The sequence below is a fragment of the Chryseobacterium sp. A301 genome (assembly GCF_054489425.1).
Genome location: NZ_JBTMWY010000004.1, coordinates 115,344 through 173,014, shown reverse-complemented (window position 1 = coordinate 173,014; position 57,671 = coordinate 115,344). Strand labels below are relative to the sequence as shown.

General features: G+C 40.7%; 52 protein-coding genes and 1 tRNA gene (2 of these 53 cut by a window edge). 22 read left to right on the top strand and 31 right to left on the bottom strand.

All coding sequences use genetic code 11. The annotated features are described in order from the left end of the window. The 5 genes from ACX3PU_RS08525 to ric form a co-directional block, all read left to right on the top strand. Nucleotides 1-4,342 carry the 3' portion of a translocation/assembly module TamB domain-containing protein gene (locus ACX3PU_RS08525; RefSeq protein WP_459084591.1) on the top strand. It extends 443 nt beyond the left edge of the window, so the window shows 4,342 of its 4,785 coding nt (coding positions 444-4,785); the start codon falls outside the window, past its left edge; its stop codon occupies nt 4,340-4,342. Between the two features lie 128 nt (nt 4,343-4,470). Further along, entirely contained in the window at nt 4,471-4,941 is a 471-nt protein-coding gene (locus tag ACX3PU_RS08520) for an AsnC family transcriptional regulator (protein ID WP_459084590.1), read from the top strand. 64 nt (nt 4,942-5,005) lie between these two features. Further along, complete coding sequence (locus tag ACX3PU_RS08515; protein ID WP_459084589.1) at nt 5,006-5,392, top strand: hypothetical protein; 387 nt, start codon at nt 5,006-5,008, stop codon at nt 5,390-5,392. Between the two features lie 2 nt (nt 5,393-5,394). Beyond that, entirely contained in the window at nt 5,395-5,829 is a 435-nt protein-coding gene (locus ACX3PU_RS08510) for an RrF2 family transcriptional regulator (RefSeq protein WP_459084588.1), read from the top strand. A gap of 75 nt (nt 5,830-5,904) precedes the next feature. After that, entirely contained in the window at nt 5,905-6,624 is a 720-nt protein-coding gene (gene ric / locus ACX3PU_RS08505; RefSeq protein ID WP_459084587.1) for an iron-sulfur cluster repair di-iron protein, read from the top strand. A 149-nt stretch (nt 6,625-6,773) separates the two neighbouring features. On the opposite strand, the gene ACX3PU_RS08500 is transcribed toward ric, so the two are convergent. From ACX3PU_RS08500 to ACX3PU_RS08440, 13 genes are all read right to left on the bottom strand, one after another. Further along, on the bottom strand, nt 6,774-7,724 hold the full coding sequence (locus ACX3PU_RS08500) for a transketolase family protein (protein ID WP_459084586.1): 951 nt from the start codon (nt 7,722-7,724) through the stop codon (nt 6,774-6,776). Nucleotides 7,725-7,742: 18 nt separating this feature from the next. Continuing rightward, nucleotides 7,743-8,594 (bottom strand): transketolase, encoded by an 852-nt coding sequence (locus ACX3PU_RS08495; RefSeq protein WP_459084585.1) that lies wholly within the window; start codon nt 8,592-8,594, stop codon nt 7,743-7,745. A gap of 108 nt (nt 8,595-8,702) precedes the next feature. Next, on the bottom strand, nt 8,703-10,277 hold the full coding sequence (locus ACX3PU_RS08490; protein WP_459084584.1) for a sodium:solute symporter: 1,575 nt from the start codon (nt 10,275-10,277) through the stop codon (nt 8,703-8,705). A gap of 80 nt (nt 10,278-10,357) precedes the next feature. Next, complete coding sequence (locus ACX3PU_RS08485; protein ID WP_459084582.1) at nt 10,358-12,619, bottom strand: cation:proton antiporter domain-containing protein; 2,262 nt, start codon at nt 12,617-12,619, stop codon at nt 10,358-10,360. 134 nt (nt 12,620-12,753) lie between these two features. After that, the gene (locus tag ACX3PU_RS08480) at nt 12,754-13,038 is read right to left on the bottom strand and encodes a GNAT family N-acetyltransferase (RefSeq protein WP_459084581.1); all 285 of its coding nucleotides are present in this window, start codon (nt 13,036-13,038) and stop codon (nt 12,754-12,756) included. Nucleotides 13,039-13,072: 34 nt separating this feature from the next. Further along, entirely contained in the window at nt 13,073-13,972 is a 900-nt protein-coding gene (locus ACX3PU_RS08475) for a pirin family protein (RefSeq protein ID WP_459084580.1), read from the bottom strand. 114 nt (nt 13,973-14,086) lie between these two features. Then, nucleotides 14,087-15,133, bottom strand: coding sequence for an LLM class flavin-dependent oxidoreductase (locus tag ACX3PU_RS08470; protein ID WP_459084579.1), 1,047 nt, complete (start codon nt 15,131-15,133; stop codon nt 14,087-14,089). A 307-nt stretch (nt 15,134-15,440) separates the two neighbouring features. Further along, complete coding sequence (locus ACX3PU_RS08465; protein WP_459084577.1) at nt 15,441-16,955, bottom strand: catalase; 1,515 nt, start codon at nt 16,953-16,955, stop codon at nt 15,441-15,443. 149 nt (nt 16,956-17,104) lie between these two features. Continuing rightward, the gene (locus ACX3PU_RS08460) at nt 17,105-18,505 is read right to left on the bottom strand and encodes an MFS transporter (protein ID WP_459084575.1); all 1,401 of its coding nucleotides are present in this window, start codon (nt 18,503-18,505) and stop codon (nt 17,105-17,107) included. Nucleotides 18,506-18,517: 12 nt separating this feature from the next. Then, nucleotides 18,518-19,555: an NAD(P)/FAD-dependent oxidoreductase gene (locus ACX3PU_RS08455; RefSeq protein ID WP_459084574.1), complete on the bottom strand. Its 1,038-nt coding sequence runs from the start codon at nt 19,553-19,555 to the stop codon at nt 18,518-18,520. Between the two features lie 139 nt (nt 19,556-19,694). Then, nucleotides 19,695-21,548, bottom strand: coding sequence for a glutamine--fructose-6-phosphate transaminase (isomerizing) (gene glmS, locus ACX3PU_RS08450; RefSeq protein ID WP_459084573.1), 1,854 nt, complete (start codon nt 21,546-21,548; stop codon nt 19,695-19,697). A 12-nt stretch (nt 21,549-21,560) separates the two neighbouring features. Then, entirely contained in the window at nt 21,561-23,108 is a 1,548-nt protein-coding gene (locus ACX3PU_RS08445; protein WP_459084572.1) for a DUF4270 domain-containing protein, read from the bottom strand. Nucleotides 23,109-23,127: 19 nt separating this feature from the next. Then, nucleotides 23,128-23,898, bottom strand: a complete 771-nt coding sequence (locus ACX3PU_RS08440; RefSeq protein WP_459084571.1) for a glycogen/starch synthase — start codon at nt 23,896-23,898, stop codon at nt 23,128-23,130. Between the two features lie 172 nt (nt 23,899-24,070). On the opposite strand from ACX3PU_RS08440, the gene panC reads away from it, so the two are divergent. Then, nucleotides 24,071-24,919, top strand: a complete 849-nt coding sequence (panC, locus tag ACX3PU_RS08435; RefSeq protein ID WP_459084569.1) for a pantoate--beta-alanine ligase — start codon at nt 24,071-24,073, stop codon at nt 24,917-24,919. A gap of 106 nt (nt 24,920-25,025) precedes the next feature. Here panC and ACX3PU_RS08430 read toward each other — a convergent pair. Continuing rightward, nucleotides 25,026-25,098, bottom strand: a tRNA-Lys gene (locus ACX3PU_RS08430). Between the two features lie 103 nt (nt 25,099-25,201). Here ACX3PU_RS08430 and ACX3PU_RS08425 point away from each other — a divergent pair. Then, complete coding sequence (locus ACX3PU_RS08425) at nt 25,202-25,723, top strand: shikimate kinase (RefSeq protein WP_459084568.1); 522 nt, start codon at nt 25,202-25,204, stop codon at nt 25,721-25,723. Here the strand turns inward: ACX3PU_RS08425 and ACX3PU_RS08420 are convergent. Further along, nucleotides 25,701-26,150 (bottom strand): RNA-binding S4 domain-containing protein, encoded by a 450-nt coding sequence (locus tag ACX3PU_RS08420; RefSeq protein ID WP_459084566.1) that lies wholly within the window; start codon nt 26,148-26,150, stop codon nt 25,701-25,703. The genes ACX3PU_RS08425 and ACX3PU_RS08420 overlap by 23 nt on opposite strands. A gap of 38 nt (nt 26,151-26,188) precedes the next feature. Between ACX3PU_RS08420 and ACX3PU_RS08415 the strand changes: the two genes are divergently transcribed. Then, nucleotides 26,189-26,914: a hypothetical protein gene (locus tag ACX3PU_RS08415; protein ID WP_459084564.1), complete on the top strand. Its 726-nt coding sequence runs from the start codon at nt 26,189-26,191 to the stop codon at nt 26,912-26,914. A 381-nt stretch (nt 26,915-27,295) separates the two neighbouring features. On the opposite strand, the gene ACX3PU_RS08410 is transcribed toward ACX3PU_RS08415, so the two are convergent. The 3 genes from ACX3PU_RS08410 to ACX3PU_RS08400 all read right to left on the bottom strand — a co-directional run bounded on the left by ACX3PU_RS08410 (nt 27,296) and on the right by ACX3PU_RS08400 (nt 30,946). Then, nucleotides 27,296-28,816 (bottom strand): FMN-binding glutamate synthase family protein, encoded by a 1,521-nt coding sequence (locus ACX3PU_RS08410; protein ID WP_459084563.1) that lies wholly within the window; start codon nt 28,814-28,816, stop codon nt 27,296-27,298. A gap of 253 nt (nt 28,817-29,069) precedes the next feature. Then, nucleotides 29,070-30,419, bottom strand: coding sequence for a tRNA (N(6)-L-threonylcarbamoyladenosine(37)-C(2))-methylthiotransferase MtaB (mtaB, locus tag ACX3PU_RS08405; RefSeq protein ID WP_459084562.1), 1,350 nt, complete (start codon nt 30,417-30,419; stop codon nt 29,070-29,072). 92 nt (nt 30,420-30,511) lie between these two features. Next, nucleotides 30,512-30,946 carry a hypothetical protein gene (locus tag ACX3PU_RS08400; protein WP_459084561.1) on the bottom strand — a complete coding sequence of 145 codons (435 nt, stop codon included), beginning with the start codon at nt 30,944-30,946 and terminating at the stop codon, nt 30,512-30,514. 123 nt (nt 30,947-31,069) lie between these two features. Between ACX3PU_RS08400 and glgP the strand changes: the two genes are divergently transcribed. Next, entirely contained in the window at nt 31,070-32,734 is a 1,665-nt protein-coding gene (gene glgP / locus ACX3PU_RS08395) for an alpha-glucan family phosphorylase (protein WP_459084560.1), read from the top strand. A gap of 79 nt (nt 32,735-32,813) precedes the next feature. Here glgP and ACX3PU_RS08390 read toward each other — a convergent pair whose 3' ends face one another. Then, nucleotides 32,814-33,293, bottom strand: coding sequence for a hypothetical protein (locus tag ACX3PU_RS08390; RefSeq protein ID WP_459084559.1), 480 nt, complete (start codon nt 33,291-33,293; stop codon nt 32,814-32,816). Between the two features lie 123 nt (nt 33,294-33,416). On the opposite strand from ACX3PU_RS08390, the gene ACX3PU_RS08385 reads away from it, so the two are divergent. From ACX3PU_RS08385 to recG, 6 genes are all read left to right on the top strand, one after another. Beyond that, complete coding sequence (locus tag ACX3PU_RS08385) at nt 33,417-35,552, top strand: S9 family peptidase (RefSeq protein ID WP_459084558.1); 2,136 nt, start codon at nt 33,417-33,419, stop codon at nt 35,550-35,552. Between the two features lie 37 nt (nt 35,553-35,589). Further along, the gene (locus tag ACX3PU_RS08380; RefSeq protein ID WP_459084557.1) at nt 35,590-37,254 is read left to right on the top strand and encodes a peptide MFS transporter; all 1,665 of its coding nucleotides are present in this window, start codon (nt 35,590-35,592) and stop codon (nt 37,252-37,254) included. Nucleotides 37,255-37,377: 123 nt separating this feature from the next. Beyond that, nucleotides 37,378-38,874 (top strand): peptide MFS transporter, encoded by a 1,497-nt coding sequence (locus tag ACX3PU_RS08375; protein ID WP_459084556.1) that lies wholly within the window; start codon nt 37,378-37,380, stop codon nt 38,872-38,874. 78 nt (nt 38,875-38,952) lie between these two features. Next, complete coding sequence (locus ACX3PU_RS08370) at nt 38,953-40,464, top strand: peptide MFS transporter (RefSeq protein ID WP_459084555.1); 1,512 nt, start codon at nt 38,953-38,955, stop codon at nt 40,462-40,464. 40 nt (nt 40,465-40,504) lie between these two features. Beyond that, the gene (locus ACX3PU_RS08365; RefSeq protein WP_459084554.1) at nt 40,505-41,035 is read left to right on the top strand and encodes a thioredoxin family protein; all 531 of its coding nucleotides are present in this window, start codon (nt 40,505-40,507) and stop codon (nt 41,033-41,035) included. A gap of 96 nt (nt 41,036-41,131) precedes the next feature. Next, nucleotides 41,132-43,216 carry an ATP-dependent DNA helicase RecG gene (gene recG, locus ACX3PU_RS08360; RefSeq protein ID WP_459084613.1) on the top strand — a complete coding sequence of 695 codons (2,085 nt, stop codon included), beginning with the start codon at nt 41,132-41,134 and terminating at the stop codon, nt 43,214-43,216. 80 nt (nt 43,217-43,296) lie between these two features. Here the strand turns inward: recG and ACX3PU_RS08355 are convergent, their stop codons facing one another. From ACX3PU_RS08355 to dapA, 7 genes are all read right to left on the bottom strand, one after another. Next, nucleotides 43,297-43,533 carry a hypothetical protein gene (locus tag ACX3PU_RS08355; protein WP_459084553.1) on the bottom strand — a complete coding sequence of 79 codons (237 nt, stop codon included), beginning with the start codon at nt 43,531-43,533 and terminating at the stop codon, nt 43,297-43,299. 33 nt (nt 43,534-43,566) lie between these two features. After that, entirely contained in the window at nt 43,567-43,767 is a 201-nt protein-coding gene (locus ACX3PU_RS08350) for a DUF5670 family protein (protein ID WP_459084552.1), read from the bottom strand. A 250-nt stretch (nt 43,768-44,017) separates the two neighbouring features. Next, nucleotides 44,018-46,225: an ATP-binding protein gene (locus ACX3PU_RS08345; RefSeq protein ID WP_459084551.1), complete on the bottom strand. Its 2,208-nt coding sequence runs from the start codon at nt 46,223-46,225 to the stop codon at nt 44,018-44,020. Between the two features lie 2 nt (nt 46,226-46,227). Further along, a complete protein-coding gene (locus tag ACX3PU_RS08340; RefSeq protein WP_459084550.1) occupies nt 46,228-46,674 on the bottom strand; it encodes a response regulator in 447 nt (148 codons plus the stop codon). A 3-nt stretch (nt 46,675-46,677) separates the two neighbouring features. Then, on the bottom strand, nt 46,678-47,235 hold the full coding sequence (locus ACX3PU_RS08335) for a helix-turn-helix domain-containing protein (protein ID WP_459084548.1): 558 nt from the start codon (nt 47,233-47,235) through the stop codon (nt 46,678-46,680). 141 nt (nt 47,236-47,376) lie between these two features. Next, nucleotides 47,377-47,871, bottom strand: a complete 495-nt coding sequence (locus ACX3PU_RS08330; RefSeq protein ID WP_459084547.1) for a GNAT family N-acetyltransferase — start codon at nt 47,869-47,871, stop codon at nt 47,377-47,379. A 21-nt stretch (nt 47,872-47,892) separates the two neighbouring features. Next, nucleotides 47,893-48,771 carry a 4-hydroxy-tetrahydrodipicolinate synthase gene (dapA, locus tag ACX3PU_RS08325; protein ID WP_459084546.1) on the bottom strand — a complete coding sequence of 293 codons (879 nt, stop codon included), beginning with the start codon at nt 48,769-48,771 and terminating at the stop codon, nt 47,893-47,895. A gap of 107 nt (nt 48,772-48,878) precedes the next feature. Here dapA and ACX3PU_RS08320 point away from each other — a divergent pair, with 107 nt between their 5' ends. From ACX3PU_RS08320 to recO, 3 genes are read left to right on the top strand one after another with little or no spacing between them, the layout of a single operon-like run. Further along, on the top strand, nt 48,879-49,637 hold the full coding sequence (locus tag ACX3PU_RS08320; protein ID WP_459084545.1) for a 5'-nucleotidase C-terminal domain-containing protein: 759 nt from the start codon (nt 48,879-48,881) through the stop codon (nt 49,635-49,637). Beyond that, complete coding sequence (locus ACX3PU_RS08315; protein WP_459084544.1) at nt 49,637-50,593, top strand: bifunctional metallophosphatase/5'-nucleotidase; 957 nt, start codon at nt 49,637-49,639, stop codon at nt 50,591-50,593. Before ACX3PU_RS08320 ends, ACX3PU_RS08315 begins: the two co-directional genes overlap by 1 nt. 53 nt (nt 50,594-50,646) lie before the next feature. Next, nucleotides 50,647-51,333, top strand: a complete 687-nt coding sequence (gene recO / locus ACX3PU_RS08310; RefSeq protein ID WP_459084542.1) for a DNA repair protein RecO — start codon at nt 50,647-50,649, stop codon at nt 51,331-51,333. A 30-nt stretch (nt 51,334-51,363) separates the two neighbouring features. Here recO and ACX3PU_RS08305 read toward each other — a convergent pair whose 3' ends face one another. The 5 genes from ACX3PU_RS08305 to ACX3PU_RS08285 form a co-directional block, all read right to left on the bottom strand. Beyond that, complete coding sequence (locus ACX3PU_RS08305) at nt 51,364-51,990, bottom strand: DUF1684 domain-containing protein (RefSeq protein ID WP_459084540.1); 627 nt, start codon at nt 51,988-51,990, stop codon at nt 51,364-51,366. After that, nucleotides 51,987-52,385, bottom strand: a complete 399-nt coding sequence (locus tag ACX3PU_RS08300; protein ID WP_459084539.1) for a hypothetical protein — start codon at nt 52,383-52,385, stop codon at nt 51,987-51,989. Before ACX3PU_RS08300 ends, ACX3PU_RS08305 begins: the two co-directional genes overlap by 4 nt. Nucleotides 52,386-52,400: 15 nt before the next feature. Next, entirely contained in the window at nt 52,401-53,900 is a 1,500-nt protein-coding gene (mqo, locus tag ACX3PU_RS08295) for a malate dehydrogenase (quinone) (protein WP_459084538.1), read from the bottom strand. 114 nt (nt 53,901-54,014) lie between these two features. Continuing rightward, the gene (locus ACX3PU_RS08290) at nt 54,015-55,070 is read right to left on the bottom strand and encodes an NAD(P)H-dependent glycerol-3-phosphate dehydrogenase (RefSeq protein ID WP_459084537.1); all 1,056 of its coding nucleotides are present in this window, start codon (nt 55,068-55,070) and stop codon (nt 54,015-54,017) included. A gap of 195 nt (nt 55,071-55,265) precedes the next feature. Continuing rightward, nucleotides 55,266-55,715, bottom strand: coding sequence for a hypothetical protein (locus ACX3PU_RS08285; RefSeq protein WP_459084536.1), 450 nt, complete (start codon nt 55,713-55,715; stop codon nt 55,266-55,268). A gap of 223 nt (nt 55,716-55,938) precedes the next feature. Here ACX3PU_RS08285 and ACX3PU_RS08280 point away from each other — a divergent pair, with 223 nt between their 5' ends. The 4 genes in view from ACX3PU_RS08280 to ACX3PU_RS08265 are tightly spaced (at most 57 nt apart) and all read left to right on the top strand, a layout consistent with a single transcriptional unit that may run on beyond the window. Beyond that, nucleotides 55,939-56,385: an RrF2 family transcriptional regulator gene (locus ACX3PU_RS08280; RefSeq protein WP_459084535.1), complete on the top strand. Its 447-nt coding sequence runs from the start codon at nt 55,939-55,941 to the stop codon at nt 56,383-56,385. A gap of 55 nt (nt 56,386-56,440) precedes the next feature. Beyond that, nucleotides 56,441-56,761: a DUF2249 domain-containing protein gene (locus ACX3PU_RS08275; RefSeq protein ID WP_459084534.1), complete on the top strand. Its 321-nt coding sequence runs from the start codon at nt 56,441-56,443 to the stop codon at nt 56,759-56,761. Between the two features lie 57 nt (nt 56,762-56,818). Continuing rightward, entirely contained in the window at nt 56,819-57,304 is a 486-nt protein-coding gene (locus ACX3PU_RS08270; protein ID WP_459084533.1) for a hemerythrin domain-containing protein, read from the top strand. A gap of 9 nt (nt 57,305-57,313) precedes the next feature. After that, nucleotides 57,314-57,671, top strand: the 5' end (the start) of a protein-coding gene (locus tag ACX3PU_RS08265) for a DUF2249 domain-containing protein (protein ID WP_459084532.1). 521 nt of this gene lie beyond the right edge of the window; only the first 358 of its 879 coding nucleotides appear in the window; its start codon is at nt 57,314-57,316; its stop codon lies off the right edge, out of view.

The window sequence follows — 57,671 nt, the reverse complement described above, 5'->3', positions numbered from 1 at the left end:
TCGAGCCAACTCCAATTGGATTGCACTTGTTACAAACGTAGGAAAAAACAATGCCCTTAGCTTCAATTCCCTTCAACTCACCAACGCGGATATTAAAATCATAACCTACAAAGGCGATAGCATCTCTAACTTCATTAAATACGTTGGGAATTTTGACTCAGGCAAACCCTCTGACCCTCTAAAGCCACCCTTTCAATTAGACTCACGAGTAGAGCTTGTCAATTCCAAAGTATCCATTGTCAACCAAAACAAACCGGGGGAAGAAGGGACTTGGCTCCGAGCCACCCAATTAAATTTAACGGCTCCTAAAGTGAAAGTCAACGGACCGAACGTATCAGCGCAGGTTAATAACCTTAATTTCTACACGACCCGCTATGGGAAGACGCATTACATAGATACCTTTTCCACCCAAATTGCACTTACAAACGATTTTCTTTCCCTTACTGACTTGACCTTTAATACAGACCATAGTTTACTGCAAGGTGACATTAAACTCAACCTAAATCAGGGCTCCTTTCAAGACTTTAGCACCAAAGTACGATGGGATGTGAACCTCAAACGAGGAAGTCAACTAAGTGGATATGATCTAAGTTACTTTATGACCCAGTGGGATAATTATAAACCCGTGAATATTTCGGGGAAAATGACGGGTCCTCTTAACAACTTCCATTTAGAAAACTTTATCATTGGAGACCGAGACGTTAGCATCGCTACCTCTACCATGCGCCTTAAAAATTTAATGCAAGGCTCCTTTGAAATTGAATCGAATGACCTTTCGACTGATTTCACTTATGTGGGCCTAAAGCAGATGCTTCCCACTTTTATCGCGAGCAAACTCAAAAACATTGCAGATGATTTTGGTCGTTTGCGCTACAAGGGAGCGGTAAGGGTGAGACCCGAACAGATCTTCATCCCAAATGGAAATCTAATCACAGGCATTGGACAAGCCAAATTACAGAATGTCTTTCTTGAAAATTACAGCACCGAGCTTCCCCGCTATCGAGGATATGCAGAGCTCAATGATTTGAATGCCGAGGCCATCACTAAGATGCCAGAAGTGGGTTTAATATCTGGAAAAATAAACTTCGTCGGTGAAAGCTTTGATCTCAATCGAATGGTCGTCGATGCCAAAGCGAATCTTTCAAGAATTGAAATCTTAGACAAAACCATTCATAACTTAGTCCTTGATGGGCAGCTCAACCGCAAAACCTACAATGGACTCATAAGGGTGGACGACCCTAATGCGAAAGCAAGTGTCAACGGGAAAATTGATTTCAAAACGAGTCGACTCCTAGCGGATGTAATTGCGCAAATTGATCATCTAAATTTAAATTACTTCACGGGCTCCAAAGGAAACCAGGTGATCAGCGGGAAGCTCGATGCAAAATTGGCATTGTCAAACCTCAACGATCTTGATCTTGCGGCCACGGCCGAGAACCTTCGATTCACGAATGCGGGCAAATCTTATTTTGTGCCAAATGCTAATGTCAAAGCTTACTTCACAGCAGGAAATCGGGTGGTGGAAGTTACCGCTCCAGGAGCCGTCAATGGCCGAATTGCAGGAGACTATCAGCTTGCCGATTTAGCGGGCATGATTGAAAACGGCCTACAAAAAATTCTTGTAGGACCTCCTCCTGGCAAACAGTACAAAGGGCAAAGTTTCAACTTAGAATTTGACGTAAAGCAAGGTCTTGTCAATTACTTTGCACCCAATTTACAACTCCCTACCGGAGCTACGGTTTCAGGATCCTACCAAGGAAACTCAAACGATTTGGTTCTCAATATTGAAGCCTCAAGCCTTAAGTACCTTCTAACGAATAAAGAGCAAATTGCTCAACTAGACCAGGTTTTAGACACGGCCAACCCAGCCCTTGCCCAAGCCGATACAGGTGAGCCAATTAAAAAAGACAGTGCAATGGTCGAGAATCTTGTGGTTCGCATCAACACTGCAAATTTAGAAGAGCAGCTTTTTGCAAACATCGACCGAGTTCTCTACAAAAATAACGTCATACGGGATTTCACTTTTACAGGAAGAAACGAAGACCAAAAAGTCCTTCATTTGTCGACCCATTTCCTTCACGGGTCTCCCGAAATGGAATTGGAGAATGACCTTAAATCGTATGTCATTAATCTAAACCAGTCCACTACAGACCAAGGGGATTACCTATTCAAATTTGAACCCACGGAAGTAAAAGTAAATACCGTGGCTTGGTCCATTGATACAAGTCCGGAACTCGACCATTCGATTGTATATGAAAAAGCGAGTGGAAACATCGCCATTCACAACCTCCGAGTCTATTCCGAACAGAGCTCACTTCTTATTTCGCAGGCTTTAATCAAGTCCGGTAAAGACTTCCAGATTCAAGGAAAACTCGACCAGTTCCAGCTCTCTAAGCTTTTGGAAATGCAGGCAAATGGAAATGATTTAAATATCAAAGGTCTTGCGAGTGGAACCTTTGACATCGTGATGAACCAAAGTGTTCTCGAACCTCTTGTCGATCTGCAGATTGACGACATTTTTATGAACGAACAGGACATGGGAAACATTACCTTGAATGCGAAAAAAAGTACTCAAGAAAATGTTTTCGATATTGAAGCAAAAGTCGTATCCGCAGGCATCATTGGAGACAACAACCTCCACCTAATAGGAACGGTGAACAACAACACGCCAACCCCTACACTCGATGTAAAAATGGATATGAAGGATTTTGATCTTGCCTTTGCTCAGCAGTTTGTAAAAGGAGTATTTGGTAATTTACGGGGAAATGCAACTGGAGTCCTAAGCATCTCAGGACCTATCAACGATATTGATTACAGTGGGGACATTGCCCTTAGTGACTTTGGACTTAAGCTGAATTTTATTGGGGTGGACTATTCCTTTGAAGACACCGTAATCCCTCTTTCCAAAGGTCAAGCGATTTTAAACGAAATCCAATTAAGAGACGGACGAAACAATTCAAGCGGTACCATCTCAGGGGTAATTCAGTTTGAGACCCTCTCTTCCATGGCGGTCAACCTCATTATGAGGGCGGACAATCTCATGGTCCTCAACACACAACAAAAAGACTTCGATCTCTTTTGGGGACGGGTATACGGGCAAGGGAATCTCTATGTATCAGGACCGGTCTCGGGGTTGAACATTGCTACCGATTTAAACGAACCGTTCCGTGCTTTAAACAATAGTGTTTTCACTTTTAATGCAGGATCCACCTCCGGTGTGGACGAATTCAAAATGCTTCGCTTCTTAAAAGAAGATGCCTCAGGAGCCATTGTTCTAGAAGAGAAAAAAAGAAGCGGAGCCAACATGACGCTTGATTTTAACATTGCCATTGACAAAGGAACCACAGTAAATGTGGACTTACCTGAAGACGTAGGAAACATAAGCGTTAGAGGAACAGCCAACCCTCTTCGATTCCGAATGTTCCCTAACGGAGCCATTTCGATGAACGGAACTTACCTTGTAGACAGTGGAACCTTTGTTTCTCAGGCCATTCTCGAGAGGACCTTCCAAATCGTAAAAGGCAGTAGCATGCGATGGGATGGCAATGCCATGACCCCAGCCTTAGACATCCAAGCAAATTACGTACGCGCTGTCACCAATACAGGGCAATACTTAGGCGTAAGTGCCTTGCCGCCTGTAAACGTCCTTCTTTCCGTTGGACTTCGAGGCACGTTAAACGATCCTCGAGTGGAACTAGGTCTTTCCGCGCCGGATCTATCCAGTCAGCTAAAAGAAACACTTGCTGGCAAAATGGGAAATGAGGACGAAAAGGTGATCCAATTCGGGAGTGTCCTTGTAATGAATTCCTTCAATGTGCAGAATGCTGCTGGATTCAACCTCGATGTGGGTAGCACACTTGAGAATTCCGGATACAACATGCTATTTAAACAGCTGGGTTCCGTTTTCAACACGATAAGTAACGAGGTCCAAGTCGACTTAAATTATTTGAAAGGGGATACCGGGTCCAACACAGGAGACCGAGCCAATGCAAGTGTAAGCTTTGCACTTTCTCCCCGTGTGACCGTAAAAACCGGTCTTGGAGTTCCGCTTTCCAAAGGATCTGAGGGTGCCGAATACAATTATTTGTCTGGAGAAGGTATTATTGAGTACGATTGGAGCAAAAAGAATGACGGTACACGACTTTTAAGAGCCTATTCGAAACCTTCAAACATTGGTCTCGTGGCAGGAAATGCAGGCGGCACTGGGGAAAACCAAACCTATGGAGTTGGTGTGGTTTACAGCAAAAGCTTTAATACCATCTTCAAAGGAAAAAAGAATAAACAAAAAAGAGACAGTCTGAAAGCTATAATAGATTCTGCAAAAATTAAGACAGCTGACTAATTATATTATGACAATTATCAGTTTGTTTGTTAAATATTGTTAATACTAAGTTCAAATTTTTACTTTTCGTTTTTTTTCGTAAATTTGCAAATATATACAATATCCTTAACAAAACAAGCCTTACTATAATGAACTATCAATTAGACGAAGTAGACAAAAAGATTCTAGATTTCCTTGTAGAGAACACTAGAATGCCTTTTACAGAAATCGCAAAACAAATGGACGTATCCGCAGGAACGATCCACGTGCGTGTAAAGAAGATGGAAGATGCAGGAATTATATTAGGATCTTCCCTTACCATCAATTATGCGAAATTAGATTATCATTTCACTGCATTTATTGGAATCCTTCTGAACAAGTCTAACAGAACACAAGACGTTCTGAAACAACTCTCTCTTATTCCAAATGTGGTGGAAGCGAGCGTAATTTCTGGAAAATACAATATTTTCTGCAAATTGAAAGCTAGAAACACGCAAGATGCGAAGCGTATCATCTATCAAATCGACGACATCCAAGATGTAATGAGAACAGAAAGTATGATTTCAATGGAAGAGTACATGAGTGACAAAAACCGTCTTATCAAAGCGATCTCCATTTAAGATCGATAGACAGTATCAACCTAAAAACTTATGATTCTATCATAAGTTTTTTTATTTTTACCAAATGGAAAAAAACTACTTCAAAGGCGAGAGTCCCGAAAAAGGAATGGGCCTGATTCTCTCTCTACTTGCCATGCTCTTTTTTGCTGTGTTTGGAATTGGAATTGACGTAGATCAGTATGTTCAAACCCTTGAGCACCACCTCACCATTCCGATCTGGTATTTTTACTTGATTTTTGCAGTCGATCTTTTGATTGTCCTTTCGGTCGTCTTAATTTACTTTTATCGAAAGTTAGGAGTTGTGTTGTTTCCATTTGCCACCTTGATGCACTTTGTTTTCCATTTGTATTACCTTGACACGTTTTTGTATTCCGATGTAACCTCTCTCTTTTTGTTTGTGGGCATCGGACTTTTAGCCATTGTGCCTAAGTGGCAATTTTTCAAATATTAACTATGTTCTCAAAAGCCTGCGAATACGCAATTAAAGCTTCTATTTATATCGCTCAACAAAACCTTAGTGAAAGCCGAGTCAATGTGAAAGAAATCGCCCATGCGATTGATGCGCCAGAGGCTTTTACAGCTAAAATCCTTCAACAATTGTGCAAAGCGGAAGTAATGCAGTCTGTCCGAGGAAAACAAGGCGGGTTCTATCTTTCTACAGAAAAGATGCAAGAAACCAGAATCTATGATATCATTACCATCATCGATGGAGATTCAATCTTTGTAACCTGCGGACTCGGACTTAAAGAATGCTCTTCTCAAAACCCTTGCCCTGTGCACAATGAATTTAGATTGGTTCGAGAACGTCTCATTGATATGGCCTGTAAATACACTCTAGCTGATCTTGCCGTACGAACCGAAGAAGGGCTCTTCCGACTTCGAATATAAATTTTTTAAATTAATTCGGATAGTTTTGTCCTGTTTAAAAAATTTGTCTATCTTTGTACTACAAAACAAAGCAATATGACAACTTTAGACCAAACCATCGGACAAATCGTCGCCCAAGACTACAGAGCAGCGGCGGTCTTTAAAAAATACGGAATTGATTTTTGCTGTAACGGCAACAGAACCTTAGAAGAGGCTACCGAACTTAAAGGCACTGACGTGAGTCAGGTCGTTAACGAACTGGAACATTTGGGATCTTCAAGCAGCGAATCGATTGATTATAAATCTTGGCCCTTAGATCTCCTTGCAGACTATGTGGAGAAAACCCACCATCGCTACATTACGGACAAAGCCCCTATCCTACTTCAATTCCTTAATAAGATTTGCAAAGTCCACGGAGGTAGACATCCGGAACTTTTTGAAGTTTTTGAGCTGTTTGAACAGTCTGCGAATGAACTTACATCCCATATGCAAAAAGAAGAGCAAATCCTCTTCCCTTTCATTCGCACTATGATGGATTCCCAAAGAAACCATGCGTCGCTTCAGGCCCCTTCTTTTGGTACGGTAGAAAACCCAGTCGAGATGATGATGCACGAACACGACATCGAAGGCGAACGCTTTAGAAAAATTGCAGAGTTAACTAACCATTATCAATTCCCAGAAGATGCTTGCAGCACGTACCAAGTTTCTTTTAGAATGCTAGAAGAATTTGAAGACGACCTACACAAACACATCCATATTGAAAACAACATTCTATTTCCAAAAGCTTTGGAATTAGAAAAAGCCCTACGAAACTAATAACCACGATTCCTATATTTAATTTGAATGAAAGCGCCCTTATTTTATAAGGGTGCTTTTTTATGTGGTTACAGAATAAAATCTGCAGAAAAAAAACCATCCCTTGCCTTTAGCATGGGATGGCTTTTCTATCTTTTTACGACCTGGAATTACCCTCTAGCGAGTACTCGCTTAACTGCGCTTTGTACCGCAGAGGAATCAATTCCATACTTTTTCATTAGTTCGCTTGGTGTTGCAGACTCTCCAAAGGAATCGTTTACTGCAACAAACTCTTGAGGAGTGGGGCGTCTTCTTGCAAGCATGCCTGCGACAGACTCTCCAAGTCCTCCTAAATAATTATGTTCTTCTGCTGTGACGATCTTTCCTGTTTTCCCCACCGAATTTAAAATAATCTCTTCGTCAAGAGGTTTGATGGTATGGATATTAATCACTTCGCAAGAAATTCCTTCCTTCTCTAATTCTTCTGCAGCAACCAAAGATTCCCACACAAGATGTCCTGTAGCGACGATGGTTACATCTGTCCCTTCTTGAAGAAGGATACCTTTTCCTATCTCAAAAGGAGTGTCTTCTGGCAAGAACACAGGCACGGCAGGGCGGCCAAAACGAAGATACACAGGACCCTCATACTCAGCAATCGCAAGAGTGGCTGCTTTGGTTTGGTTGTAATCACATGGATTAATCACGACCATACCCGGTAGCATCTTCATCATCCCTATGTCCTCTAAAACTTGGTGTGTGGCACCGTCTTCCCCTAAGGTTAGTCCCGCATGCGAAGCACATATCTTCACATTCTTTCCCGAATACGCCACGGACTGACGGATTTGGTCGTAAACTCTTGAGGTGGAAAAATTTGCAAAAGTACCTGTAAATGGAATTTTTCCATTGATGCTAAGTCCTGCAGCAACTCCAATCATATTGGCTTCGGCAATTCCTACCTGATAGAAACGTTCTGGGGCTTTCTCAATAAATTTCTCCATTTTCAAAGAACCAATAAGGTCGGCGCATAAAGCCACGACGTTTGGATTTTCGTCCGCTAATTGTGCGAGTCCTGCACCAAAACCACTTCTTGTATCTTTTTTCTCTGTATATGTATATTTCATTACTCTTCTACTTTGCTATTAATAATCACTTGGTGCCTCTAGATACAACTGCTTAAGTCCTAAATCCAACTGCTCGTCGTTTGGAGCCTTGCCGTGCCAAGAATGTGAACCCATCATGTAGTCGATTCCTTGCCCCATTTCAGTGTGCAAGATAATAACCACAGGTTTTCCATTTCCGGTTAAGGATTTTGCCTTTTCTAGTATCGCCATCACACTTTCGAGATCATTTCCATTTTTCTCTTCAAGTACTTCCCAATTAAAGGCCGTAAGTTTCGCATGAAGATCACCTAAACTCATTACATCGTCTACATCGCCGTCAATTTGACGGTTGTTATAATCAATGGTAGAAATTAAATTGTCAATTTTATGGTGAGCCGCAAACATGAGAGCTTCCCAGATTTGACCTTCTTGCAATTCTCCATCCCCATGAAGGGTATAAACCAAACTCTTATCTCCGTCCAATTTTTTAGCAAGTGCGGCACCTGCAGCCACTGAGAGACCTTGCCCTAGAGAACCTGACGCTACACGAACCCCTGGAAGTCCTTCATGCGTGGTAGGATGTCCCTGAAGTCTAGAGTTTAACTTTCTAAACGTGCGAAGTTCATCGACTGGAAAGAATCCGAATCTGGCAAGCGTCGAATAAAAGACGGGGGAAATGTGTCCATTGGACAAGAAGAATAAATCTTCGTTTTTTCCTTCCATTTGGAAAGGCAGTTCGTACTTTAATACTTTACCATAAAGGGCTGTAAAATACTCCACGCAGCCAAGGCTTCCTCCGGGGTGCCCAGAATTAACTGCATGAACCATTCTCACAATATCCCTTCTGATTTGTGTGGTTAGAGACTTTAACTCTTCAATACTTTTACTCATTACTTTAGATTTACTTGCATGCGAATTTACGTCTTTTTCATGGATTTCAAAAACGGGTTTGCACGTAGAATCTCTCTTCCATCTGGAGAGTATTATCGTAGGGGAAATTTAAAGCAAGGCGGGTCTTCTTCTATCAGAACTAAGCCAAAGGCCAATAAAGGTGAGAAGCCCGTTGATGACAATAAGTTCAACTCCAATTTGATAGGAGGAAAAATGAGTCACAAGGTAGTTAATTGCGTAGGTTAGCATGGGAGCAATTAAAGTAACCACAAGGATTCTTCCTTTTTTGTTAATCGATAATTTAGTGAAAATCCCAAAAGCAAAGAGTCCGAGTAGAGGACCGTAGGTGTAGCCTGCAACCTCCATAATTAAATAGACGATTGATTTATCGTTGATGGCTTTGAACGCCATTATGAGAAGGAAAAATACCACGGTAAAAACAAGATGAATACGAATTCTCAAATTCTTCTTCTGTTTCTCGCTCATGGCATTGTTCTCATCGAGTCGGAGTAGATCCACACAATAGGAACTGGTCACGGCCGTGAGTGCTCCATCCGCAGAGGGAAAAAGTGCAGACACCAAGCCGATGATAAACACGACCGAAATCACAAGTGGAAAGTAGCCGTTAAGGGAAAGTGCAGGAAACAAATCGTCTCCCATTATATTGGTAATCGAACCGTTTGCGTCTGGAAAACCAAATACATTCACTAGACTCTGTTTCCCTTCAATTACTTGGGTGATCTGCTGATATACGGCTCCATTTTCCATTGCGAACAAATAAAGGAGTCCCCCTAAGAAAAGAAAGGCTAGATTTACAAATAGCAGGGTTCCTGCAAAAGTGAGCATGTTCTTTTTGGAATTATGCAAATTGTCTACAGAAATGTTTTTCTGCATCATTTCCTGATCAAGCCCCGTCATCGCAATGGTAATAAACATACCCCCTACGACCGTTTTAAGAAAATATGTTTTCGAGTTCACATCCGTATTAATCAAATGTGTGAACTGTTGATCCGCTAACTGCGTGTAAGCCTGTGTGGCAGTTAAATCTAGTGAGGAAAGAATAAAGACAATGCAAGCAATTAAACTTACAATCATAAAGGTAGTCTGAAGTGTATCTGTAATCACAATGGTCTTCACTCCACCCTCAAAGGTGTACAATAAAACCATGAGTAGGATCACGGCCGAAGTCACCCAAAAAGGAACCCCTAATGGGGAGAGTAGAAAAATTTGCAGCACATTCACAACCAAATAAAGCCTTGCTGTGGCTCCAATAGATCGTGATACGATGAAAAATATTGATCCAATCTTGTGCGCTTCCACATTAAACCTTCGTCCCAAATACGTGTAAATGGAAGTTAGGTTCATCTTATAATAAAGGGGAAGCAGAATAAAAGCGACAATGAAATAGCCAATGAAAAAACCAATGACCATCATATAGTATTCAAAGCCACCGAACGCATAATCTCCAGAGGTCATCTTTCCAACCGTTCCGGGAACGGAGATAAAAGTAACGCCACTGAGCGACGTGCCTATCATTCCAAAGGCCACCAGCCACCACTTGCTTTTTCTATTTCCTATGAAAAACGATTGGTTGTCTGAATTTCTACTGGTGAAATACGCGATCACCAGAAGACCAATAAAATAGGCAAAAACAAAACTCAGTAGAACGATACTTGGATTCATGCAATTGAAATTAGAGAAGCAAATATAGTTTTTTTAGCCACTTCTAAAGCACACTCACAAAAGAATATCCCTTAAAGGTTCTATGAATTTGCACTTTTTTGAATGAATTCTCTAAGCTTTTTAATATTTCCAACCATCCATAACATGTCATTTTCTCGAATTATTTGAGACGAATCTGGATTCAATATACGTTCATCCTCCCTTTCCAATCCGACCACTTGCCCAATAAGATCTTCCCTAATTTTAGATTCTCGAATGCTCTTACCCACGTAATTACAAGATCCGGTAATTAAAATTTTCTTAAGCGCAATGTCATCTACATCAAAATCGGCAAGTTCTTCGTATTTTTCGTCAAAGACTTCTTTAAAATATTGAAACTGCTCATCCGTACCTAGAATCCCAACTTTGTCGTAAGGAAGCAAACGATTGTCTCGTCCCGGTAGGTTGATTAAAGTTTCTCCACGTCGAATGTATACTACGTTAATTCCGTATTTTTCTTTCCAGCATAACTCTTTGAGTTTAATCCCAATAAATTTGGCAAGAGGGTGCACTTCCATCACAGCAATGTGCGCATCCCAAGTTTTTAATTTCTCTTTAAACTCTAAGTTTTTCTGCTTGATATCGTAAAACGTCTTGTTCTGCAAGTAATCTTGAGTCTCACGCTCATTAAAGTTACTAATGAATTGCTTTTCGATCTTTTGATAAATGGCTTGAATTCTTTGAGAAAAGAACCAAAGCAAAAGCAGAACCAAAGGAAGTGCAACCAAAATCGCATACTTTGTCGAAGTTAACTGATCCACAAAGAGTCCAATTAAAAAGACACCCACTAGGAATCGAATCACGTTAAGAGCAACCACAATCGTAGAATTTAAATCCGTGGCAGCCGCACTCTTAGGCTGTTTGGTCAAAATCGCAGATAGGAACGGCGCCGAAACGAGAGTTGCCAGACCAATCACGATCGTATTTTGGTACAAAGGATCCGCCACATTTTGGTTTACCAGTGGGATGACTGTAAATCGGAAAACCAGGATAATACCGATTAGAATAATTGTATTCACCAAAATGATTCGCAGATATTCTTTTGTGATATTTTGCCATTTTGGATTGGCATTCATTTTTTCCGTTTCTCGAGAATAATTCTCGATTCTCTCCACCCATTTTGCAGGCAAGCTTCTCATGATCAAATCATAGAAAGGATCCGCGAGTTTCATCATGTACGGAGTGGTGAAGGTGGTAATGGCCGATACACCCACTGCGATTGGGAATAGAAACTCTGAAATCACCCCAAGAGATAGCCCTAGAGTTGCCACAATGAAGGCAAATTCACCAATCTGTGCCATACTCATCCCAATCTGAATAGACTGTTTGAGAGGCTGCCCTGAAATTAGAGCACCCAGCGCACTAAAGAAGAACTTACCAACTAACGTAAGAAGAGTAATAGCAACAATTGGAATGGCATGCTCCACAATCGCTTGCGGATCAATCATCATTCCTACGGAAACGAAAAATACGGTTCCAAACAGTTGTTTGATTGGTCTGGTCACATGCTCTACTTTCTCAGCCATGGTCGTTTCGGCAATGATCGATCCCATAACAAAAGCTCCAAGTTCTGCAGAGAACCCAACCTGAGTAGCTAAAATGACCATTCCAAAACAAAGTCCAACGGCAAAAATAATAGTCGTCTCTTCATCAAATAGTTTTTTGGCTCGTTTAAGGAAACTAGGAAGCAAATAAATACCGACCAAGAACCAAAGCACTAGGAAGAAAAGAAGTTTTAAAATCGTGAACACAATCTCCGATCCTTCAAACTGTTGCGTTACCGCCACGGTGGAGAGTAAAACCATCAATAAAATTACAATGATATCCTCCACAATCAGAACCCCAAAGACAATTTGAGCAAATTGCTTTGTCTTTAAATTCAGTTCATCAAACGCTTTTAAGATAATGGTCGTCGAAGAAGAGGCAAGCATACCACCTAAAAAGAGGCTATCCATTTGGTTCCATCCTAAGAGATAACCGGTCAAATATCCCCCAAGACCAATGAAAAGAATTTCTACAACAGCCGTGATCGAGGCCGATCCTCCCACGCTCATTAGCTTTTTAAAACTAAACTCCAGACCAAGACTAAACAAAAGCATGATCACACCGATTTCGGCAAATGTATCAATATTCGCTTCGTCTACGACCGTAGGCACTAAATTAAAGTGAGGACCTACTAGGAATCCCGCAATAATATAACCTAGTACAAGGGGCTGCTTTATTTTTCTAAACAGAAGCGTAACAAACGCACCCACCAAAAGTATTAGAGCAAGGTCGGTAATAAGTTCAGGTAAATGAGCCATGGGAGATTTTAAGTTTGAAGTTGAAAGATTGAAAAATAGGAATAGAATTCAAACGCAAGATTTCTTCCGTTTTTTCCAATTTTTACAAATTTAATGTTTTCTAGGCACTTTTCAAACTACAATTTCGCACATACTTATGACAAAACGTCTTGCAAATCAGCATTTTTTTCAATAGTCGCTTTTGCATAAGGACATAATGGAATTACTTTTACTCCTTTTTCTCTTGCGAAGTTTACACCTGCTACCACAAGTTGCTTGGCAAGACCTTTCCCGCCAAATTTGGTATCCACTTCGGTATGGTCAATAATAAATTTATCAGTACCTGCCCACGTGTAGGTCATCTCTCCTGCTCTCTCACCTTCGTAAAAGATTTTGAAAATGCCATTTTTTTCATTGTTTTGATGTTTGATTTCTACCATTGTAATAAGTTTTTGAATTTATATTTGAATTAATTTATCGGTTCTTTAAAATCGACTTGGGCAGCGGCACATGGTCCCCATCGTCTCCCACCACGGAAGGAAACGCCTCCTTGTTCTGCTCATGCCAATCCACTTTTGCCTGGTCAATGACCGCTTTGTCTGAGTTCACAAAATTCCAAAAAATGTATCTCTCTTCTGGAAAGGGTTCTCCTCCAAAAAGAAGGACGATCGTACCCGGCTCCATTTCAAATTCACAAAGGGTCGCATTTTTGGCAATGATGAGCTGCTTCGTGCCCATTTGCTGGGAATCTAGATGAACACTGCCTTCTACGACATACATCCCTACTTCCCCAAACAACTGCTCTCCGATATCAATATTGACTTTCTCTTTGGATTTGATTTCAAGAAAGTACAGTGGGCTATACACAGGAACTGGAGATTTCCGTCCAAACGCATCTCCTGCAATCAATTTAAAATCGGCACCGTCTTGTGTCCATGAAGGAATCTCACTCGCTACCGTATGGCTGAATTCGGGCTGCATTTGTTCCTTGTCTTTTGGAAGCCCAACCCAGATCTGAAACCCATGTAACTTCTTCTCGGAATGCCTTAAGTATTCCGGTGTACGCTCGGAATGAACCACACCTTTCCCTGCAGTCATCCAATTGACAGCACCCGGAGTAATTTCCATATCACTTCCCAAACTATCGCGATGCAGAATAGAGCCCTCCATTAAATACGTTAATGTGGAGAGTCCAATATGAGGATGCGGACCTACGTCAAGATTTTGGTATTCACTCAAATTAGCTGGTCCCATATGATCAATAAACACAAAGGGGCCAACGGCTCGCTTCTCCCGAAAGGGCAAAAGCCTGCCCACTAAAAAATTACCAATATCGGCTGCTTTTTCTTCTATTATAAGTCCAATGTTTGACATGATATTCAATTTTTTAAATTAAAGTTTAACGTAGAAAACCCGACACAATCTTTTTCAAATCCCATTTACCGCAACTAAGATACTAATTACCCAATGCACTAATGGGAAAAAATATTAAGCGAGGTTCACTCGACGCTTAAATTCCGGAATCACTTGTGTAGCAAAGAGTTCAATGGATTTTAGAGTGAGTTCATGCGGTACAAACCCCAAAGAAGCCTGCGCAAAGAATCTCGTAAAGCCAAACAATTGGTATTCATAGACCAATTTGTCCACTACTTTCTCTACACTTCCTACCATCAAGGATCCTTGATCACTTCGCATAAACTCAAATTGCTCTCGGCTCATGGGTTGCCAACCTCTTGATTTCCCGACACGATCCATCATCTGTGCATAATAAGGAAAAAATTCCTTAGCAATCTTTTCATCGTCCTCGCCTATAAAGACGTGGTTGTTGATACCTACTTGCAAATCCTCCGCCTTAGTTCCATTTTCCAGTGCAGATTTTTTGTAATAATCCACGAACGGAACAAAGTTTTGTGGCATTCCACCAATAATGGCTAGCATCAAAGGCAGTTTTAATTTCGCTGCTCGCAGGGCAGAACTCGGGGTACCGCCAGCCGCAATCCAAATCGGAATCTCACCTTTTAAAGCTCTAGGGTAAACGCCTAAATTCGAAAGACTGTTTCGCTGCGTTCCACTCCAAGTCACCATAGGACTTTGATTAATCTTTAGTAATAAATCTAGTTTTTCTTCAAAAAGCTCATTATAGTTTGCAAGATCATATCCAAAGAGTGGAAAACTCTCTGTGAAAGACCCTCTGCCTGCCATTATTTCAGCTCGACCTCCCGAAATTAGATCGAGCGTCGCAAATTGCTGGTACACTCGAACAGGATCCTCTGAACTGAGAACCGTCACTCCGCTTGATAGTTTAATCTTGGAGGTTAGCGCCGCACCTGCAGCCAACACTGTGGTCGGAGAAGAGACCGCATAATCCTCGCGATGATGTTCACCCAGACCAAATACATCAATGCCTAACTTATCGGCAAGGACGATTTCCTCGAGCAAGTTTTGAATTCGTTGGTGTGAATTTTCTCCGCCATTAGGACTGGATTCGGGCTTTACATCTGCAAAGGTCATTAGACCAAATTCTACTGTCTTCATAAGGATGGATTTTCTATTATTTCAAATGTTAAACTAGCGAACTGCTCTTTCCACTTTTGGACTCCCCCAGAAGGAACACTTTCGACTACTCAAAAATAGGCAATATGGAATAGAATATGCTTGATCTAAGATAAGAAGGAACTCTCCAAGAAAATACGGGGCGATACATCCTTCTGCTAGGTTATATTGAAAATCTCCACTTGCACACCTCTTCTAATACTCTGAAAACGAACACATCTATGCCCAAATAAACAAAAAACGTTCCGCTTCAAAAAGCGGAACGTGTAAAATTTAGATTAAATGAAGCTTACTTATCCGTAGGTTTTGGAGCCCACTTATCGTACGGTGTCATATCAAACGAATCCACCTCTTCCATTGTAAGACCTAAGGCATTTGCAACACCCGTACCGTATTCAGGGTCTGCTTTGTAACAGTTACGAATGTGACGTATCTGGATAAACTTCTCTGCACCACCCACTTGAGCTGCCGTGTTACTAAAGAGAACCTCGGCTTTGCCGTCTGCCTTAATAATCCGGAACAGATCTCCAGGCTGTGTATAGTAATCCTCATCGTCGTCTCTGAAGTTGTGTGCATACGCATCTCCACTTAACTCTAAAGGGGGTTCTTTTGCAGAAGGATCTTCCTGCCACTCCCCGTAACTATTCGGGTTGTAATGAAGTGCGGATCCATAATTCCCGTCTACACGCATGGCCCCATCGCGATGAAATGCATGGTATGGACATTTGGGTTTATTTACAGGAATTTGGTAATGGTTTACACCTAAACGATAGCGCTGCGCATCTCCATAGGAAAAGAGTCGACCTTGCAGCATTTTGTCTGGGGAGAATCCAATTCCAGGAACAATATTGGTTGGATTAAATGCCGCTTGTTCCACATCTTGAAAATAGTTCTCTGGGTTGCGGTTTAACTCAAATTCTCCGACCGGAATTAGAGGAAAGTCTTTTTTCGACCATACTTTGGTTAAATCGAACGGGTGAAAACGATATGTTTTCGCTTCTTCTTCGGACATGATCTGAACAAACAATTTCCATTTGGGAAAATCACCACGGTCAATCGCTTCAAGCAAATCTCTTTGAGAAGATTCACGGTCATTCCCAATTAGGTTTGCAGACTCCTGATCCGTTAGGTTTTCAATTCCCTGTTGCGTACGGAAATGGAACTTAACCCAATGTCTTACATTGTCTTTATTGATGAAGCTATAGGTATGACTACCAAATCCGTGCATGTGTCTAAATCCATTGGGAATTCCACGATCACTCATTACGATGGTTACCTGGTGAAGTGACTCTGGAAGTAAAGTCCAGAAATCCCAATTCGCATTGGCACTTCTCATGTTTGTTCTAGGGTCTCTCTTCACGGCATGATTCAAATCTGGAAATTTCATTGGATCCCGGAAAAAGAAGACAGGCGTGTTGTTTCCAACCAAATCCCAAATTCCTTCGTCTGTGTAAAATTTAAGAGCAAATCCACGAATATCACGCTCGGCATCCGCTGCGCCTCTTTCTCCTGCCACGGTGGAGAAACGAGCAAACATATCTGTTTTCTTACCTATCTCACCGAAAATACTGGCTTTTGAATACTCAGAAATATCATGGGTTACGGTAAAGGTACCAAAGGCACCCGACCCTTTTGCGTGCATCCTTCTTTCCGGAATTACTTCGCGGTCAAAGTTGGCCATCTTTTCTAAAAACCAATAATCCTGCATGAGCATCGGTCCTCTTGGTCCAGCCGTCATTACATTTTGGTTGTCGGGTACGGGTGCACCGGTCTGTCGCGTGAGTTTTTTGTTCTTGTCTTCCATAATCATTCTATTTAAATTTAAGTAAAGGTAATTAGATATATCATATCAAAGCACGACATCGCAATTGATAGAATCAATATTAGCAACATTGAATTTGCTATTAAAAGTATGGAAAATTTACCAAATGGACACGAGGTTCCTTGTTTTAACTATTCCGTTCGAAGATTATTCCCGTCGAGAATATGCAGACGCCTAAATACGCTCCCCATGATCACCGTTAATAGTCCCACAAATAAGAAGGTATAGCGAAAGGCTAGATGAATGTTTTCCCCATCTTCACTTACATTTTTCTGAAAAAAGCGAAGCACCAACAGTCCAAAGGCAATCCCAAATCCGATTGCAAGTTGTTGGTTTACGGCTAAGAGCGAATTTCCACTACTTGTATGACTTTCCCTTAAATCGGCTAAAGAAATGGTGCTCATCGAGGTGAATTGAATGGAATTAAAGAATCCTAGCAAGGCCAACAGGGGAATAAACCAGTAAATCGAATCCGTAATAGAAGGAATCGCTAGCGCCATAATTAAGACTCCGATAATGATTGTATTGATACGAAGGGTTTTACGATAGCCCAATTTATTTAAGATTCGAAGTACGGCAGATTTTCCAAACATGGCCGTTAGAGCCATCGGTGCAATAATCCACCCCGAAACCACTGCGCTCTCCCCGTAGGCAATCTGCACGAGCAAGGGAACCAACAAGGGAATCGCACTAATTCCCAATCGAGTAGCAAGATTTCCTACCACGCCAACGCGAAATGTCCGTATTTGAAAAAGATCCATAGGAAAGATAGGATCAGGCGTCTTTATTGCATGCTTATAGTAAAAATAAAACATCAAAAACCCGAGAATGACAATCAGTAACACGGGCGTAATGTTTTGAAGGGTTCCAAACAGTTCTAGGGAAATGGACAAAAGCAGGGAGGCTGCACCAAAGATCAAAAAGCCTTTAAGATCAAAATGACCTCCCACGCTTTTAAAATCAGGCATGTATTTAAGCCCAAGTATCACCCCTAGCACTCCGATAGGAATGTTAATTAGAAAGATCCAATGCCAGGACAAATAATCCACGAAATACCCACCCACGAGTGGACCTAGAATTGGACCAATTAAGGCTGGAATAACGGCATAGTTTAAAGCCTTGAGTAACTCATTCTTTTCAAAGGTTTTAATTAGAGCAAGGCGTCCCACAGGCGTCATTAACGAACCCCCTAATCCTTGTACAATTCTTGAGATGACCAATTGGTTCAACGATTGGGAAACAGCACAAAACACCGACCCCAATGCAAACAGAACAATGGCAAATACAAAAACCTTTCGGGTTCCAAAACGATCCGCCAAATACCCACTCACAGGCATGAAGATCGCTAAGGTTAAGACATAACTAATAATCGCATTTTGCATATGCAAAGGCGATTCATTTAGATCTATCGCAATTGAGTTTAGCGATGTATTTAGAATGGTAGAATCCAGCATCTGCATAAAAATCGCAGTGGCAAGTATAAAAGGAAGTACCTTCTTCGTGGTCGGTGTGACCCTATCCAATGTGGGCATACTCGTTAGATATCAAAAATCGAACCTTTTCAAATCCACTTCAAATGAGAGTGCGCTTTCTTTGTCTATATGGTCAAATAACTGCTTTGCATAGAAATTTCCATTTAAAACTCCTCGGGCTCCCAGTCCATTGAGTACAAACAAAGCCGCATGTTCTTTGTGTCCTCCAAGAATTGGTCTACGGTCTTTTACGGTGGGACGAAATCCGAAATGAGGATCTACAGATAGAATGGAACCTTCATAGAATTCAGATAGCCCATTGGTGAGCTGCTCAATTGCGGTTGGTTCAACTTCTAAACTCTCAGAATGCCGATCGTAGGTTCCACCATAATAAAAGCGGTTCTTCTCCGATAAAAATAAAAAATGCTTCTTTTTGACCACCACAGATAGAGATTCCAAGTCTTTCAGCTCAACATTGATCTGGTGACCTTTGTTGGGATTCACAGGAATCTGCTTAAAATAAGGGTTTTCTTTCACTCCCATCCCTTCCGCAAAGACGACATATTTGTACGGTATATCCCGATAAGTCCTCTTTTCTGGATTTAGCCTCTCATAGTCAAACCGCTCTTCAAGCAGTGCATTCTTATCTTGTAAAACCTTTCTTAAATCTGAGAAAAAGGCCTCCACCCTAATGCGACCAGAATGGTTTACCTTTCCCACTCCGAAAGGATTTAAAAGCCCATCGAGTGTACTGAAATCAAGGCTTAGAAAGGGAGCAAGAAGCGGATCAAGCGCCTTACGCTCCCATAGCTCTCTCTCTTTCTGGTCGTGAAAGATTCGAGAAATGGGCTCGTCGACAAAGTAATTAACCCCAGTGTAGGTTTCCATCTCCTCAAGGGTTTGATGAAGCGCCTCAATTTGCTCCATCGCCCGATCAAAGGTGGTAAACTTTTTCAATACGACTGGATTCACAATTCCAGCTGAAATATGCGAGGCACTTTTTTTACCTTCTGAAAAAAGCAAAAAAGATTTTTCATGTTTCAAAAGTTGATGTGCAAAAAAGAGGGCTCCGTACCCATCTCCAACAATCAAATACTCAATTTCTTTCATAAGGATACTTTAATTTAGAAACAGCGACCTATAGGAGTTGCCTACGCTTGTTCTATAAATACAGAAAGCCACTCAAAACGGAGTGGCTTTTATTCTAGTTTAGTTTGCTTTTGAAAAGCAAACTAAAAAAAAACAGTCTTTATTCTACCGTTACAGATTTGGCTAAGTTTCGGGGTTGATCCACATTCGCCCCACGATAAACAGCTACATAATACGATAAAAGTTGAAGCGGTACCGCCGCTACAATTGGAGAGAAGCATTCCGAGGTTTCCGGAATTTCAATCACGTGGTCTGCTACGCTCGCTACTTGGACATCTCCTTTGTTAACCACTGCGATTACTTGTCCTTTTCTCGCTTTAATCTCTTGTACGTTGCTCACAATCTTGTCATAATGCCCTTTCTTAGGAGCAATTATTACAATCGGCATATTTTCGTCAATTAAGGCAATCGGACCGTGCTTCATCTCTGCAGCCGGATATCCTTCTGCATGGATATAGGATATTTCTTTCAGTTTAAGAGCTCCTTCCAAAGCGGAAGGGTAATTGTATCCACGACCTAAATAAAGGAAGTTAGTCGCATCGACATAACTCTTAGAAATTTCTTTCACATGGTCATGGGTAAGCTCAAGTACTTCTTCAATCTTCTTAGGAATTTGTTCCAATTCCGTAATAAGTCTCATGAATTCTTGGTTGCTTAAATTCCCATTATGTTTACCTAATTTAAGTGCAATTAGGGAAAGAACTGTAAGTTGAGCTGTAAAGGCTTTGGTTGATGCGACTCCAATCTCTGGACCTGCGTGGGTATAAGAACCAGCGTCCGTAATTCTTGCAATTGAAGAATCCACGACATTACAAATTCCATAGATGAAAGCACCTTTTTCTTTTGCAAGTTTTAAAGCCGCCATCGTATCGGCGGTTTCACCCGATTGTGAAATCGCGATCACCACGTCTTTTTCTGTAAGGATTGGATTTCGGTAACGGAATTCAGAGGCGTATTCTACTTCTACAGGAACGCGTGCAAACTCTTCGATCAAATACTCTCCTACCAGTCCGGCATGCCAGGAAGTTCCACAGGCAATAATTATAATTCGGTTGGCGTTGTTAAAACGCTCCACATGATCCCAAATTCCTGCCATTTTAATGATTCCTTCGTCTACAAGAAGACGTCCTCTCATGGTATCTTGAATCGATTTAGGCTGTTCAAAAATTTCTTTTAGCATGAAATGCTCATAACCTCCTTTCTCGATTTGCTCTAAGCTTAATTTAAGCTCTTGTACTGCAGGGTCGATAATAGAATTGTCTGCAATGCTTCTAATTTCTACTCCTTTCTCTAACGAAATGGTAGCCATATGGCCTTCTTCCAAATAAATGGCTTCTTTCGTAAACTCAATGAATGGAGAGGCGTCGGAAGCAATAAAAAATTCTTTTTCCCCTAGTCCGATCGCAAGAGGAGATCCTAGTCTCGCTACCACAAGTAATCCTGGATAATCGTCATGCATGACCGTAATTGCGTACGCTCCATACACTTCGTTTAATGCAAAACGAATCGAAGTCGCCAAATCGTACTCCTTGTTAATATCCATGAAGTATTGGATCAGGTTTACAAGCACTTCGGTATCGGTTTCGGAATGGAAAACAAATCCTTTTTCCGTTAGCATGGTACGCAGCGTATCGTAGTTTTCGATAATTCCGTTGTGAACCAGCGCTATTTTCCCATTGTTGGAAATATGCGGATGCGAATTCCGATCGCTCGGTACTCCATGGGTAGCCCAACGCGTATGTCCCATCCCTACATGAGCCTTTCCTTGCAATTCCGAAGAAATCGCAACCAGGTCATCTACTTTACCTTTGGTTTTGGCAATGTTAAAATCAGTTCCTATTCCGTCCAGTACAATTCCGGCACTGTCGTATCCTCTGTACTCTAATCGACGTAGACCGTTAATCACTACATCATAAGCATCTTGAAAGCCTGTATATCCTACAATTCCACACATAATAGATTCGGGTTATTTAGTTGAGTAAATAATATTTAATTGAGCACGCTTAGCACTAGAAGGATTGCTACCCACAAGGACCACACGGTAAGGGGTATACGCTCTTGAAGTGAAGGAGGGTCCTAAAAGACTCCCATTTGAATTGTTAATTTCATAATCACCAACCGCTAAGGAAATGTCCTGGACCTCGTCTGATTTTTCAATGATATCTTTCAAGGTTTGGGTAATGGTTAAGTCATAGTAAGCTGGATTTTTATCTAAATCCGTTGCTTTTACTAAATTAAACAAAGCTCCAAGTCCTGAAAATGCACTCACCTCCTTTAGAAAAGTGGAGAGATCGGCCTTCCCCGTACTAGGATTGTAATAACTAGCCGTAAACATATTGGGCTTCGTTAAGTCGTTATTCCAACTTGATACGTCCGTATAGAGTCTCACTTTAGCCGAGAGAATATTAATCTTGTTTTCTTTGTAAAGCTCGCGAATCTGAGAAAGACTTTCATTGCTTAATCTAATTCCTACATTGGCGCCTCCCATACCTTGAGGGTATAGCAGAGGATCTCCAGTTTGGATATTAGGAGAAGAAGTCCCATTGTATGCTAGTGAGGGAGTTCCCGCGCGGTCCGCTTCAATTAGGTTAAACCTTGCGTTCTCTGTACCCAAAGCGAGAGGGAAAGTCGTTTTGCGACGCTCTGTCTTCCCATCAGTCGTGAGTTCGTTACTGTAATAGATAATGATCTGCGTTTCGGCAGGTGTAATGTTCATGATAAATCCAGTAGACTCCGCTACGGATAACTTAACCCCTTTAAAATAACGAATAAAGTTAGATGCATCGGAAAGTTCCGCTTGTCCTTCCTTCGCGAAAATTTTATTTGCAAAATACGTTTTATCCAAAGGCACTCGAATTCTTGCTTCTCTTTTGTATAGAGCCGAACCGTCCTCGTCTTTGGTTACATCAATTGCACTGACTGTACCTTTGATGGTCTTGGACCCAAGCAATGCTCCAGTTCCCACCGCTTTCCGAGAAGAAACTTTGTCACTACTAGCGCCTAAAAAGTCAGTGACCTCATGTACATTTAACGTCATCGTCGCACTTTCATCTCCATAAAGTCGGATAGGATAGGTGGAGACGACCCTTTTGGCCTTTACATTCCCTTCTGGGAAAATGTATTCTTCGTCTGTGGTGGTTTTTACCGAATCCACTGGAAATACGGGTCTAACCTCTAGCACAACCGAATCAATGACCGCATTCGTACCAAAACTTGGGTTGTAATTCGAAAGTCTTGCTTGCGTTACATAACTGGAACGCTGCATCCCGAATTGTCCTTCCTTAAATGCCCCAAGCGTCGCGCTTGTGATACGGGTGGCATCGGTTCTGATGGAATCTTGGTTGCTAATATTGTATGCGATTACGTCAAAAGACTTTGTAATTCCTTTGGCGGCTGTATCGTCAAAAAATTGCGAGCCTAAATCGTCGGCTTCGGCTTCACAGCTAAACAGTAAAAAACTTCCGGATAAAAATAATACAGAAGTTTTTAAGATACTCTTAATAGTTTCAGTCATTTATTAAGTTCAAATATTTTTAATATACTTTTTCAATGGATTCAGCCTCTACAAAATCAGCCTTGCTCGATTCTGAGGCTTGGTAAGCTTTGTCAAGGTCTCCTTCTAAAAATTCATCCCCTTTCACCACGACATCTGCAAAATCCATGCTATCTAATACAAATTTCTGACTCGTCGGTTCACTCACGACTGACAAATCCGGAATTTTATCGAATTCCAATACTTCTTTTATGGAAGAATTTAATTCTAATACTTCTTCATTATAGACTGAAATTACAATTTTAGTGTCTTTAAAATAATAATCGTCTTTGTAGAAATTTTTTAAATAGATGGGAATTAAAGAAGACATCCAACCGTTGATGTGGATCACATCGGGAACCCAGTTGAGTTTCTTGATCGTCTCAATGACTCCTCTTGCGAAAAACACAGCGCGTTCTCCATTGTCATCAAAGGGTACCCCTTCGTCGGTGCTGTAAAGCTGCTTTCTTTTGAAGTACTCTTCGTTGTCAATAAAATAAACTTGAAGTCTTTCCCCTGGCAAAGAAGCCACCTTGATAATGAGGGGCTGGTCAAGGTCGTTAATGATTACATTCATTCCTGACAAGCGAATGACTTCATGCAGTTGGAATTTCCTCTCACTGATTTGTCCAAAGCGTGGCATGAATACTCGCACATCATGTCCCTCTTGGTGCATTTTCAGCGCCATTTTGCTTACCGTGGCCGCCATGTTGCTATCCTCTTGATAAGGAAACATCTCGGTGGTCACGTATAAAATTTTCTGATTCGGCATAATTTCTTTCTCTTCTCTTTATGAGCTATAGTGTAGTGCAAAATTACAAAAATTTAAACGAAGTCTTAGATATTAACATTATTTATGATACTCCCATGGATAAATGTAATAATAGAGATTTTGGCGCTCCCTTTTTTTTTCTATTTTTGCCTTGAAACAATACGAAATTCTAATGGAAATACTTCGCAGTAAATCCGCTCTTCGAGCGTACATCGAACGGAATAAAGAAATGGGGAAACACATTGGGTTCGCCCCAACCATGGGAGCGCTTCACGAGGGACATTTGTCCTTATACAAAGCGGCGAGAGAAGAAAATGATTTGGTCGTAAGTTCCATTTTTGTAAACCCAACACAGTTTAACAACCCCAAAGATCTAGAAACCTACCCAAGAACCCTAGAGGCGGATCTAGCCCTCCTAGAGCAAAGCGGAAACGTAGATGCCGTATACCTACCGAAGGTGACGGACCTCTATCCGGACGGCCCAAAGAGCAAATCATATGATTTCGAAGGGCTCGAAAACAAAATGGAAGGAGAATTTAGACCGGGTCACTTCAATGGAGTGGGCACTGTAGTTGAAACTCTTTTCTCTCAAGTAAAACCCAACCGCGCTTATTTTGGAGAAAAAGATTACCAACAATTATCCATTATTCGAAGACTAGTCGAAACGAAAAATATACCTATCCAAATCATGGCGGTTCCAATTTTGCGTGAAAAAAGTGGACTCGCGATGAGCTCTCGCAATGAGCGTCTTTCTAAGGAAGATCGCATTGCGGCACAACTAATTCATGAAACCCTAGTGAAAGTGGACCAATGGTTTCGAGTGGTTTCCATCGAGGAAATCAATCAAAGAGTGGAAGAAATCTTCAAGAAAGCAAAGGGCTTTGATTTGGAATACTTTCGAATTGCGGACGAAGAAACATTAGAACCGACCGACTTTTTCTACAAAGATCGATCCTATCGCGCCTTTGTTGCCGTGAATCTTGGAGGTGTGCGCCTTATTGACAACATGCACCTCGCGTAAGAGACCATTCCTTTAAAAATATCAAAAGCCTTCCGTTAGGAAGGCTTTTGAACACCAAATCACAAAATATTAATATGAAAAAAATTCACTTTACCAGTAAATTTCGTGACCTGGCTGGGATTCGAACCCAGGACCCATACATTAAAAGTGTATTGCTCTACCAGCTGAGCTACCAGGTCGGCCACTTGTACAAACAGATATGTGTCTGTTAAAAAGTGGTGCAAAGATAGAACTTTTTTTAAAAACTCAAAATTTTTTAAGACATTTGTATAAAATAAAAACATGATCATTTCACTAGCCGGATACATGGGAAGCGGCAAATCACACATTTCCAAATTATTGAGTGATAAAACCGGTTTTGAACGGGTCGATCTTGACAAAGAGATTGCTTCAGCGCAGGGCATGAGTGTGTCAGATATTTTTGAAAAAAAAGGCGAAATCTACTTCCGTAAACAAGAAAGACTCGTTTTAGAATCTCTTTTGAACGAGAAGCAAACCCCTTTCGTTTTAAGTTTGGGCGGAGGAACTCCTGCGTATTATGACAATATGAAACTCATTCGTGAGAAAACGAGAAGTTTTTTTCTGCAAGCCAGTATTACCACATTGTGCGAAAGGCTTCTTCGGGGACAAGATAAACGACCTCTCGTCGCTCGAATACCCAAGGAAGAACTTCCTGAATTCATCGCGAAGCATCTTTTCGAACGAAATGCCTTTTACTCACAATGTGAATTTACACTGAACACCAACGCAAAAGATCCCGAAGAAATCATAACGGAAATCCTTATTCGTCTAGATCTTCTTTAAAAAAATCTTGCCAATAGTCCTGCTCGCTCATATCATAGGATTTGTCTATCTCGTTTTCTGAGTCCAAGGAAGTGTAATCTTCAATCTCACGTCGGTCCTTCTTGGTAGGGCGGCCTTCGCCACGGGATCTGTAATAACTTTGCTCCATTTTTCGCAGTTGCAATTGGTCGTATTGCTTTTGCTCGGTCCTATCTTGCACATAAGAAGCCACTAATTTTGCCCCTACTCGACTTTTAGGCAGGTCAATTACCTTAATCTGATACTCAATTTGATTCTTTCTGACTTTAATTAGATCTCCAATTCTCACCTCTCTTGAGGCCTTAACCACATGATCTACAATCGATACCCTGTTTTTTTTGATTTCATCTGCGGCAATGGATCTCGTTTTATAGAATCTCACACTCCAAAGGAATTTATCTATTCGCATATTTTTTATACTTTTGCGTATCAAAATTAAGAAATTAAATGAGAAAGATTTTTATCTATATAGGCATTGTGGCAACGGCACTTGTTTCGTGCGACGACAATTACCAAGACCCCTACAAAATCAAAGAGGTAAAGAATTTGAGTACTCAAAATTCGAATGACGACAAGGCGATTGCGGAGTATATGGACACCCATTATTTGGATGGGCAAGGTAAGATCCAAGCTTTCGTAGCGACCACTCCAGACGACGATGGCAATAAAAAGCTATCAGAATTGCAACCCAAAACGCTTCCATCAGGAGTGATTGTGATCGTAAGAGAAGGAGCTCAACCTGTAACTGGAAAAGAAATCGGTACCACAGACGTGATAAGCATCATGCAAAGAACTTATGCTTTCCTCTCTGATGGAGAAGATGGCGCTGAATTCCATACGCCTTATCCTTTCGCCAACACAGTCGATGGTTCAGGGATTCCGGACAAAGACCCGGCATACTACTATGCGAAGCCTTCTGTACTTGAAGCCTCTGACAAAACAAAAGACTACTATGAAATCGAAGGATTCCAAGAAGGCCTAAAAGCTTTTAAAAGCTTTGCAAAGGAGGATTCTGAACTTTACAACCTACAAGGGGTAATTATCGTTCCTTCAAGAGCAGCCTTCGCAAGAGATAGCCATTTTCCTTACCTAGGACTTAACTGGAGAAACCGAAACTTCGTGTTCAATTTCCAGATCTACAATACAAGAGAAAGAGCCGCCAACGAAAAATAAGGGCCTCCATCTCACGCAGTAACAAGAGCAGTATTTTTAGGAAATACTGCTCTTGTTTTTTGCCCTCGGCTCTATTGCGATTAGCAAAACTAAAATAAAAACTCAGGAACCAACGAATAGAGCTCTAAATTGCCTTTGCAAAGTACTTTGTATCCAAACCTAAGCTCACCTTGAAAAAGCGCAAAAATGGTCATTTTAAACCCCTCTAGTCCGCTACTCACCTTTGAACTTTAGCCCTACCTATTCTAGTCGCCTTCCGAATCGCTTATTAGTTCCTACATTTATTCTTATCAACTATTTAGAAAAGGATAATTAAGGAAAGCTCTCTACGAACAACTGCCCTGGCTAGCAAAAAAAATGGGAACCGAAGTTCCCATTGAATTAATATTTTGAAGTTTCCTCTTTCACATTACTTAGAATGTCAGGGAAATAATGATCCGCTATATGCTCGAATTCATCGCCTCGCATAAACATGGTGGCATCCACATCGCTATACGATTTACGTCCTGCTGCTGCAATTAGTTCGTTGCAAGTACGAAGGGTGTTCTTATGGAAATGGTAAACACGCTCTGCCTTGTCCGTTACATCAAGTCCTTTAATTAGCATCTTGTCCTGCGTTGCAATCCCGGTTGGACAATTGTTTGTATTGCATCGTAAGGCTTGAATGCACCCCAAGGCAAACATAAATCCTCTCGCATTGTTACAAAGGTCTGCTCCTAGTGCTACAGCACGTAAAATATCTAAGGAAGTAAGAACTTTTCCACTCGCGATTACTTTCATCTTATCACGCACATTGAAATTTCTTAGGGTCTTATTGACAAAGATTAAGGAAGGCTCAAGAGGCATCCCTACTCCATCGGAGAATTCGGGAGGTGCGGCTCCGGTTCCACCTTCAGCTCCATCGACTGTAATAAAGTCAGGATAAATTTTAAGCACATTCATTTGCGCACAAATTTCTTCAAATTCTCTTGTGTCTCCGACGCAGAGTTTAAACCCAATCGGTTTTCCACCAGAAAGTTCGCGTAGCTGCTGCACAAATTTTAAAAGACCCGCAGCATCAGAAAAAGCAGAATGTGAGGGTGGAGAAATAATCGTTAACCCTGGGGTTACGTGTCTAATGCTTGCAATCTCCGGTGTATTTTTTACTCCGGGAAGAACTCCTCCGTGACCAGGTTTAGCCCCTTGAGACAATTTGATTTCAATCATCTTCACATTCTCCATCGCGGAGTAGTTTTTAAAAAGCTCAGGATTAAAGTTCCCCTCATCGTCACGGCATCCGAAGTATCCCGTTCCAATTTGCCAACAGAGGTCCCCACCTTCACGGTGATAAGGAGAGATTCCTCCTTCACCCGTATTGTGGTAAAACTGACCTTTTCTTGCTCCACGATTTAATGCTTTTTGAGCTCTGTCACTTAAAGATCCAAAACTCATGGCTGAAATATTAAACAAAGAAGCGGAATAAGGCTTCGCGCATTGATGGTTCCCAATTAAAGTTCTGGGCAAATCTTCCATCGGATGCTGTGCATAAATCGAATGTTTAATCCCTTCGTATTTTCTATGGTTAATCTCCAACTGAGTTCCAAAAGGTACGGTGTCACTAATGTTTTTAGCTCTTCTGTACGCAGAAGATCTTTGGTGTCTTGGAAAAGGCTTGCCATCGGTTTCACGTTCGATAAAATACTGTTGCATTTCGGGAGAAATGGACTCAAAAATATACCTAAAATAGCCTAAAACAGGGAAATTCCTTAAAATTGCATGTTTGGTCTGCATGGCATTGTAAATACCGAGGATATACAGCACACTTAGCAATATAGGAATCCATAAATAGGCACCAAGGGTAATTGAAATAATCCATGTGGCAACTACTACGACCGCTCCCCACCTCAAAAACTGATCTCTCATGTTGTGAAATTTTTGTCAAAATTAAGCATTAATTACGTCTGCTAAATTTAATAAAAATTTAACAATCCGTTCAATCCATTAGTGAAATCCCGAAATTCACAGAATCTAAATAGTCGAAACACAGTGAATATCTGCTTTTACCTTGTTTCTCTGAAGAAAAACAAGGTAATTGAAAAAATCTATTAAACACGATCTGTTTTATGAAAAAACCATAAACGGCGAAAACACCCCTAATAAGGCACTCTGCAGAAGTTTAAACTTGGGCTAAAAACGTTTCAAACAAAGCACTCGCATCCATTGTTCCGTTGGACTTTAATTCGCCCAAAGTCACATACTCGATTTCATTCACCTTTTTCGCATCGTACGGCTTAGATACACGTACATAATTTTCAGTGAATCCAAACATGAATCCCTCTTTGTTCTCATGTTCCCATAAAACTGGAAGAGTTTTGCCTTTCTGCGATTGGTAAAAGGCCATTTTCTTTTTTTCCGAAAGAATGCGAAGCATCTTGTTCCTTTTCTTCCTCTCCGCCACAGGCACAGCTCCCTGCATTCCTGCCGCTTCCGTATTTTCTCTCTCTGAGTACGTAAAGACATGAAGGTAGGAAATCGGAAGTGAATTTAAATATTCGTAGGTTTCCAAAAAATGTTCATGGGTTTCCCCTGGAAACCCGACAATGACATCGACCCCAATGGCAGCATCAGGTAAAACTTCTCTGATTTTTTCTATTCTCTCGCTATATAATTTTGTTAAATAGCGTCTTTTCATTTTCTTAAGAAGATCATCGCTCCCACTTTGAAGCGGAATGTGGAAATGTGGAACAAAACGAGCACTGTGTGCGACAAGCTCAATGCTTTGATCTTTTAACAGATTAGGCTCAATGGAGGAGATTCGAATTCTCTCAATTCCCTCGACCTCATTTAACCTTGTGATTAAATCCAAAAAGGTGTGCTCATGGGTTTTGTTTCCAAATTCACCTTTCCCATAATCTCCGATATTCACCCCTGTCAAAACGATTTCTTTAATACCCCTGGAGGCAATTTCTTTTGCGTTTAACACGATATTCTCGATAGTATCCGATCTAGAAATACCACGAGCTAGGGGGATGGTACAGTAAGTACATTTGTAATCACATCCGTCTTGCACTTTCAAAAAGGCCCGGGTACGGTCGCCGATCGAATAGCTACCAATAAAGAAATCAGCATCGCTAATCTCGCAAGAATGCACAATGCCTGCCTCTGAGGATTTCTGCAAATCTTCAATATAACTAGGAATGTTGAACTTTTCACTTGCACCTAGTACAAGATCCACTCCTTCTATATTCGAAATTTCTCCAGGTTTTAATTGCGCATAGCAGCCCACCACTACAACCAATCCCTCGGGGTTTGATTTAAGGGCTCGTTTCACATGAAATTTGCATTCTTTGTCTGCTGTCTCCGTGACGGAACAGGTATTAATGACATAAACATCCGCACTTTGATCAAAGCTCACTTTTTCATATCCCGCCTCAGAGAGTCCACGGGCAATAGTAGAGGTTTCTGCAAAATTTAATTTACAGCCAAGTGTATGATATGCAGCGGTTTTAAAGGTATTGTTGCTCATAATTACAGAATGCAAATTTACATAAATTATTTTACGACTCCCTCAACCTGATTTTTATCCTGTTTCATAGCTGCATCAAAAGTAGATGTGGACTAATATTTTTTTCTGATTTCACTACTTCCCAGGTAGCAAACCGGTGACGAATTTGATTGAGGGGCTCCTTGCGGGCTGTTGAGGTTACTAAAAAGCAGCTTAATGTGGGATTCTAAACGGGTGAATTCCTTTTGTGCATGAACAGAAAGAATAGAATTCGCATCGCAAAATGACAATTCATCCCATGCACATTGAAGTTCCCTAACCTTTTGCGCCTGGCGACTCAAATCCCATTTTTCCACTTCGGATTGAATTTTTTCTAGAGCCGCTACCCTCCCTTGATCAGGTGCGAATTGCTTATGAAGTTGTATCCCTTTCGAAAGGAGGGCAAGAAATTCCATTTTGAAGTGAAGGATAGGGTTCATTCTGCATTTTCCTACAAAGTTATCAATTCCTACATCATCCTCAAAAAACACAAGAAGAGTATTTCGCACCTACTCATAGTCCATCTTGTGCGACCCAATTCTTCTCATCTATTGCTAAATTAGACGAAGACTTTCTTTTCTACGCACGTAAAAAAGGTATCTTTGCCCGTCAAATAGTAAAGAAAGAGAGAAATGGATTTTAAAAATTTTCAGATGCCTTACAGCATCAACCCTAAGTATTCGAAAAAAGTCGCTTACTTTTCCATGGAATTTGCCATCGATCAGTCACTGAAAATATATTCGGGTGGACTTGGATTTTTAGCCGGTTCCCACATGCGAAGCGTATACAACCTTAAACAAGATGTGGTTGGAATTGGAATTCTGTGGAAGTTCGGGTACTATGACCAAGCTCGTAACCACGACCAAACCCTTCAGCCGACCTGGACAAGGAAAATGTATAGTTATTTAAAAGACACCGGAATTCAATTTCAGATTGATATTCACAGTGCCCCAGTTTGGGTAAAAGTATGGTACTTAGATCCTGAAATCTTCCATACAGCTCCCATGTTTTTGCTTTCCACGGACGTTCCTGAAAACGACCATTTGTCCAAAACCATTTGCCATAAACTTTACGATGCAAATGAGGCCACAAAACTAGCCCAATACATTTTACTTGGAAAAGGCGGTGCCAAGATGCTAGATATGATGAATCTCGAAAGAGAAGTCTATCATTTGAACGAGGCGCATGGATTACCTGCTGCGTTTTACTTGTTACGCAAGTACGGAGGAAATAGGGAAGCCGTCAAAGAAAAGTTAGTATTCACCACCCATACCCCAGAAGAAGCGGGCAATGAAAAGCACAGCTTAGAGATGTGCCATACAATGTCTTATTTCTCTGGATTTTCCAAAGAAGAAGTGAAAGCCATTGAAGGCTACGGGGACGAATCAATGTTCAACCACTCTCTATGCGCACTTAAAATGGCAAGAATGGCGAACGGAGTTTCGCAATTGCATGGACACGTTTCACGCGAAATGTGGGGTAAATACCCTGGAATATGTGAAATCAAATCCATCACGAATGCGCAAGAGTATACCTATTGGGCCGACAAACCACTTTATGCGGCAAAAGACCAGAACGACTCGCTGGCCTTTGATGAACGAAAATCTTACCTTAAATCGAGACTCTTCGATACAGTCGCAGACCAGTGCGGAAAACTTTTCGACCCGAAAGTCTTTACCATTGTATGGGCAAGACGATTTGCAGGGTACAAAAGACCTGATTTGTTACTTCATGACAAGGCTAGATTTGAAAAATTATTAAACCATCCTGAGTTTCCCGTTCAAATCATCTGGGCAGGTAAACCATATCCTATGGATTACTCAGCAATTTCCACATTCAATCACTTAGTGGAACAGAGCACTCACCATAAAAACATGGCCGTATTAACGGGCTATGAACTTTCACTTAGCCGACTTTTAAAGCAAGGATCAGATCTTTGGTTAAACAACCCAAGGGTCCCTCGCGAAGCGAGTGGAACCTCAGGAATGACTGCCTCTATGAATGGATCTGTGAATTTATCCACGGACGACGGTTGGATTCCTGAATTTGCAATCTCAGGAGAAAATGCTTTTGTAGCTCCCCAAGCGAACTACGAAACTATGAGTGTTTATGACCAGGATCAATACGACCTCAATTCCCTTTACGATTTATTGGAAAATGAAATTCTTCCTGCTTATTACACGCAAAAAGAAAATTGGAGAGCCCTAACTTACACAGCAATGGATCAGGTGAAAACCAAATTTGGAAGCGACCGTATGGCAGACGAATACTATTCAATGCTTTACAAAAACTCTTAACATAAAGGATATCAAAAGTAAAGATCGACAGGCTAGTGCTTGTCGATCTTTTTTATAGTTTTCTTTTTTAATTTCCTAATTATCCGAGAGGTTTTTGTACTCCTATTTCGTATACGTTCGCCTGTTTTAAATACTTAGAACGTTCGCGAGAAGTTACGGATTCGAATTCACCCCGGTAAAGAACTATAATAGGATCCTCAGCTATTTCCACCTCTCCATTGGACATATACTTCTCCTCGGGACTGTTGTGGTCCATTTGATTCGACTTGAATTTCTGCAATTCATCTGCGTACTCTCTAAATCCAGGATTGGCAGAATGAATAAATTGATAGTCAGGTCCTGCATCCACTTTAAAATGAGATTTATCTCGCATTAAACCCGCTTCATCTGTAATCTCTGGATTGTCATTTCCATCTCTAAAACCAACTTCTACGACTTCTCCTCCTTTTTCCTGTGCAAAAACCTTTGCATCCTCAAACGAAGCAAAACCAGTGAAAATAGTTTTATTCTCTAGGGTATATTCTCTTAATTTTTGACTTTCTGAACTTAACTTTTTCATAACAACGATTTTGCAATTATATACTCAGAATAGCACCAATTCCTTTGCCAAGCGACACAAATCTTAAAATCTTAAAATCTTTCTAGGAAATTTTAATATATTTGATGCTTATCAAAAAATCATATGAAAAAGATAGTATCGATTCTAACTGTACTTGTTATTTCTGGGCTCACCTATCTAGGTGCGCAGCAGATTACACTAGACAAAATTTACTCCGGAGAATACCGGGGGAAAGGAATCGCAGGCGTTGCCTCTTTAAAAAGCGGGGAACAATATGCGGTCATTGAAGCGGGGGGGATATCCAAATACGGATACAAATCCGCTAAAAAAGAGGGGCAAATAGCCCAGGGGCGATTCCAAAGCTACAGTTTTTCTAAAGACGAAAGCAAAATTCTTTTGCTCACCCAAAGCCAAAGCGTTTACCGTCATTCTTATCTTGGTAAATTTGAAATTAAGGACATGGCATCCGGTAAGACATTCCCTTTAAACAAGGGGAACTTTGTACAAGAGCCTACTTTTTCTCCTGACGCAAGCAAAGTGGCTTTTATCGCGGACAACAACCTTTATTACCAAGATCTTAAATCCATGGAAATCGTACAAATTACGACCGATGGAAAGAAAAACAGCATCCTTAACGGTCTTGCGGATTGGGTGTACGAAGAAGAATTTGGCCATGCACGACAATACGAATGGACCCAGAACTCTTCCGCCCTTGTTTTCGTAAAATCGGACGAAACGGAGGTTCCAGAAATGAACATGCAAATTTACGGTAAGAGTCTATACCCTACCGATTTTCGCTTCAAATACCCGAAAGCAGGGGAAAACAACTCAGTGGTTTCTGCCCATGTCTACAATTTAAAATCGAAAACATTAGCTCCCATTGATCTATCTTCTTTTAAGAACTATTATATTTCTAATGTAATTCAAACGGCGGGAAATGACCAAGTCATTTTAATCACCTCGCAAAGAACCCAAAATTCAGCAGACGTAATTTCCGTCGATACCAAAACTGCCAAGGCGAAAAAGCTTTTTACAGAATCCGACGAGAAGTGGATTGAAATGGACAACATCACTCTCGAATTTTTAGATGATAACTCCTTTATATGGGGTAGCGAGCGCGATGGCAATCAACACTTGTATTGGTACAATGCGGACGGAAGTTTAAAAAAACAAATTACAAAAGGAGATTGGCAAGTAAAAAACTACTATGGGTTCAATCCAAAGTCACGCGAGGTTTATATTCAAACAAACGAGACAGGAAGTATTTACAGCGTAATTTCAAAAGTGAATATTGATTCTGGGAAAAGCAAACTCCTTTCTGCGAAGACAGGTTCAAACAGTGCAAAATTCAGTAAGAATTTCAATTATTTCATCGAAACTTCTTCAAGTGCGACGACGCCTCACACCTTCACCTTAAAAAACAGTGAAGGGAAAACCGTTCGTGAACTTGAAAACAATTCTGAGATGCTTGCCAAATTAAAAGCGGACAATTGGGTGGCAAAAGAATACTTCACCATCCCGAATGAAGTGGGAGATCAGATGAATGCATGGATCATCAAACCAAAAGATTTCGATCCTCAAAAAAAGTATCCTTTGTTCATGTTCCAATATTCAGGTCCAGGTTCTCAACAAGTAACCGATTCTTGGGATGGAGGAAATGGAATCTGGTTCAACCATTTAGCGCAGCAAGGCTACATCGTAGCTTGCGTGGACGGTAGAGGAACGGGAGGAAAAGGAACAGACTTCAAAAAAGTAACCTACATGGAGCTTGGTAAGTACGAAATCGAAGATCAGATTGCCGCGGCAAAATGGCTTGGAAATCAGTCTTACATTGACAAAGATCGCATCGGAATCTTTGGATGGAGCTTTGGAGGCTACATGGCTAGCCTTGCGCTAACCAAAGGGGCGGATACCTTTAAATTAGGAATCGCTGTGGCTCCGGTGACCAACTGGCGTTATTACGACACGGTGTATACGGAGAGATTCATGAGAACCCCTCAGGAAAACCCTTCCGGATACGACCAAAACTCTCCTATTAATTTCGCGAAACTTATGAAAGGTAAATTCCTTTTGGTCCACGGTACGGCAGACGACAATGTACATTACCAAAACTCAATCGAGTTTGCCGAAGCTTTAATTCAAGAGAAAAAGAAATTTCAATTCATGACTTACCCGGATAAAAACCATGGCATTTCAGGAGGCAACACTCGTCCTCAACTTTATCAAATGATGACTGATTTCATTACCGAAAACCTATAGTTGCATAAATACATTTAGACTTTAATAGAAACCTTACATGGAAACAAAAAAAAATAAACACCCCAAGGGCCTACCCTACTTATTTCTCACGGAAATGTGGGAGCGATTTGGATACTACTTGATTTTAGGGATATTTGTCCTCTACATGATCGACCCTAAAGATACCGGAGGACTTGCTTTTCTTGACAAAACTGCCGACGATATCTTTGGAACTTTTATTGCCCTAACCTATTTAACCCCTTTCCTGGGTGGATTTTTAGCGGACCGGGTGCTCGGATATGTAAAAGCTATTTACATTGGAGGAATTCTAATGGCAGCCGGATATATTGGCGTGGGCCTTTTCCAGGGTCTTCCCCTATTTTACGCGTCTTTAGGACTTGTTATTCTTGGAAATGGATTCTTTAAGCCTTCCATCTCTACGCTTTTAGGAAATCTCTATTCCGATGAGCCCTACAAAGAGAACAAAGACGCTGGATACAATATTTTTTATATGGGAATTAACATAGGAGCTTTAATTTGCAACTTTGTGGCCGCATATATGAGAAATAAATACGGATGGGGACCTGCGTTTATTACGGCAGGGGTCGGAATGCTCGTGGGACTTACCGTCTTCACGATCGGAATGAAGCACATTCGAGAAGCAAATATTTTAAAACCTGCCCAAGAAGGAGACACCAAACTTTCTACCGTTTTACTTAAAGTCTTCGTACCGGCAATTTTAGCAGGACTTGTGGGCTGGATTATTCCAGGCAATATCTTCGGAAGCGATAGTACAGATGCCTTCATTTTCGCCTGTATTCCTGTGGTCATCTTCTACATCAGTTTGTATGTAAAAGCCAATGCAGAAGACAAAAGACCCATCGGAGCTTTGCTTGCAATCTTTGCCGTCAGTCTCATGTTCTGGGCGGTATTCAAACAGAACGGTACAGCCTTGACACGATGGGCAAATTATTACACTGAGCGTGCGGCACCAGAAACGGTGGAAAAACCTTTGGAAGCGCTATATTTGGTGGAAACCAAAACCTTTGCCACGCAAGAGTCCACGGTCTACGACGATCAGTATCGTGCGCAATTGGATGAGAATGGCAACGCCATTAAAGAACCCGGAAAAGACATCTATTTCCGCAACATATCACCTGAATTTAAATCTGAACTCGAACAGAATCAAGATCAGAACGTCTATCTACTCAATACAGAACTTTTCCAATCGGTCAATCCATTTTGGGTCATCATTCTTACACCTCTGGTGGTTGGTTTCTTTATGTTCCTTCGACGAAGGGGGAAAGAGCCTTCAACTCCATCCAAGATTGTTCTAGGTCTCTTTATCTCCGCTCTATCCTGCCTAGTCATGGTGGGTGCCGTATATGTCGGAGGGAATGGACTGGAGAAGGTCTCTGCTTGGTGGCTTATAGCCGCCTATGGTGTGATCACGGTGGGAGAACTCTGTCTCTCGCCCATGGGACTCTCCCTTGTCTCCAAGCTCTCGCCTCCTCGAATCACGGCCCTTATGATGGGAGGGTTTTTCCTCTCCACTTCGATCGGGAACAAACTCTCTGGAGTACTCGCTAGTTTGTGGTACAATTACGAGGACAAAGCAAATTTCTTTTGGGTGAATTTCGGCCTTCTTCTTTTGGCCACACTCCTAGGACTATCGATCCTCAAAGGATTAAACAAAGTCATGAAGGAACGAGGTGTGAACTAAGTTCACATTAAACATACATGTTGAAAATCGCAGCTTTTGGCTGCGATTTTCTGTTTTTAATGTTGCTGGGTTTCTAAAAAAAAGTATATTTGCTAAGCTTAACATAAATTAACAATTAACTACATGGATACAGTACAGGCCAAAAAAGGTCACCCCAAGGGGCTCTATACCTTATTTTTCACAGAAATGTGGGAACGCTTCTCTTACTATGGAATGAGAGCGTTATTAACGATCTTCTTAACTGCTGAATTAGCCACTGGTGGATTTGGACTAGACCGAGCAGAATCACTTAAAATTTACGGTATATTCACCGCCTTGGTTTACCTTACTCCGATTCTCGGAGGTTGGTTCGCTGATAAAATTTTAGGACAAAGAAAGTCCATTGTAATTGGTGGGCTGGTGATGGCCATCGGGCAATTTTTACTTGCCGCAGGTGCCGCCTCTGGCTTTGTAAGCGATTTAGAATCCCGTCAACATTTATTTTATTTGGGTCTTGGTGTTCTCATTTTAGGGAACGGATTCTTCAAACCCAACATTTCCACTGTGGTAGGAGATCTATATGATAACTCTGATCCAAGAAAAGACGGTGCTTTCACCATATTCTATATGGGTATTAACATTGGAGCTTTCCTTTCTCCTTTCGTGGCAGGGACCCTGGGCGAAAAAGTAGGCTGGCCTTATGGATATTTAGCGGCTGGTTTAGGAATGCTAGTGGGTGTTCTTTGGTTTTACGCAAGAAGAAACACGCTTGGAGACAAAGGGCTTCCTCCTGGATACAAAGAAAAAGGACTTGTCAATTTAGTACCTAAGGACTGGAGAGACATTGTCATCTACACGATCGCAAATGTTGCGTTTGTCTTCCTTGTGATGTTCATTTGGAACCAAACGAACGACCTAATGCACACGATTATCATTTGGGTATTTGGAATTCTTGGTGCCGGATTCATTGGGCTCTCTATCTTCAAGGGAACCAGCGGAACTACCGAATGGACAAGAGTATTTGTTATTTTAATTCTTGCCTTCTTTAACATTGTTTTCTGGGCTGGTTTCGAACAGGCCGGAGGTACTTTCAACCTATTTGCACAAGACAACACGAACCGTGTGGTGGGTGGATTTGAGATTCCAACCACTTGGTTTCAAAATATTAATCCAATTGTAATTGTGGCGTTTGCACCTCTTTTCTCCCTGCTATGGGTGAAACTAGACAAGTTTAAACTAAACCCAAGAACTCCTGTTAAATTTGCAATTGCTATGTTTATTGGTGCGATTGCGTTTTTCATCATGACCCAAGCGAGCAACCAAGCAGAAAACGGAAACCTTGTAAGCCCAATGTGGCTTGTGGTGGTCTACGCTCTGCTTACCTTAGGAGAACTTTGCCTCTCTCCTATTGGACTATCCATGGTCACAAAACTTTCCCCGGGAAAAATCGTTTCCATTATGATGGGAGTATGGATGGCGAGTTTTGCATTAGGTAACTATTTTGCAGCAACACTAGAGCAAATTCTGGTTCAGTACCAATTTGATCTATATCCGTTTATCACCTACCTAATGATTGCTTCGGGAGTTTTACTTCTACTGCTTTCTCCTATTTTGAATAAATTCATGAAAGGAATTCACTAAAAATAAATAGAAAATAAATAACTTAAAACCACTGAACATTCAGTGGTTTTTTCTAATTTCGCCTTCTTATTCTTTAAAATGGTACAATCAATAGAGCAAATACAAGATTTCAAAGGCAAATATCCAAAACAAATTTGGGGACTCTTCTTTTCCGAAATGTGGGAGAGGTTTTGTTTTTACGGCATGCGAGGCATGCTTACTTACTTCATGATTACGGAACTTCTCATGAAAGAAGACATTGCTCAACTGCAGTATGGAGCTACGCAGGCCTTTGTTTATGCCTTTACCTTTGTGGGAGGTCTCTTTGCAGACAAAATCCTAGGCTTTCGTAAATCCCTCTTCTGGGGAGGTCTTATGATGATCGCCGGAAGTGCCATCTTAGCGAGCAATCCACACGATAATTTCTTTCTAGGTATTGCCTTTACCATTATCGGTACGGGGTTTTTCAAGCCGAATATCTCCACGATGGTAGGTAAACTTTACCGTCCAAATGACTCTCGAACCGATGCAGGTTTTTCACTCTTTTATGCGGGAATCAACCTCGGGGCCTTACTAGGAGGTTATTTATGCATTGCGATTGGAAAAGGAGAACTCTTTAGTCAATGGATCCCCGAGGCTCTACGTTGGAACGTCGCATTTGGGCTGGCCGCCATTGTGATGGTCATCAGTCTTGTGAATTTTCATTTTGTTCAGCGTAATCTTGGAACCATTGGTCTTCAACCCGGTCATCCGGATTCAGAACTAAAGGAACGTAAGATTAAAAAATGGCATGAGTACGCAGTGTACTTCGGTACCCTTGTGTTAATACCTATAATTATGACCATGGTGTCCAAAACGCAGTACACGGATCTATTCATGTATATCATTGGTCCTGTTACACTGCTTTATTTATTTTACGAAATGAGCAAAGTAACGCCAGCCGAACGTAAAAAACTTTGGGCGGCCCTTATCTTTATTGTATTCTCCATTATCTTCTGGGGAATCTACGAACAAAGTGGAGGCTCGCTGAGTATTTTTGCGGCAAAAAACCTTAACAACGATTTATTAGGACTTGATCCCAACGGCGTCAACAACTCGGGAGGAGCCTTCTACATCATTCTGCTTGCACCGCTGGCTGGTCTTCTTTGGATTTGGCTCAGCAAACGAAAACTCGAACCCAATACGATTGTGAAGTTTGGACTGGGATTCCTCTTCTTAGGATTAGGTTTCTACGCACTTTACGCAACGAAATTCTTTGCCAACCTACAAGGCATCACCTCTCTTAACATCTTCGCCATTGCCCTACTTATCATTACTTTTGGTGAACTTTGCCTTTCTCCGATTGGGCTTTCCATTATGACTAAACTGTCCACCAAAAATTTGCAAGGGATGATGATGGGACTGTGGTTCTTAGCCTCTGCTTATGGTCAGTATGTGGCCGGAATCATTGGGTCAAAAATGTCTCAAGCAAAAGAGGGAGCCTCCAACTATGAAGCATTGATTACGTACACTGAAGGATACAAACAGCTTGGAATATATGCGATCATTGCGGGTGTGGTTCTTATTTTAATTTCTCCTTTAATTAAAAAATTAATGCAAGAAGTCCGCTAAGGACCTTTAACTTTCAGAGCTAAACTCTATCCAAACAACTATGGTACGAATCTTTGCTTTTGTTTTATTTTTCTTCTTCGCAAAAAGCTATGCTCAAGTGGACTGGGTTCCTATTACAAAAGCATTTGAGCTTCAACAAAAAGTGCCCAAAAAGATTCTGATTCTATTCTATGAGTCCGATTGCAATTCTTGCCAAATGCTTGAAAAGCAAACCTTTGGTTCGCTTGAGATTCAAAGCTATATCCGTGAGTATTATTATGCTGTAAAATTTGACATCCACAGCACGCAAAGCTTTAGTGTCTTCGGGAAAGACTTTTCTGGTGCGGATTCACGCGAGAAGAACCCTACTAAGTACCATTCTTTTGCTAGGTTTATGAACATCACCTCCTTGCCTAGTATCGCTTTTCTCGACGAACAGAGTATGCCCATCACGACTATTCAAGGTTCATGGAATGCAAAAGAATTAGAACCTTATTTGATCTTTTTTGGTCGAGGAGATTATTTGAAAATCACCTCCAGCGAAGAGTGGGAAAACTACCGAAAGAAGATCAAATCTAAAATTAAGAACTAGTCCTTCCCTAGTTTTCGTTTTCTAACTTTCTCTAAGTGCCAAAGGCTTTTGGTACTTGAAGTAAAATTTCCGAAATTCGAACCTTAATCTATGCCCTTGACTCTAGATACTTCCATTGAATACCTTAAAGGCATTGGCCCCGAACGAGCAAAACTATTGCACTCTGTTTTGGGGCTTCGAAGCGTGGAAGATTTTCTTCAGTATTATCCTCTTCGGTACATCGACAAAAGCAAAATTTACCTCATCTCGGAACTCACGGATAATCTTCCTGAAATACAACTGAAAGGAAAAGTTTCGGAATTAAGTGAAGTGGGTGTGGGTAGGGCCAAGAGACTTCGGGCCAAATTTCAAGATTCTACAGGCACGATGGAACTCATCTGGTTTCAATACTCCAAATGGTTGAAAGAACAAATACCCATCGGAAAGGAACTCTATATTTTTGGGAAAGTATCCAAATTCAATCAAAGCTATTCCATGGCTCATCCTGAAATCGAAATTCAAGAGAGCCAATCCAGGCCTTCCTATTTAATTCCAATTTATCCAAGTTCGGATAAGCTTACCAAACGAGGGATCACTCAAAAGTTCTTTCGAGGCATCCTTAAATCCATTTGCCAAGAACTCCCCACCCTTGTGGAGGAAAACCTTCCTACAAAGGTGCTTTCTCATTACGAATTGCTATCGCGCGAAAAAGCCTTTCGGCACATTCACTTCCCTACGGATCTAGAATGGCAGCTGAAGGCCGACAATCGATTGAAATTTGAAGAAGCCTTCTTTTTTCAACTGTCCTATGGACTGAAAAAGAAACATCATGATACCACTGCAGTAGGCCATGCCTTCACAAAGGTGGGCACTCATTTCCATAACTTTTACAAAAACCATTTGCCCTTTGAGCTCACCTCCGCGCAAAAAAAGGTTCTGAAAGAAATACGTTCTGATTTAAAAAGACCCATACAAATGAACCGTCTCTTGCAAGGAGATGTAGGTTCCGGAAAAACCATCGTCGCACTTCTCTCCATGCTTCTGGCCATGGACAATGGATTTCAAAGCTGTCTTGTCGCTCCTACAGAAATCCTTGCTCAACAACATTTTATAGGAATTTCTGAGCTCCTTAAAAACACAGAAATTAAAGTGCACCTCCTTACAGGAAGTACAAAGAAAGCACAGCGAGAAGTGATTCACCAAGATTTAAGGGAACAAACCGTAAGCATCCTAATTGGAACGCATGCCGTCTTTGAACAAACCGTGCAATTCAAAAATCTAGGCCTTTGCATTATTGATGAGCAGCATCGTTTTGGCGTTGCGCAGCGCGCCACGCTCTGGACAAAGAATAAAATCGCGCCGCATATCTTAGTAATGACGGCAACCCCAATTCCACGAACACTTGCCATGAGCTTTTACTCAGACTTAGATGTGTCGGTCATCGATGAACTCCCAGCAGGTCGAAAGCCCATTATTACAGTGCATCGCAAAGAAAAAGACCGACAAAGTGTATTCCAGTTCTGTCGAGATGAAATCCGAAAAGGAAGACAAATCTATTTTGTTTATCCCCTGATCGAAGAAAGCGAAACCTTAGCCTATAAAAACCTACAAGAAGGCTACCAGATTGTCACGGACTATTTTAAAGAGTATAAAGTGAGCATGCTTCATGGAAAACTCCTACCCAAAGAAAAGGAAAAGGCTATGGAGGTGTTCGCAAGCGGTGAAAGTCAAATCATGGTAGCTACCACCGTGATTGAAGTAGGAGTCAATGTACCCAATGCTTCGGTCATGGTCATTGAGAGCACGGAGCGCTTTGGACTTTCGCAACTACACCAGTTGCGAGGTCGTGTAGGACGAGGCGCCGATCAAAGTTTTTGTATTTTAATGAGCTCTGAGAAACTTAGCAGCGAAAGCCGCAAACGAATTTCCACCCTTTGTCAAACGAACGATGGGTTCAAAATATCGGAGGTCGATTTAGAAATTAGAGGTCCTGGGGATATGTTAGGCACGCAACAAAGTGGCGTAGTTGATTTTAAAAGACTAGACCTTTTGAAAGACTATCCCATTATCAAACAAACCAAGGAACTTGTCTCAGCCTTACTAAAAAAAGACCCTCAGCTACAGAGCCTTTCGAATCAATCGATGAAAGCCTTTTACTTGAAGAACTATCGAGACAAAACCAAATGGAGCAAAATCTCGTAAAAAGAAAATGCACTTGAGCCGAGAGTCCAAGTGCAAATTTCAATTTAAGTATAAGATTTAAAGTGAAGGCGTATTACGATCTAATTTTTATTTCCACCCCCTCTTGCGACAAGTGCAATGATCAGAATTAAGACAAGGGCTCCAATGACCCATACTAGAGGATTAGACATCCAATCTCCGCTTGCCAATTCATCCCCAGGTTTGTCAATATCGACATCTACTTTCAAATCTGAAGCTTCCTGAGCAAAACTGTACACACTCATCAAAACCGTGAAGGCAAACATTTGCAGCTTGCTAACTAAATTTAATTTTTTCATAATTCATTTATTGTTTAAGGTTGTATTAAAGATTTAATTTGTATTTCTACATTCGGAAACCAGCCTGTAGACAAGGACCAGTACTGCTAGCAAAAACACAAAATGAATTTCCTTGTCCACATCAAAAACCATGTAAGCTAAAAACCAAATCAAAAATAAAATACCCGCTATCCAAAAAGGAATATTTTTCTGATTTTCATCGTTATTTCCCCAGCCAAAATCCCCTAATTTCATGTTTTTGTACTTTTATTGGGTACTAAAAATTCCAAAAAAAAATTCTTCGAGATTTCCAGCGTTCAAAAGACTACTGCTTGCCCTGCCAGAGGTTAAGAGAATCTAAAATGATCCCATTGAACTAAACAAAAGTGATTAAAAAGAAGGGGATTTCCCTTACAGAATTTTGAGAATAACTTTCAATATTTGGGAAATTCGACACTTCCGCTAAGAAAATTACAAGAGAACTAAGCAGAAGAATGTTTTATTTTCAGACCTGCTCAGGAAGTAGTATTGTGAAAATTGAACCTTCTCCGGGCTCTCCCTGCGCATAAATATAGCCGTTGTGGTTCTCAATAACTTTCTTGCATATCGCAAGTCCTATCCCAGTTCCACGGTAGTCTTCACGCGAATGAAGGCGATTAAACAAGGTGAATATCTTCTCAGAATATTGATTTTCAAAGCCAATCCCATTGTCTTTAAAAACGAGTTTAAAATAATTGGTTTTGACTTCATTGCGAATCACAGGCTCTAGAGCGGAAGAGGTTTTTGTGCAGGTAATTTCAATAAGTGGTTTGCGATTTTCACTACTATACTTAAGGGAATTTCCAATTAGGTTCACAAACATTTGTTGGATTTGGAACGGAATTACATCTAAGGTTGGCAAATGCTCTGTGGTAATCACAGCTTTTTTTTCTTCCACCAGATGGGCAAGCTCTTCCTGGGCATTTTGCAGCAAAACATTCAGATCTGTAAATTCAAAACTCGCTTCTGAACGAGTGGATCTTGAAAAATGAAGCAAATCATCGATCAAACTTCGCATGCGATTGGCTGCCACAAGGGTACGATCCATGTACTGCTTGCCGTTCTCCGTTAAGTTCTCGTAATTGGTATCGCGAAGTCTAGAGAGGAAGGTTTCAATTTTACGTAGGGGTTCTTGCAAATCATGACTCGCCGCGTAATTGAATGCTTGGAGCTCACTGTTGTTCGCCTCCAAAACAACATTGTTTTGCTCGAGATCAAGTTTGATTAAAAATTCCTCGGTAATGTCTTGTGTAATCACAAGTAGATAATCTCCCGTGAAAGGATTTGAAATCCGTTTGCCTGTTGTAGAAAGATACCGCATTTGAGGATGGTCTTTGGGCATAATACGACTCACAAAAGGTTCAAATTCGTCGCCTTCGTATATCTTTTGAATGACTTGAGAAATAAGCTCTCGGTCCTCCGTATAAACGTAAGGAAGAAGATGCTTGATTTGCTGCGAAAATGTATCGGGTTCCACGCCGAAGAGACGTACTAAATTTTGTGAAAACACGAATTCCTTTTCATCGTAAAAGAACTGCCAAGTTCCAAAATAACCAATTTTCTCCGCTTCTAAGTAAGTCTCGTTTGCGACACTTAAATTTTTATTTCGCTCGGTGAGAACATAATTAATTCCTTCGAGTTTTAATTGATCTTCAATTTCGCGCGTCACATCGGTGGTCATTACAAGGAGGATCAGTTGGTTATTTCCGGTTCTTACAATACGACCTAAAGATTGAAACTGCCTTTGCTGTCCGTCAGGGTTCACTACGCGGTAACGAAACGAATCCACCTCTTTTCCTGATTTCAGACCCTCTATTTTTTCCTCGACAAAAGATTGATCCTCGGGGTGTAACTGACCAATGAATAGATCAAGTCCTGGTCTAGAAGACTCAGGCAGTCCGAGCAATTTAAAAAAATTGGTTGAAAATTTTAGCGCTCCTGAAAACAGATCAAGGGTCCAAATTCCGTTATTCCCTACGGTTTCCGCAAGCTCTAAAGTATCGATAGACAACTGAAGTTCCTGGTTGATCAGCTTTTGATTTTTAAAATCTTTATTGATTCGAAAGAAAGCAAAAGCAAGTAGACCCAGGGAGAAAAGAGAAATAATGTAAAGGTAAATCGGAGTGGATTTTTGACTAAAAAGAAGCTCTTCACGAAGTTCGCCCAGATGCTTATGCTCCAGCACCTGCATTTTTTCAATCTGCTCCACGATCTGGGACCTCATGTAGTTTCCCTCTTCTAAAACATCAGACAACTTTGTAGACGCGTCATTCTGCTCATTATGGTTTAGGGTCTCTTTTAATCGATTTAGATTTAAGAAAATCAAGCTTCTTAAATCCACCAGGTTTGTAAACTGGTGCTCATTCTCATAGGTGAGAACTGCAATTCGCTGCGTATACTTTCGAATACGGTCTTCATTTAGAGAAAAACTACGCTTGTATTGCTCCTGCCCAGTCAAGATGTAATTCCGCCGATCGACCTCCATCGAATTGACGCTTGACAAAAGTTCTTCTAATTTCAAGGAGATATCAAACGAGCGATTTACCTGAGAATTGGTTTGCCCGATTTGATCCATATGCTTATACGTTAGCCCCATCAAAAAGAATATTAGGGCCGTCGCAACGACAAAAATTAGTCTAAGTAAGTATAAAGAACGATCAAGGCGAATAGGCATTTTTAGAATCTAAGTAAAAAATTATCTTTGTTCATTCCTGACGTGTGAAATTGCCAATTCATAGTCACTACGTCGAGTAGAACTTTTTTTAGAACTTGAAAATCATTTGGTTTTTTTATGTAAATATTGGCTCCTTTTATGAATGTTTCCTCTATATGATCCTCTGAAGAAGAGGTAGAATAAATGGCCACTGCCATATCCGAAAATCGATTGGAGGCCTTGATTTCTCCTAAGCATTCCAGCCCGTTTTTTTTCGGCATATTTAAATCCAGAAACAAAATCTCTGGCAAAATCGCATTTTCGTCATTTAAATAGTCCATCAGTTCTGCACCGTCGTTAAAGGTTTTTACTTTGGTGGTGATTTTCAATTCTTCAAACGCATCTGTGAAAAGCAAACGATCATCTTCATCATCGTCCGCTAGAAAAATATAAGTGTACTCTTTTGTCATAATCTATTTTTGAATGGCGGCTTCCCTACGCTTGTTAATGATCTTTTGAAATTGGGAGGGGGTCATCCCAGTGGTATTTTTGAACTGTGTACTTAAATGGGCTACACTGGAATAATTGAGTCGATGGGCTATATCCGTTAAGGACAACTGTTCCAAAATGAGTAGCTGTTTCGCATATTCAATTTTTTGAAGGATAATGAAATTTTCGATGGACGTATAGGTCACTTGCGAAAAAATATTCGAGATATACCCGTAGCTATGTCCTAATTTGTCTGCTAAATAGACTGACACTTTCACGTGAACTACTTCTTCTGAGAAGATCATTTCCACGATTGCATCTTTTATTTTTTGTACCAAAAGTGTTTTTTGGTTTTCAATCACTTCGATACCGTACGTGCTTAGCACTTGTTTTAATTCTTCCTGCTTTTGAGGTGAGATTTTGTCTAAGAGTTCAATTTCACCGAAATTCAACATTTTGTACCTAATATCGAGCGAACTTAGCTTCTCTTCTAGAACCATTTTGCAAATGGTGTTAAAGTCGAACTTCACATTCATTTTCATTCCTATTTCTCTATTTTGATTAAGTAAATATACAAATACTTCTTTATAGAGGTGAATTTTTATTCATAATCCCTATTATCCCCTATTTCCTATCAGAATTTTCACAATTCCATTGCACAAAACTCAAAAGTGGTGCAATTCTCAAAAAGTATATTCCATCAAATAGTCGTCCATCACAAATCCGCTGCCAATGTCATAAACACCCTCTTCGTAAACCTGAAAGCCATTGCGCTGGTAATACTCTTTTGCGACATTATTCTTATTTACGTTTAAGACAATTCGAGAATCGTTATGCTTCTTTGTTCTATCTTTTAGAAACTCAAGTGACCTAGATCCATAACCTTTGCCCTGCATCGAGGGCAAAAGATAAATACGGTGGAGTTTGGTAGTCAATGGCTCATAATGGTGTTCAAACCCAAGAAATCCTACAGGAACTTTATCCTTGCGCAACACTAAATAATAACAATAGTTCTTTGCTACAAGCTGAGACGTAAGTACAGATTCGCTGTACATGGTTTCAAGCATATAGTGTATTTGCTCCTCACTTAGAATTGACTTGTACGCAGTTTGCCAAGATTCATGAGCTAACTCTTGAATTAAGGCAATATCGTTTAGATTAGCTTTCCTAAATTCCATGTCTTTTCCAATGGGAAAAAATTAGCTCGCTAATCCCTCAATTTGTTTTTTGATATCCGCTTGAAGCGAACTTGATGCTTCTACGAGTGGCAATCTCACAAAATTCTTAACCAGTCCTTTTTCTGCAAGGACGGTTTTTATCCCACAAGGATTGCCCTCAGCAAATATGAGACGTGTGATTTCTACAAGGCTATTGTGGATTTTATATGCCTCCTTTACCTTACCTTCCATTGCTAAACTTACAAGGGTTGAAAATTCTTTTGGATAGCCTTGTGCAATGACGGATATAACGCCATTTCCTCCGGCTAGTGTAACGGGAAGTGTATATTCATCATCTCCGGATACGAGTTCAAATCCTTCTGGTTTTTGCCTTATGATATCAAAATATTGAGAAATATTTGGAGAGGCTTCTTTAATCATGATTAAATTCTTGAACTCACGCGCTAAACGAAGGGTGGTATCCGCTTCTAAGTTTTGTCCTGTACGACTCGGTACGTTGTAAATAATGATGTTCTTGCCTGTCGAGGCAAGTGCTTTGTAGTGTTGATACAGCCCTTCTTGGTTTGGTTTGTTGTAATACGGAGAGACGGATAACACGGCTTCAAAACTAGACAAATCAGTGGATTCAATCTCCTCTCTAACAGCAAGAGTGTTATTCCCTCCAATTCCTAAGACCAGTGGTAGACGCCCTGCATTGACCTCAACAATATGATCTACAACCCTTCTTTTTTCCTCGGAACTCAAGGTGGCAGCCTCTGCTGTGGTTCCAAGTACCACCAAATAATTTGTTCCGTTTTCTATATTGTACTCAATGAGTCGGCTGAGAGAATCTAGATCGACCGACAAATCTTCGTTAAAAGGAGTGACAAGGGCCACTCCTACCCCTTTTAATCTATGCATTTTTTTCTTCGTTTAGAATTCAAATTTAGGAATAAATAAGCAAAGAATCGGGAATTTATTCTTAAGAATCTTTCGCTTTCCCTATCTTTGTCTAAAGCTTAAAGTTTATGAAAAACAAAATTTGGCTCTTTTATTTGCTCCCTTTCTTTCTAAGCAGTTGTACAAGTTCACTTGCCCTGGAAGAAATAAAGACACAGCCAAACTTAGAAATATCTTCCTCTTTACCGAGCGACTCGGCCATGGTTCGATTCATTTCACCCTACAAATCCGCTCTCGAACAAGAAATGAATGCCAAAATTGGACATACAGAGGTAGAATTAACCAAGACTGGAGAAAATAGCTCTCTAGGAAATGTCTTTGCTGATTACACCTTTGAAGGAGCAAAACAATGGGGGAAATCCCACGGTATTGCTGTGAATGCGGCTGTTATCAATATCGGCGGATTAAGAACATCCATCGGGAAAGGCGACGTGCTTTTAAAACATGTTTTTGAAGTAATGCCCTTTGAAAACGAACTGGTTGTGGTTAAAATGGACGCAAATGCGATGAAGGAACTTTTCGAGTACTATGCGAGCACTCAAACAAACAATCCGGTTTCCCATCTGTATATTGAAACTTCCAATTCCAAACTTGTAAAATCACTCGTGGATGGAAAGCCCCTTGATCCTAGTCAAACGTATTATATCGCCACTTCCGATTATTTAGCGTTTGGAGGAGACAATATGAATTTTTTTAAGAAAGGAGAAACCCTGCTAACAGGGATTAAACTTCGTGATCTATACATTGATCTGATTAAGCAAAATCCTGAAATCAAAGTACCCACAGATCTGCGATTACAATTTAACCCTAAGAAATCTACGGACTAATGCAAAGAAAAGAATTTCTAAAACTATCCGGAAAGGCGGCACTTGCTTTAAGTGTTGCCCCTCATTTATTGCAAGCAAAAAGCCCAGCAGACCTTTTTCAGCCTTCAGAAAAACGACTCACGATCCTGCATACCAATGATCAGCATTCGAGAATAGAACCTTTTGATCAAACCGGAGGTAGAAACGCAGGCAAAGGTGGGTTCGCACGCCGCGCTGCCCTTATTCAAAAAATCCGCGCCGAGCAGGCGCAAGTTTTAGTTTTGGATTCAGGAGATATTTTTCAAGGGACTCCTTATTTCAACCTTTTTGGGGGTGAGCTCGAATTTAAATTAATGTCGATGATGGGGTATGATGCTTCCACCATGGGCAATCATGACTTTGACAACGGCCTCGATGGATTTTTAAAAGTCCTTCCCAATGCAAAATTCCCATTCCTGTGTAGCAATTATGATTTTTCAGATACGATATTGGAGGGAAGAACCACCCCGTATCAAGTATTCAATAAAGGAGGCATCCGCGTAGGGGTCTTCGGACTGGGAATCGAACTCGAAGGACTTGTAGGGAAAAAGCAATATGCAGAAACCAGATATTTGGATCCCATAGAAATGGCTAACCATTACAGTGCAGTACTTCGAAAAGAGAAAAAATGCGATTTGGTTGTTTGTCTCTCGCACCTTGGTTTTGATTATGGAGAAAAACCAAAAGTTTCCGATGTGGTACTCGCCCAGAAAACGAGCGGCATTGATTTAATTTTGGGAGGACATACACACACGTTTTTTGAGCGCCCCAAAGAGTACCAAAACCTCGAGAATCAAAAAGTACTTGTGAACCAAGTTGGGTTTGCTGGACTTTTGTTAGGAAGACTCGATTTTATATTTGACACGAAAAACAAAATAAAGTCCATTGCCTCTAATGTGATTCCTATTGACCACACAAGTGATTCCATACTAGGGTAAAAGACCACTAACAATTGAAATAAGCTCCCATTTGCTTCCCTTGAATCCTAACCATGCATATTGAAAAAGGGTATCTACTTTCCTACTTGAAATATTCTGATAAAGATGCAATATTGCACCTATTCAGTTTTTCAGAGGGATATCAAAGTTATTATTTGCGAGGAGCTTACGCTCCTAAAAGCAAAAAAAAGGCCTATCTCACTCCACTAAACGAACTGCAACTCACAGTCTTTCCATCGAAATCAAACTCGGCACTGAAGCAATTGTCAAACATTGAAGGTCTCAAGTCCAGCGATTGGAGTGAAAACATAAAAGCGTCGTCTGTCGTATTCTTTGTCTCTGATTTCCTAAATCAAATCCTCCGCGAAGAATCTCAAAATCTTTCGCTTTATCGTGAAATTGAAAAGTTCAATTCTGAATTAAGCCACGGCAACTTTCAAAGTCATCTCATTTTTCTAGCACGAATTCTTGAAATTCAAGGATTTTACCCACTTGTAAATGATTTTCCTTACCTGGATCCAGAATCTGGCGCATTCGTGCAAAGGCAAACCCACCATCTATTTCACAAAGAGCTTTCTGATTTATACCGCCAAATTTTCTTAAGCGAATCGCCTTACGAGGTGAAAATTCCAACCTCCACTCGAAAAGAGTTTTTAGAAACGCTAATGGTCTACTACCAGTACCATCATGCAAACTTCAAAGTTCCTCGCTCCCTCGAGATTGTGAAAGAGTTGTTTTAAGATTAATCTCTGAAAAAAAGGGATTGACCCTCAAAAATAGACAGGCTCGTACATGACCCCAGCCTTAATAGAAATCGGCAATTTATTTTCTGCCGGCACAATGGGACAACTGTAATCGTATGCATTGTATGCGCAGTAGGGGTGATAGGATTTATTGAAATCAATTACGATCTGATTTTTCCCATCTTTTGGAATCCTTAAATCAATGTATTTGCCACCTCCGTAGGTAGTATCCCCGTTGGTTCCATCCCGAAATGGCAAAAACAAATAGTCTTTGTACTCCTGCCTTTTCATAAGATCCATGCTTTGGTACAGAGTTAACTCTAACGCTTGTCCCTCAATTTCAAATTGGGCCACGGCATAAGGACGGTATACTTTTATTTTTCCGGAAGAGGTCTGAATTTCAAACGGTTTTGCATTTTTCACTTTGGAAAGCTTTGCGAGCACACGATACTTTAAATCCACAGGAAAGAAAGGGTGAGAGGTAAACTTATCAAAATTTGCACCTCGCAGAGGCGTGGTGGCAGAGTCTAAATATTCCTTATTCAAACCCGATTGAAAAGTGAGTATATCCTTCTCGATCTCCGTGCTAGATGCCGTATGACGAGTAGAACAAGAAATGAAAAGTGCAAAAAGCAAAAACAAAATTGGTTTCATAAGTCAATTAATTCGACCCGATATACATCGGACTTATTGCGTTTAATGTTAGGGATTTCAAAGCCACCGCTCTGGGGTATAAGTTCTTGAAAATCGAATTCATTGCATTCTTTGCTTAGTCCTGAAAAAACCAAAGTGAACTCATAATGAACAAAAGGTGGAATTTCGGTCCACACGGGATAAAAACTGATGTTTTCCGCATGAATAAGTTCGCTCCGGTTTCCCGTATCGTGCTCCACTAAGTAACTCGATTTCCAAATGCGAATCAAACTACCAAAAAAGGCCGTATTTGCATAACGCACATGCAGAATCACTTGCTTTTCTTGCTGGATGGTGCGGGAAAGGGACTCCAGTAAGTCCCTTTCTATAGACGGCTTTTCAATCGTAGGTTTCAAAACAGTAAATTCTGTTTAATAATCAAGTTTAAGTTTCTCCTTCGAGAAATCTCGAACCTGTTTTAGGAGTTCTGGATTTTCCGATAAGGACTGTCCAAAGGAAGGAATCATTTCTTCTAACTTTTCTTTCCATTGACCTTTTACTTTCTCCGGGAAGCATTTCTCGAGCACATTCAGCATTGCGTGCACAGAAGTGGACGCACCGGGAGAGGCACCGAGTAGAGAGGCAATTGAGCCACTTTCATTCACTACGACTTCCGTTCCAAATTCCAGTTTCCCTCCTTTCTTGTCGTCCTTTTTAATAATTTGAACTCTTTGTCCTGCAATTTTAATTTCCCAATCTTCGTCTTTAGCCTCTTTAACAAAGAGTCTTAAATGGCTCATCTTCTGCGCTTTTGTCATGGCAACTTGCTGAATCAAGTACTTGGTTAATGGAAGGTTATGCCACCAGGCGCCGAAAAGCGATCGGATGTTCTTGAAATTGATACTTTCCGGAAGATCCAAATAACTGCCTTCCTTCAAGAATTTTGTGGAGAACCCTGCAAAAGGTCCAAATAACAGCGCTTCCTTGCCGTCTATAATCCGTAAGTCCAAGTGAGGAACAGACATTGGGGGCGCATCGACAGAAGCTAATGTATACACTTTTGCTTTGTGCTGCTGAATGAGCTCCTCGTTATGCGTAACTAGCCATTCCCCAGAAACTGGGAAGCCACCATAGCCTTCACTTTCTTTAACATCCGAGCTGTCTAATAAGGGCAAAGCATACCCACCGGCACCGATGAACACAAAGTCGGCTGTAAGCTCATGTTTTTTATTCTTCAAGCGATCCTTCACTTCCACCTTCCACTGGTTGTTACTTAAAGGATCAATGTCTTTTACCTCATGGTATAAAAAAACTTCTACCTTGGAATCCTGGATCAGAAATTGTCCCATTTTACGGGTTAGGGATCCAAAATTAACATCCGTTCCTAAGTCCATTTTGGTCGCAGAAAGCTTCTCGTTCTCGGGACGATTGGCCATAATAAGCGGTATCCACTTTTTTAAAGTCTCAAACTGCGAAGAAAATTCCATCTCTTCAAACAGCGGAGAGTTTACCATCGCTTTGTGTCGCTTCTCTAAGAAATCGGAGTCCTCTTCTCCAAATACTAAACTCATATGAGGACAAGAATTAATAAACTGTTTCGGATTTGAGATGTAATTTTTTGAAATTAGATAAGACCAAAATTGTTTAGAGATTTCGAATTGTTCTGCAATGGAAATGGCTTTGGATATATTCACATTTCCCTTAGAGTCCATCGGAGTATAGTTGAGTTCACAAAATGCAGAGTGTCCTGTTCCCGCATTGTTCCAGGCGGCAGAACTTTCTTTTGCAAAGCGTCCTAGACGCTCAAAAATAGCAATATTAAGTTCAGGTTCTAGTTCATGCACAAGCGCCGCAAGGGTCGTACTCATGATACCACCTCCAATCAACACCACGTCGTATTTTGATTTAGGGGTCTTTGAAATTGACTTCATTTTGGTTTTTTTTCAGTTTTATTCTCTACGAAATTCTAAAAAGGATTAGTTTATCCCCAATTCGTAGGAATCTCTTTTTCATTTCTTCTGAAATTGAGCAATTATCATGCAACTTTACGTAAGAATTGCAGTTAATTTTTTTATTTGATTCTCAGCACTTTTCTCTTCGTAGAGAATGTTGTAAATGGTATCAATAATCGGAGTGTTCATTCCTTTTTGCTTGGAAGTTGCAAAAATAGAATTGGCTGCATAGTATCCCTCCGCTACCATCTGCATAGATTGAATGGCTGATTTTACGGTATACCCTTTGCCGATTAGATTTCCAAGATTTCGGTTTCTCGAAAAAAGAGAATAAGCGGTAACCAAAAGGTCGCCCAAATAAGCGCTTTCGTTCACATCTCGAGGAGCTTGGTATACAGACTCTAAGAACACTTCCATTTCGCGGATGGCATTGGAAACAAACACAGCCGTAAAATTATCCCCATATCCGAGTCCACTGGCAATCCCTGCACCGATGGCATAGACATTCTTTAATATGGCACTGTATTCATTGCCTAAAATATCTGTGGAATGGTTTACTTTAATAAAACGAGAGGCAAATAGTTGATCTAGAATCTTTGCTGTGGACTGATCCACCGTGGCAATGGTGAGGTAGGATAGTCTTTCCATTCCTACTTCCTCAGCGTGGCAAGGTCCCGCAATCACGGCTTGATTCCGAAAGCCAATCTCAAATTTATCACGAAGATAATGAGCCACGATGTCGTTATGCTCAGGAACAATTCCTTTGATGGCAGACACAAAAATCTTGTCTTCATAGCCACAGGTTAGGTTTTCAAGTGCAGGCGCTAAATAAATCGATGGGGTTGCAAGTATGATGACCTCACAACTCGAAACAAGCTCGTTCAAATCGGTTGTCACTTTCAAGTGTTTCGTATTGAAACTTACAGAAGTTAGATACGAAGGATTGTGTCCTCGTTGTTCAATAGCTCCCTTCACGTATTCATTGCGAACGCACCAATGAATCTCGGTGCAATTCTCCGATAACATTTTCACGATCGCGGTGGCAAAACTCCCACTGCCTAAAACACCAACGGAGGTAACTTGCCCTCTCTTTCTCGTTGATCTGGAGGGTTTTTTGTCTTTTGAATCTTTTGCTTTTGCTTTTGCCATGTCCAAAAAAGGTCTTTTTTTCAATTGGTTAGGGTAGCAAAGGTATTAAATAAATTATGCTGCCGCAATTTGCGCACTCTTGCTACTTCAAGCTTTGCCTCCCCCCCTGGAGGCAAGGGAAAAAATTCTGAAACATTCTGAACAGGAGAATTCAAACTTTGAATTCTTTGCCATTGGGATTAACTTCCCCCTAATCTAAGAATTTTTGATCTCTTTTTCGTAGGTAGTGAAAAACAGTCTTTCAAATTGCTCTAAGAGCTTTTGATGAAGTTCATTTTTCGTGTCATTCACGTGAATGACGGATTTATCTTTTCCATGGATCTCTGTACTCGAAAGTGAAACCACGTATCCCTCTTTTAGAAAATCGTATCGCACTCGGGTCGAAATCTCTCCTTTGTCGTACGGTGCCACTAAATTCACATCGAGGTGATCATCCCCCGCTGAATTCGTCGTCATCTTGAATTTTTCAGAAGCGAGCACATTTAATAAAAACAGATCAGTTTTCGCTTTTACAAGTTCTCTGTCATTGGTTGCATCGTAAGCGTATACGTGTCGAATTGGCTTTTCTTGAGCGGTGATCTTTGCGCTTGTTCCAAGGCCAACAATAAGTATTATGGCGACAAGAAAAGTAGGTTGAATTTTCATAAAAAAATAATATCCTCATCTCTTGAAATTATTATGCCAAATCCAACGAAAAAACTTTCTTAAGAAAGCCATCAGGTGGATTACTCTGTTATAACAGAGCCTTTAGAGGGGCCTTGGGCTTCCACAGATGTGCTACTCCTCGCTTATTTCTTTTGATTTTAAATCGGATAGATTTGTCTTATTTAAAAATATTTTCTAAATTTGTACTCTATTACCAATCAATATGCTTTCAAAAACCTGCGAATATGCCCTTAGAGCCCTTATATATCTGGCAAAACATTCCAGTGAAAACAAGAGCATTACCATCAAAGAAATTTCTCAAAGCATAGATTCTCCCGAACTGTTTATTGCAAAAATCCTCCAACAGCTTTGTCGAGACCATTTTGTTCAGTCCAGAAAAGGTCGCTCCGGAGGTTACTATTTACTAAACCACCAACTTGAAACTAACCTTTCTCAGATCATCATCGCTGTGGATGGAGATAGACTATTTACAGGATGCGGCCTAGGGCTCCATGAATGCAGCGAAACTTCTCCCTGCCCCATACATCACAAATACAAAGGAGTAAGAGAGAAGATCTTTATGCTATACCAATCCACATACCTGAAGGAATTTAAAGAGAACGAGAACTTCTATGTGCTAAAGGTTTTGAATGAAAAAAATTTCATCTAAAACAGGATAAAAAAGTCCTGATATTAACTTAAGTATAATTTTTAATTTTATTATTATGTCAACAGAAAAAGTATTAGACGTTACCCAACTTGCACCACGAGAAAAACACCCTACAGTATTTCAATATTTTGATAAGTTGACGGGAGGTGACACACTTGTGATTGAAAACGACCATGATCCTAAACCACTCTATTACGAACTACTTGCCGAACGCGGGGATATTTTCACTTGGGAATACCTTGAAAAAGGTCCAGAATGGTTTAAAGTGAGAATGGCACTTAAAAATAGTGAGGATCCATCAAATGACAAAGAGGCGGATTTAAAGAAAGCTCAGCTATTAAAGGACAAAGCGGTACAATTTAAATGTGCAGATTAAACAACTCACTCTATTTTACCAATATAAATCCTTAATTTTAACGTAAAATTTATCCATATGATTGAGGGACCTATTAGGAGAAACTCGAACCTTGTACCCATTTCAAGAGAGCATCACGCGACGCTTCTTTTTTGTTGGAAATTAAGATCGGGTGCAAAAAAAGGAATCGAAGTAGAAAGACTTTCGAGGTATGTCTTGTGGTTTTATGAAAATCACATAGTACCCCATTTTAAAACGGAAGAAGATCTTCTATTTACTGATACCACGGATTCCTTAGTGAATCGGGCTTTGCACGAGCATAAAGAAATTAAATGGCTCGTCGAGGAAATTGCAAACTCTACTCAGGATCCAAGTGAAAGAATTCAAGAATTGGCCGGTCTAGTGCACTCGCATACCCGGTACGAAGAAAGAGAACTTTTCCCTTGGCTTGAAAAATCTCTCCATCCTAAGGATCTGATTCGAATTGGTAAAATCCTTGACCAAGAGGAGCATAATGCTGAGGAGAATTACGACGACCCCTTTTGGGAAATCGAAAAAAAATAAAGTCAAAAAATGAAAGTAATTCTACCTTCAACAAAAATAACAGAAGTGATAGCCCTCGATCCCAAAGCGATCGAGGCAATCGCTTCTCTTTCCAAACCTTTAACTAGGCTTAAAAACCCCATACTTCGAAAAATAATGGCCTCGAGAGTCACAATCTTGGAAGCGAGCAAAATGGGAAATGTAAGTTTAGAAGCTTTTAAAGCAGCCTTGCTGCCCTTGGGTTTCGAACTGGACTTAGGAGATTCAGAACAAGCGAGCGAAAGCACGCAAAAACCCCAATGGCTACTCGCTGCGAGCGAAAAGGAAATCACTCTTTTTGATGTTCGAGATATAATTGAAAACGGAAGTGATCCCTTAAAAGAAATTC

Bases quoted from the DNA above. Each gene is read 5' to 3' on its own strand.
- ACX3PU_RS08470 (WP_459084579.1), bottom strand. From the start codon at position 15,133: ATGAAGACAGTAGAATTTGGTCTAATGACCTTTGCAGATGTAAAGCCC.
- ACX3PU_RS08415 (WP_459084564.1), top strand. From the start codon at position 26,189: ATGAGAAAGATTTTTATCTATATAGGCATTGTGGCAACGGCACTTGTT.
- ACX3PU_RS08290 (WP_459084537.1), bottom strand. From the start codon at position 55,070: ATGGCAAAAGCAAAAGCAAAAGATTCAAAAGACAAAAAACCCTCCAGA.
- dapA (WP_459084546.1), bottom strand. From the start codon at position 48,771: ATGCATAGATTAAAAGGGGTAGGAGTGGCCCTTGTCACTCCTTTTAAC.
- ACX3PU_RS08520 (WP_459084590.1), top strand. From the start codon at position 4,471: ATGAACTATCAATTAGACGAAGTAGACAAAAAGATTCTAGATTTCCTT.
- ACX3PU_RS08410 (WP_459084563.1), bottom strand. From the start codon at position 28,816: ATGAGAGATCAGTTTTTGAGGTGGGGAGCGGTCGTAGTAGTTGCCACA.
- ACX3PU_RS08340 (WP_459084550.1), bottom strand. From the start codon at position 46,674: ATGACAAAAGAGTACACTTATATTTTTCTAGCGGACGATGATGAAGAT.
- ACX3PU_RS08320 (WP_459084545.1), top strand. From the start codon at position 48,879: ATGAAAAACAAAATTTGGCTCTTTTATTTGCTCCCTTTCTTTCTAAGC.
- ACX3PU_RS08285 (WP_459084536.1), bottom strand. From the start codon at position 55,715: ATGAAAATTCAACCTACTTTTCTTGTCGCCATAATACTTATTGTTGGC.
- mqo (WP_459084538.1), bottom strand. From the start codon at position 53,900: ATGAAGTCAATTTCAAAGACCCCTAAATCAAAATACGACGTGGTGTTG.
- ACX3PU_RS08280 (WP_459084535.1), top strand. From the start codon at position 55,939: ATGCTTTCAAAAACCTGCGAATATGCCCTTAGAGCCCTTATATATCTG.
- ACX3PU_RS08455 (WP_459084574.1), bottom strand. From the start codon at position 19,555: ATGAAAGAAATTGAGTATTTGATTGTTGGAGATGGGTACGGAGCCCTC.
- ACX3PU_RS08370 (WP_459084555.1), top strand. From the start codon at position 38,953: ATGGTACAATCAATAGAGCAAATACAAGATTTCAAAGGCAAATATCCA.
- ACX3PU_RS08420 (WP_459084566.1), bottom strand. From the start codon at position 26,150: ATGCGAATAGATAAATTCCTTTGGAGTGTGAGATTCTATAAAACGAGA.
- ACX3PU_RS08445 (WP_459084572.1), bottom strand. From the start codon at position 23,108: ATGACTGAAACTATTAAGAGTATCTTAAAAACTTCTGTATTATTTTTA.
- ACX3PU_RS08500 (WP_459084586.1), bottom strand. From the start codon at position 7,724: ATGAAATATACATATACAGAGAAAAAAGATACAAGAAGTGGTTTTGGT.
- glgP (WP_459084560.1), top strand. From the start codon at position 31,070: ATGGATTTTAAAAATTTTCAGATGCCTTACAGCATCAACCCTAAGTAT.
- ACX3PU_RS08380 (WP_459084557.1), top strand. From the start codon at position 35,590: ATGGAAACAAAAAAAAATAAACACCCCAAGGGCCTACCCTACTTATTT.
- ACX3PU_RS08330 (WP_459084547.1), bottom strand. From the start codon at position 47,871: ATGGAATTTAGGAAAGCTAATCTAAACGATATTGCCTTAATTCAAGAG.
- ACX3PU_RS08510 (WP_459084588.1), top strand. From the start codon at position 5,395: ATGTTCTCAAAAGCCTGCGAATACGCAATTAAAGCTTCTATTTATATC.
- glmS (WP_459084573.1), bottom strand. From the start codon at position 21,548: ATGTGTGGAATTGTAGGATATACAGGCTTTCAAGATGCTTATGATGTA.
- ACX3PU_RS08275 (WP_459084534.1), top strand. From the start codon at position 56,441: ATGTCAACAGAAAAAGTATTAGACGTTACCCAACTTGCACCACGAGAA.
- ACX3PU_RS08480 (WP_459084581.1), bottom strand. From the start codon at position 13,038: ATGGTAGAAATCAAACATCAAAACAATGAAAAAAATGGCATTTTCAAA.
- ACX3PU_RS08385 (WP_459084558.1), top strand. From the start codon at position 33,417: ATGAAAAAGATAGTATCGATTCTAACTGTACTTGTTATTTCTGGGCTC.
- ACX3PU_RS08355 (WP_459084553.1), bottom strand. From the start codon at position 43,533: ATGAAAAAATTAAATTTAGTTAGCAAGCTGCAAATGTTTGCCTTCACG.
- ACX3PU_RS08390 (WP_459084559.1), bottom strand. From the start codon at position 33,293: ATGAAAAAGTTAAGTTCAGAAAGTCAAAAATTAAGAGAATATACCCTA.
- ACX3PU_RS08335 (WP_459084548.1), bottom strand. From the start codon at position 47,235: ATGAAAATGAATGTGAAGTTCGACTTTAACACCATTTGCAAAATGGTT.
- ACX3PU_RS08375 (WP_459084556.1), top strand. From the start codon at position 37,378: ATGGATACAGTACAGGCCAAAAAAGGTCACCCCAAGGGGCTCTATACC.
- ACX3PU_RS08460 (WP_459084575.1), bottom strand. From the start codon at position 18,505: ATGCCCACATTGGATAGGGTCACACCGACCACGAAGAAGGTACTTCCT.
- ACX3PU_RS08515 (WP_459084589.1), top strand. From the start codon at position 5,006: ATGGAAAAAAACTACTTCAAAGGCGAGAGTCCCGAAAAAGGAATGGGC.
- panC (WP_459084569.1), top strand. From the start codon at position 24,071: ATGGAAATACTTCGCAGTAAATCCGCTCTTCGAGCGTACATCGAACGG.
- mtaB (WP_459084562.1), bottom strand. From the start codon at position 30,419: ATGAGCAACAATACCTTTAAAACCGCTGCATATCATACACTTGGCTGT.
- ACX3PU_RS08440 (WP_459084571.1), bottom strand. From the start codon at position 23,898: ATGCCGAATCAGAAAATTTTATACGTGACCACCGAGATGTTTCCTTAT.
- ACX3PU_RS08495 (WP_459084585.1), bottom strand. From the start codon at position 8,594: ATGAGTAAAAGTATTGAAGAGTTAAAGTCTCTAACCACACAAATCAGA.
- ric (WP_459084587.1), top strand. From the start codon at position 5,905: ATGACAACTTTAGACCAAACCATCGGACAAATCGTCGCCCAAGACTAC.
- ACX3PU_RS08365 (WP_459084554.1), top strand. From the start codon at position 40,505: ATGGTACGAATCTTTGCTTTTGTTTTATTTTTCTTCTTCGCAAAAAGC.
- ACX3PU_RS08490 (WP_459084584.1), bottom strand. From the start codon at position 10,277: ATGAATCCAAGTATCGTTCTACTGAGTTTTGTTTTTGCCTATTTTATT.
- ACX3PU_RS08465 (WP_459084577.1), bottom strand. From the start codon at position 16,955: ATGGAAGACAAGAACAAAAAACTCACGCGACAGACCGGTGCACCCGTA.
- ACX3PU_RS08485 (WP_459084582.1), bottom strand. From the start codon at position 12,619: ATGGCTCATTTACCTGAACTTATTACCGACCTTGCTCTAATACTTTTG.
- recO (WP_459084542.1), top strand. From the start codon at position 50,647: ATGCATATTGAAAAAGGGTATCTACTTTCCTACTTGAAATATTCTGAT.
- ACX3PU_RS08475 (WP_459084580.1), bottom strand. From the start codon at position 13,972: ATGTCAAACATTGGACTTATAATAGAAGAAAAAGCAGCCGATATTGGT.
- ACX3PU_RS08345 (WP_459084551.1), bottom strand. From the start codon at position 46,225: ATGCCTATTCGCCTTGATCGTTCTTTATACTTACTTAGACTAATTTTT.
- ACX3PU_RS08315 (WP_459084544.1), top strand. From the start codon at position 49,637: ATGCAAAGAAAAGAATTTCTAAAACTATCCGGAAAGGCGGCACTTGCT.
- ACX3PU_RS08425 (WP_459084568.1), top strand. From the start codon at position 25,202: ATGATCATTTCACTAGCCGGATACATGGGAAGCGGCAAATCACACATT.
- ACX3PU_RS08305 (WP_459084540.1), bottom strand. From the start codon at position 51,990: ATGAAACCAATTTTGTTTTTGCTTTTTGCACTTTTCATTTCTTGTTCT.
- ACX3PU_RS08270 (WP_459084533.1), top strand. From the start codon at position 56,819: ATGATTGAGGGACCTATTAGGAGAAACTCGAACCTTGTACCCATTTCA.
- ACX3PU_RS08350 (WP_459084552.1), bottom strand. From the start codon at position 43,767: ATGAAATTAGGGGATTTTGGCTGGGGAAATAACGATGAAAATCAGAAA.